The organism is Photobacterium satsumensis (assembly GCF_050336935.1).
In the GTDB taxonomy this organism is placed as follows: Bacteria; Pseudomonadota; Gammaproteobacteria; order Enterobacterales; family Vibrionaceae; genus Photobacterium; species Photobacterium satsumensis.
In genome coordinates, this window is sequence record NZ_JAKJSK010000007.1 from 692058 (window position 1) to 749728 (window position 57671).

47 protein-coding genes (1 of these 47 only partly in view) are annotated in these 57671 nt (G+C 45.5%); 20 read left to right on the forward strand and 27 right to left on the reverse strand.

Going from position 1 to position 57671, the window contains the following annotated elements:
- A protein-coding gene (gene hrpA / locus L4D79_RS14680) for an ATP-dependent RNA helicase HrpA (RefSeq protein WP_428652300.1) crosses the window boundary here: on the forward strand, positions 1 to 3695 show its 3' portion. The gene continues 220 nt to the left of window position 1, outside the view; 3695 of the gene's 3915 nt are visible here — the last part of the coding sequence; its start codon lies off the left edge, out of view; its stop codon occupies positions 3693 to 3695.
- A gap of 436 nt (positions 3696 to 4131) precedes the next feature.
- Here hrpA and L4D79_RS14685 read toward each other — a convergent pair whose 3' ends face one another.
- The 3 genes from L4D79_RS14685 to L4D79_RS14695 form a co-directional block, all read right to left on the reverse strand.
- Positions 4132 to 5337 (reverse strand): multidrug effflux MFS transporter, encoded by a 1206-nt coding sequence (locus L4D79_RS14685; protein WP_428652301.1) that lies wholly within the window; start codon positions 5335 to 5337, stop codon positions 4132 to 4134.
- Positions 5338 to 5782: 445 nt separating this feature from the next.
- Entirely contained in the window at positions 5783 to 7867 is a 2085-nt protein-coding gene (locus tag L4D79_RS14690) for a putative bifunctional diguanylate cyclase/phosphodiesterase (RefSeq protein WP_428652302.1), read from the reverse strand.
- A complete protein-coding gene (locus L4D79_RS14695; protein ID WP_428652303.1) occupies positions 7857 to 8828 on the reverse strand; it encodes a substrate-binding domain-containing protein in 972 nt (323 codons plus the stop codon). The genes L4D79_RS14690 and L4D79_RS14695 overlap by 11 nt, the downstream gene beginning before the upstream one ends.
- Positions 8829 to 9094: 266 nt before the next feature.
- Here L4D79_RS14695 and L4D79_RS14700 point away from each other — a divergent pair, with 266 nt between their 5' ends.
- Positions 9095 to 9934: an AraC family transcriptional regulator gene (locus L4D79_RS14700; protein ID WP_428652304.1), complete on the forward strand. Its 840-nt coding sequence runs from the start codon at positions 9095 to 9097 to the stop codon at positions 9932 to 9934.
- A 48-nt stretch (positions 9935 to 9982) separates the two neighbouring features.
- Complete coding sequence (locus L4D79_RS14705) at positions 9983 to 10621, forward strand: LysE family translocator (protein WP_428652305.1); 639 nt, start codon at positions 9983 to 9985, stop codon at positions 10619 to 10621.
- Between the two features lie 71 nt (positions 10622 to 10692).
- Here the strand turns inward: L4D79_RS14705 and L4D79_RS14710 are convergent, their stop codons facing one another.
- Entirely contained in the window at positions 10693 to 11997 is a 1305-nt protein-coding gene (locus tag L4D79_RS14710) for an inosine/guanosine kinase (RefSeq protein WP_428652306.1), read from the reverse strand.
- A gap of 273 nt (positions 11998 to 12270) precedes the next feature.
- Positions 12271 to 12966: a DUF2786 domain-containing protein gene (locus tag L4D79_RS14715; RefSeq protein WP_428652307.1), complete on the reverse strand. Its 696-nt coding sequence runs from the start codon at positions 12964 to 12966 to the stop codon at positions 12271 to 12273.
- Positions 12967 to 13241: 275 nt separating this feature from the next.
- Between L4D79_RS14715 and L4D79_RS14720 the strand changes: the two genes are divergently transcribed.
- On the forward strand, positions 13242 to 14204 hold the full coding sequence (locus L4D79_RS14720) for a hypothetical protein (RefSeq protein WP_428652308.1): 963 nt from the start codon (positions 13242 to 13244) through the stop codon (positions 14202 to 14204).
- A 70-nt stretch (positions 14205 to 14274) separates the two neighbouring features.
- Here the strand turns inward: L4D79_RS14720 and L4D79_RS14725 are convergent, their stop codons facing one another.
- Together L4D79_RS14725 and L4D79_RS14730 are read right to left on the reverse strand one after the other, a co-directional pair.
- Positions 14275 to 14724, reverse strand: a complete 450-nt coding sequence (locus tag L4D79_RS14725; RefSeq protein ID WP_428652309.1) for a DUF411 domain-containing protein — start codon at positions 14722 to 14724, stop codon at positions 14275 to 14277.
- 108 nt (positions 14725 to 14832) lie between these two features.
- Positions 14833 to 15213 carry a hypothetical protein gene (locus tag L4D79_RS14730; protein ID WP_428652310.1) on the reverse strand — a complete coding sequence of 127 codons (381 nt, stop codon included), beginning with the start codon at positions 15211 to 15213 and terminating at the stop codon, positions 14833 to 14835.
- A 272-nt stretch (positions 15214 to 15485) separates the two neighbouring features.
- On the opposite strand from L4D79_RS14730, the gene L4D79_RS14735 reads away from it, so the two are divergent.
- Complete coding sequence (locus L4D79_RS14735) at positions 15486 to 15842, forward strand: XRE family transcriptional regulator (RefSeq protein ID WP_428652311.1); 357 nt, start codon at positions 15486 to 15488, stop codon at positions 15840 to 15842.
- Between the two features lie 188 nt (positions 15843 to 16030).
- Here the strand turns inward: L4D79_RS14735 and L4D79_RS14740 are convergent, their stop codons facing one another.
- Positions 16031 to 16783, reverse strand: coding sequence for a phosphatase PAP2 family protein (locus tag L4D79_RS14740; protein ID WP_428652312.1), 753 nt, complete (start codon positions 16781 to 16783; stop codon positions 16031 to 16033).
- Positions 16784 to 16888: 105 nt separating this feature from the next.
- Here L4D79_RS14740 and L4D79_RS14745 point away from each other — a divergent pair, with 105 nt between their 5' ends.
- Together L4D79_RS14745 and L4D79_RS14750 are read left to right on the forward strand one after the other, a co-directional pair.
- The gene (locus tag L4D79_RS14745; protein WP_428652313.1) at positions 16889 to 17854 is read left to right on the forward strand and encodes a Gfo/Idh/MocA family protein; all 966 of its coding nucleotides are present in this window, start codon (positions 16889 to 16891) and stop codon (positions 17852 to 17854) included.
- A gap of 263 nt (positions 17855 to 18117) precedes the next feature.
- On the forward strand, positions 18118 to 19698 hold the full coding sequence (locus L4D79_RS14750) for a BCCT family transporter (protein WP_428652314.1): 1581 nt from the start codon (positions 18118 to 18120) through the stop codon (positions 19696 to 19698).
- Between the two features lie 80 nt (positions 19699 to 19778).
- On the opposite strand, the gene dgcA is transcribed toward L4D79_RS14750, so the two are convergent.
- A complete protein-coding gene (gene dgcA, locus L4D79_RS14755; RefSeq protein ID WP_428652315.1) occupies positions 19779 to 20747 on the reverse strand; it encodes an N-acetyl-D-Glu racemase DgcA in 969 nt (322 codons plus the stop codon).
- Between the two features lie 10 nt (positions 20748 to 20757).
- On the reverse strand, positions 20758 to 21762 hold the full coding sequence (dgcN, locus tag L4D79_RS14760) for an N-acetyltransferase DgcN (RefSeq protein WP_428652316.1): 1005 nt from the start codon (positions 21760 to 21762) through the stop codon (positions 20758 to 20760).
- Between the two features lie 168 nt (positions 21763 to 21930).
- On the opposite strand from dgcN, the gene L4D79_RS14765 reads away from it, so the two are divergent.
- A complete protein-coding gene (locus L4D79_RS14765) occupies positions 21931 to 23271 on the forward strand; it encodes a patatin-like phospholipase family protein (protein ID WP_428652317.1) in 1341 nt (446 codons plus the stop codon).
- Between the two features lie 429 nt (positions 23272 to 23700).
- On the opposite strand, the gene L4D79_RS14770 is transcribed toward L4D79_RS14765, so the two are convergent.
- The 4 genes from L4D79_RS14770 to L4D79_RS14785 all read right to left on the reverse strand — a co-directional run bounded on the left by L4D79_RS14770 (position 23701) and on the right by L4D79_RS14785 (position 30507).
- On the reverse strand, positions 23701 to 25227 hold the full coding sequence (locus L4D79_RS14770) for an efflux transporter outer membrane subunit (protein WP_428652318.1): 1527 nt from the start codon (positions 25225 to 25227) through the stop codon (positions 23701 to 23703).
- Complete coding sequence (locus L4D79_RS14775) at positions 25220 to 28351, reverse strand: efflux RND transporter permease subunit (RefSeq protein WP_428652319.1); 3132 nt, start codon at positions 28349 to 28351, stop codon at positions 25220 to 25222. Before L4D79_RS14775 ends, L4D79_RS14770 begins: the two co-directional genes overlap by 8 nt.
- Before the next feature lie 13 nt (positions 28352 to 28364).
- Complete coding sequence (locus tag L4D79_RS14780) at positions 28365 to 29543, reverse strand: efflux RND transporter periplasmic adaptor subunit (RefSeq protein WP_428652320.1); 1179 nt, start codon at positions 29541 to 29543, stop codon at positions 28365 to 28367.
- 76 nt (positions 29544 to 29619) lie between these two features.
- Positions 29620 to 30507, reverse strand: a complete 888-nt coding sequence (locus L4D79_RS14785) for a LysR family transcriptional regulator (protein ID WP_428652321.1) — start codon at positions 30505 to 30507, stop codon at positions 29620 to 29622.
- Positions 30508 to 30936: 429 nt separating this feature from the next.
- Between L4D79_RS14785 and L4D79_RS14790 the strand changes: the two genes are divergently transcribed.
- Positions 30937 to 32451, forward strand: coding sequence for a tetratricopeptide repeat protein (locus tag L4D79_RS14790; RefSeq protein ID WP_428652322.1), 1515 nt, complete (start codon positions 30937 to 30939; stop codon positions 32449 to 32451).
- Between the two features lie 77 nt (positions 32452 to 32528).
- Here the strand turns inward: L4D79_RS14790 and L4D79_RS14795 are convergent, their stop codons facing one another.
- Positions 32529 to 33089, reverse strand: a complete 561-nt coding sequence (locus L4D79_RS14795; RefSeq protein WP_428652323.1) for a hypothetical protein — start codon at positions 33087 to 33089, stop codon at positions 32529 to 32531.
- 178 nt (positions 33090 to 33267) lie between these two features.
- Between L4D79_RS14795 and nagE the strand changes: the two genes are divergently transcribed.
- The 3 genes from nagE to L4D79_RS14810 all read left to right on the forward strand — a co-directional run bounded on the left by nagE (position 33268) and on the right by L4D79_RS14810 (position 36816).
- On the forward strand, positions 33268 to 34626 hold the full coding sequence (gene nagE, locus L4D79_RS14800) for an N-acetylglucosamine-specific PTS transporter subunit IIBC (protein WP_428652324.1): 1359 nt from the start codon (positions 33268 to 33270) through the stop codon (positions 34624 to 34626).
- Positions 34627 to 34832: 206 nt separating this feature from the next.
- The gene (locus tag L4D79_RS14805; RefSeq protein WP_428652325.1) at positions 34833 to 35510 is read left to right on the forward strand and encodes a winged helix-turn-helix domain-containing protein; all 678 of its coding nucleotides are present in this window, start codon (positions 34833 to 34835) and stop codon (positions 35508 to 35510) included.
- Positions 35491 to 36816, forward strand: coding sequence for a sensor histidine kinase (locus L4D79_RS14810; protein ID WP_428652326.1), 1326 nt, complete (start codon positions 35491 to 35493; stop codon positions 36814 to 36816). Before L4D79_RS14805 ends, L4D79_RS14810 begins: the two co-directional genes overlap by 20 nt.
- A 94-nt stretch (positions 36817 to 36910) precedes the next feature.
- Here L4D79_RS14810 and L4D79_RS14815 read toward each other — a convergent pair whose 3' ends face one another.
- The 6 genes from L4D79_RS14815 to L4D79_RS14840 all read right to left on the reverse strand — a co-directional run bounded on the left by L4D79_RS14815 (position 36911) and on the right by L4D79_RS14840 (position 42899).
- A complete protein-coding gene (locus tag L4D79_RS14815) occupies positions 36911 to 37627 on the reverse strand; it encodes a DUF3581 domain-containing protein (RefSeq protein ID WP_428652327.1) in 717 nt (238 codons plus the stop codon).
- 702 nt (positions 37628 to 38329) lie between these two features.
- Positions 38330 to 40099 carry a bifunctional molybdopterin-guanine dinucleotide biosynthesis adaptor protein MobB/molybdopterin molybdotransferase MoeA gene (locus tag L4D79_RS14820; RefSeq protein ID WP_428652328.1) on the reverse strand — a complete coding sequence of 590 codons (1770 nt, stop codon included), beginning with the start codon at positions 40097 to 40099 and terminating at the stop codon, positions 38330 to 38332.
- On the reverse strand, positions 40096 to 40680 hold the full coding sequence (gene mobA / locus L4D79_RS14825) for a molybdenum cofactor guanylyltransferase MobA (RefSeq protein ID WP_428652329.1): 585 nt from the start codon (positions 40678 to 40680) through the stop codon (positions 40096 to 40098). The genes L4D79_RS14820 and mobA overlap by 4 nt, the downstream gene beginning before the upstream one ends.
- A complete protein-coding gene (locus L4D79_RS14830; RefSeq protein ID WP_428652330.1) occupies positions 40664 to 41371 on the reverse strand; it encodes an energy-coupling factor ABC transporter ATP-binding protein in 708 nt (235 codons plus the stop codon). Before L4D79_RS14830 ends, mobA begins: the two co-directional genes overlap by 17 nt.
- Positions 41372 to 41384: 13 nt before the next feature.
- The gene (locus L4D79_RS14835) at positions 41385 to 42086 is read right to left on the reverse strand and encodes an ABC transporter permease (protein ID WP_428652331.1); all 702 of its coding nucleotides are present in this window, start codon (positions 42084 to 42086) and stop codon (positions 41385 to 41387) included.
- On the reverse strand, positions 42087 to 42899 hold the full coding sequence (locus tag L4D79_RS14840; RefSeq protein ID WP_428652332.1) for an ABC transporter substrate-binding protein: 813 nt from the start codon (positions 42897 to 42899) through the stop codon (positions 42087 to 42089).
- A 293-nt stretch (positions 42900 to 43192) separates the two neighbouring features.
- Between L4D79_RS14840 and L4D79_RS14845 the strand changes: the two genes are divergently transcribed.
- The 3 genes from L4D79_RS14845 to L4D79_RS14855 all read left to right on the forward strand — a co-directional run bounded on the left by L4D79_RS14845 (position 43193) and on the right by L4D79_RS14855 (position 47535).
- Positions 43193 to 44689, forward strand: coding sequence for a sigma-54-dependent transcriptional regulator (locus L4D79_RS14845; RefSeq protein WP_428652333.1), 1497 nt, complete (start codon positions 43193 to 43195; stop codon positions 44687 to 44689).
- Positions 44690 to 44697: 8 nt separating this feature from the next.
- The gene (locus L4D79_RS14850) at positions 44698 to 46737 is read left to right on the forward strand and encodes a sensor histidine kinase (RefSeq protein WP_428652334.1); all 2040 of its coding nucleotides are present in this window, start codon (positions 44698 to 44700) and stop codon (positions 46735 to 46737) included.
- Positions 46738 to 47145: 408 nt separating this feature from the next.
- Positions 47146 to 47535, forward strand: coding sequence for a hypothetical protein (locus L4D79_RS14855; protein WP_428652335.1), 390 nt, complete (start codon positions 47146 to 47148; stop codon positions 47533 to 47535).
- A gap of 66 nt (positions 47536 to 47601) precedes the next feature.
- Here L4D79_RS14855 and L4D79_RS14860 read toward each other — a convergent pair whose 3' ends face one another.
- The gene (locus L4D79_RS14860) at positions 47602 to 48756 is read right to left on the reverse strand and encodes a transglycosylase SLT domain-containing protein (RefSeq protein ID WP_428652336.1); all 1155 of its coding nucleotides are present in this window, start codon (positions 48754 to 48756) and stop codon (positions 47602 to 47604) included.
- Positions 48757 to 49009: 253 nt separating this feature from the next.
- On the opposite strand from L4D79_RS14860, the gene L4D79_RS14865 reads away from it, so the two are divergent.
- The 5 genes from L4D79_RS14865 (at position 49010) to L4D79_RS14885 (ending at position 52504) form a co-directional block, all read left to right on the forward strand.
- Positions 49010 to 49525, forward strand: a complete 516-nt coding sequence (locus tag L4D79_RS14865) for a C40 family peptidase (RefSeq protein WP_428652337.1) — start codon at positions 49010 to 49012, stop codon at positions 49523 to 49525.
- A 171-nt stretch (positions 49526 to 49696) separates the two neighbouring features.
- Positions 49697 to 49978, forward strand: a complete 282-nt coding sequence (locus tag L4D79_RS14870; protein ID WP_428652338.1) for a polyhydroxyalkanoic acid system family protein — start codon at positions 49697 to 49699, stop codon at positions 49976 to 49978.
- Positions 49979 to 50212: 234 nt separating this feature from the next.
- Positions 50213 to 50854 carry a phasin-related domain-containing protein gene (locus tag L4D79_RS14875; protein ID WP_428652339.1) on the forward strand — a complete coding sequence of 214 codons (642 nt, stop codon included), beginning with the start codon at positions 50213 to 50215 and terminating at the stop codon, positions 50852 to 50854.
- 45 nt (positions 50855 to 50899) lie between these two features.
- Positions 50900 to 51259, forward strand: a complete 360-nt coding sequence (locus L4D79_RS14880) for a phasin family protein (protein ID WP_428652340.1) — start codon at positions 50900 to 50902, stop codon at positions 51257 to 51259.
- Positions 51260 to 51613: 354 nt separating this feature from the next.
- Complete coding sequence (locus L4D79_RS14885; protein WP_428652341.1) at positions 51614 to 52504, forward strand: alpha/beta hydrolase; 891 nt, start codon at positions 51614 to 51616, stop codon at positions 52502 to 52504.
- Positions 52505 to 52613: 109 nt separating this feature from the next.
- Here L4D79_RS14885 and pbpG read toward each other — a convergent pair whose 3' ends face one another.
- The 5 genes from pbpG to L4D79_RS14910 form a co-directional block, all read right to left on the reverse strand.
- A complete protein-coding gene (gene pbpG / locus L4D79_RS14890) occupies positions 52614 to 53504 on the reverse strand; it encodes a D-alanyl-D-alanine endopeptidase (protein ID WP_428652342.1) in 891 nt (296 codons plus the stop codon).
- A 101-nt stretch (positions 53505 to 53605) separates the two neighbouring features.
- On the reverse strand, positions 53606 to 53977 hold the full coding sequence (locus L4D79_RS14895; RefSeq protein WP_428652343.1) for a hypothetical protein: 372 nt from the start codon (positions 53975 to 53977) through the stop codon (positions 53606 to 53608).
- 212 nt (positions 53978 to 54189) lie between these two features.
- A complete protein-coding gene (locus tag L4D79_RS14900) occupies positions 54190 to 54822 on the reverse strand; it encodes a TetR/AcrR family transcriptional regulator (protein WP_428652344.1) in 633 nt (210 codons plus the stop codon).
- Positions 54823 to 54907: 85 nt separating this feature from the next.
- Complete coding sequence (locus L4D79_RS14905; protein ID WP_428652345.1) at positions 54908 to 55426, reverse strand: DUF2505 domain-containing protein; 519 nt, start codon at positions 55424 to 55426, stop codon at positions 54908 to 54910.
- 11 nt (positions 55427 to 55437) lie between these two features.
- Positions 55438 to 57423: an SDR family oxidoreductase gene (locus L4D79_RS14910; protein ID WP_428652346.1), complete on the reverse strand. Its 1986-nt coding sequence runs from the start codon at positions 57421 to 57423 to the stop codon at positions 55438 to 55440.
- Positions 57424 to 57671 lie beyond the last annotated feature (248 nt).

Consider the following 57671-nt stretch of genomic DNA (forward strand, 5'->3'; position numbering starts at 1 on the left):
GTCCGAAAATCTCTTATCCAGAACTGTTACCAGTCAGCCAGAAAAAAGACGAAATTGCCGAAGCTATCAAGAACAACCAGGTTGTGATTGTTGCCGGTGAAACCGGCTCAGGTAAAACCACCCAGCTTCCAAAGATCTGTTTGGAGCTAGGTCTTGGTACCAAGGGCATGATCGGTCATACACAGCCACGCCGTTTGGCGGCGCGCTCGGTAGCCAGCCGTATTGCCGAAGAGCTTCAATGTGAACTTGGCTCTTATGTTGGTTATAAGGTTCGATTTAACGATAAAGTTTCGGATCGCAGCCAAGTCAAGTTGATGACTGACGGTATCTTACTGGCTGAGATCCAGAACGATCGCTTCTTGAGCCAATATGACACCATCATTATCGATGAGGCCCACGAACGTAGCCTTAATATCGACTTTATCATGGGTTACTTGCGTGAATTGCTGCCAAAACGCCCTGATTTAAAAGTCATTATCACATCGGCAACCATTGACCCTGAGCGTTTCTCTAAGCACTTCTTTAATGCGCCTATCATTGAAGTGTCAGGTCGTACTTATCCGGTAGATGTACGCTACCGCCCAGTGTCGGAAGACAGCGAAGATAACGATCGTGATCAGCTTCAAGCGATTTTCGATGCGGTTGATGAGCTTTGTGATGAAGGGCTAGGTGACATCCTGATCTTCATGAACGGTGAACGTGAAATCCGTGATACTGCCGATGCGTTAGAGAAGCGAAATCTGCGTGATACCGAAATATTGCCGCTCTATGCCCGATTGTCGGCGGGAGAGCAAAACCGTGTGTTCCAGTCTCATGCTGGCCGCCGTATCGTACTGTCGACTAACGTTGCTGAAACCTCGTTGACGGTTCCGGGTATCCGATATGTTATCGACCCAGGTACTGCGCGTATCAGCCGTTATAGCTACCGAACTAAAGTACAGCGTCTTCCTATCGAGCCGGTTTCACAAGCGAGTGCTAACCAGCGTAAAGGTCGATGTGGTCGTGTAGCAGAAGGTATCTGTATTCGTCTGTACTCGGAAGAAGACTTCTTGTCTCGCCCTGAGTTTACTGATCCAGAAATCCTTCGTACCAACCTAGCATCAGTTATTTTGCAGATGACCGCGATTGGTCTAGGCGATATTCAAGCTTTCCCGTTTGTAGAAGCGCCGGATAACCGCAATATCCAAGACGGTATTCGCTTGCTTGAAGAACTGGGTGCGATTAATCCTAAAGCGAAAGATCCGCGTAAGCGTCTGTCTGTGATTGGTCGCCAGTTAGCCCGTTTGCCGATTGACCCTCGTTTAGCCCGTATGGTGTTGGAAGCGCCTAAGAACGGTTCATTGCGTGAAGTGATGATCATTGCCTGTGCGTTGTCTATCCAAGACCCGCGCGAGCGCCCATCAGATAAGAAGCAGGCATCGGACGAAAAACACCGTCGATTCAATGATAAAGAATCAGACTTCGTGACGTTTGTTAACCTGTGGGATTATATCCAAGAGCAGCAAAAAGCGCTGTCTGGCAATCAGTTCCGCCGTCAGTGTAAGAAAGATTACCTCAACTACATGCGTGTGCGTGAGTGGCAGGATATCTACTTCCAAGTTAGCCAAGTCGTCAAAGAGCTTGAGTTCCGAATTAATGAGCAAGAAGCAAGCTATCAAGGTATTCACACCGCAATTCTTGCCGGTATGCTTTCTCATATTGGTCTAAAAGATCAGGAGAAAAATGAGTACCAAGGTGCCCGTAATGCTCGATTCAATATTTTCCCAGGCTCTGGCATTTTCAAAAAACAGCCTAAGTGGGTAATGGTTGCCGAGTTGGTGGAAACATCACGCTTGTGGGGCCGAATTGCTGCCAAGATCCAGCCTGAATGGGTAGAGCCTTTGGCCGAGCACTTGCTCAAGCGTAGCTACAGTGAACCTCACTGGGAGAAGAAGCAAGCGTCAGTCGCAGCCTTCGAGAAAGTCACAATTTATGGCATTCCAGTTGTTGCCAAACGAAAAGTGAATTACGGCAATATTGATCCGGTTATCTCACGAGAACTCTTTATTCGTTCGGCGCTGGTGGAAGGGGACTGGGACACCAAGCATAAGTTCTACCAACAGAACCGTAAGCTGTTGCGTGAGGTCGAAGAGCTTGAGCATAAGTCTCGTCGCCGCGATATCCTGATCGACGATGATGAGCTGTTCAATTTCTATGATCAGCGTATTGAGCATACAGTGGTCTCTGGCCGCCATTTCGATTCTTGGTGGAAGAAAGCCTCGCGTGAAAATGCCGAGCTGCTTAACTTTGAACGTGAAATGCTGTTCAAAGGCGATGCTAGCCATGTTACCGATCTGGATTATCCGAACTTCTGGCATCAGGGTAACTTGAAACTTAAGTTGAGCTACCAGTTTGAGCCGGGTGAAGACAGTGACGGTGTAACAGTGCACGTACCGTTGCCGATCCTAAACCAGGTAGAACCCGATGGTTTTGATTGGCAGATCCCAGGTCTACGACAAGAGCTGGTGGTGTCGCTGATCAAATCGCTACCAAAACCGGTACGTCGTAACTTTGTACCTGCGCCTAACTATGCCGATGCGTTCTTGTCTCGTGCTGAGGCAATGGCCATGCCGCTGCTTGATTCGATGGAAAAAGAACTCAAGCGTATTTCTGGTGTGACGGTATTGCGTGAAGACTGGAACCTCGAGCAGGTGCCGGATCACCTGAAGATCACTTATCGTGTTGTGGATCATCGCAATCGTAAGCTGCGTGAGAGCAAAGATCTTTACAGCCTCAAAGATGGCTTGAAAGAGAAGGTTCAAGAAACACTGTCGAAAGTCGCTGATGATGATATTGAGCAAGAAGGCCTGAAGACGTGGAGCTTTGGTCAGTTACCTGAGCGTTACCAGCAAAAACGCGGTGGTTTCGAAGTAAAAGCTTACCCAGCAATCGTTGATAACAAAGACTCCGTTGGTATCAAACTGTTTGAAACCGAAGAAGAGCAGCGTACAGCTATGCAGCAAGGCCAGCGTCGATTGGTACTGCTGAATGTGCCGTCACCGATTAAATACCTGCATGCTAACTTGCCGAACAAGTCGAAGCTGGGCCTGTACTTCAACCCGTATGGGCGAGTGATGGACTTGATTGATGACTGTATCGCTTGTGGTATCGATAAATTGATCGATGAAAAGGGCGGCATTGTTTGGCAACCCGAAGCGTTTGAAGTGTTGAAAGAGCATGTACGTGGAGAACTCGGTGATACGGTGGTTGATATCGCCAAGCAGGTCGAAGAGATCTTAACCACAGCATTCAATATCAACAAGAAGCTGAAGGGCCGTGTTGATCTTTCTATGGCGTTTGCACTGTCTGACATTAAGGCACAAATTGAAAGCTTGATTTTTAAAGGCTTTGCGACGGAATGTGGTTGGAAAAAGCTGCCTGATATTCTTCGTTATATGCGAGCCATTGAGCGCCGTATGGAGAAGCTGCCAATCGACCCGAATAAAGACCGTATGCATATTTTGAAGATCGAATCAGTCGTCTCTGATTATAAAGAGCTACTGAATAAGATCCCGAAAGGCCAGCCTATCCCTGAGAAGGTGAAGGAGATCCGCTGGATGATCGAAGAACTTCGAGTAAGTTACTTCGCCCAGCAGTTGGGTACACCTTACCCGGTATCGGACAAGCGTGTTCGTAATGCGATTAATGATTGTTAATGTATTCTAATTAAGAATACTGTTGAAAATAGCAACCCAATTGGGTTGCTATTTTTTTTTGCTACTAAAAATTATATATTATAGTGATTGGAAGTTGGGTATCATATCATGATATATTTTAGCTTTGATAAGTAAGGAATTTAATTATTAAGTGGTTATGGCTTTTTCTCTGCTTACATATAATAGTAGGTTCGGTTTTTTTTCTTTCCCAATTCGGCTATAAAAATAGAAAAGAAGAATGGTGGGAAAAATTTCTCGTATATCCGGCCATATATGTTTTATATCTTATTTTGATAATTTGGTCTTTATGTACTTTTCTTATCCCGAATAAAAAATAATCAAAAGTATCATTTTCAAGCAAGGTTCAGTCGATGAAAAACCGACACACTTAGGTGTCGGTTTTTTGTAAATATCCGATTTTTGATTTAAAAAATACTTATAATTGTTTTAGGAGTTTATCGGTCACAAACGGACGATTTCTTGCTAACAGCCACAGGAATCCGCCAATGATACCGACAGTCAGTTGAATGATGCCGAGGTTTTCAATTAATGAGTCGGGGCGAGTGGACACTAAGAACATGCCCAGCGAACCACAGATCATGGCGCAAAACTGAATCAATGCCACGGCAGAGCCAGTATCCTGGTCTTGTTGATCGAGCATCAAGTTGGTACCGGGTACTCGCATCGTGATCACCATTAAGGTTGCCGGTGCGGCAATACAGGCGAATACAATCGGTGACAGATGACCAATAGTAATGGTTAACACGCCAGCTGTAGCGAGGAAGAAGAAGCACAAGGTGATAATTTTCTGTACCGGTATCAAGCGGGAGAGCTTCATATACATCGTAGGACCCAACGAGGCACACAGAGCATTAAACGCAAAGGCGTAGCTAAATTGCTGTTCAGTAAGCCCAAAACCGTTAATGTAAATGTATGAACCTGCCGCCAGAAATGCCATCAGTGTCATTGGGGCAATGGAAAAAATGGTTAGTAAGGCAATAAACCTTGGGTTTTTTAATACTACGCCAAGCCTGCTCCAAGAGCGCAAGATTGACCCGTCGTATTTAGCCTCAAGCGTTTCTTTATAGCAGCATGCAAGTACAGAGGCGAATGCACCAAATACGGATAACGTCACGAACATCATTCGCCACGAGGCGACCTTCAACAGGAATGCGCCAAGAACCGGTGCAACCATTGGTGCAATGATGACCAACGACATGATAGTCGCCATGATTTTTTCGCGCTCACGTCCATCAAACAGATCTTTGACGATAGCGGTCGCGACGACTGTGATAGCACTTCCGGCAAAAGCTTGGAGTACCCGCGCACCGATCATTTGCTCTATACTCCCCGCCATTGCACATAAAATGCTGGCGATGATGTACCCGCTGATACCAAGAAATAAGATAGGCTTACGGCCAAATTTTTCACTTAATGGCCCCCAAAAGAGTAGTCCGACAGCATATGTAATGAAGTAGCTACTAAGCGTTAAGTTGACCATCGACTGATCTGTATTAAACACATTCACCATTTGTGGCAAAGCAGGCAAGTACAAATCTATCGTCAGTGGTGGAAAGGCACTGATGATAACAAGGAAAAATAACGTACCGGATTTCCCCAGTATTGGTTGGGATTTCTTCAAATGGATACTCTCAATGTTTCACTGGCAGAAGCATGCCAGTAACTTGTTAAGTTGGGTTAGAATTCGACAAAGCAGAATTTGGTTGATTATATCAACTAAGTTGTGAGGTGTGTTGATGTTAATCAATTCGAATTGAAGTTGATCAAATCAGCTGAAAGGTATCTTGAGACGAAGGCATCAATGGCTATGGTACTTTGAGTTATATTCTTCTGGTGTACATCTGTATTCAATACCGTCTTGCTCACAGTAATAGGGAGTCTCCATTGAATCCATGTCTGAAACGACCATCCAGAATATCGTTATCTGATAAATACCGGCTAATGCTAAGAGTATCGTAAGTGCGATTAATATCTTTGCTATTATGTTTCTCATGTAGGCCTATTTTTCCATGCAACGTTGAGTCGCTTGGGAGAACTTTCTGTTGATTGCAAGATGGTAACAGCTATCAAGCACTCACATCAAACGATGTTTCTTCGTGTTGCTTTTGTCTGTCTAATACCCACTTAATTGCGACATCGCGTGGCATTGGCTTAGAGTAATAGTAACCTTGACCTAACTCTATACCGTACTTAATAGCTAATTTATGATGAATAGGCTTTTCGATACCTTCTAGTACAATATTGAAGTTAAGCTTTTCGGATAAGTAGCTAATAGCTCGTATCACCGTATCGGTTTCCTTTTGATTAGGTGCATTAAGCGTAAAGGACTTATCAATTTTCACTGTATCAAATTGTTGGCTCAAGAGTAGGTCCAGCGAGGCATTGCCCGTTCCAAAATCATCAAGTTGAAGAGAGAAACCCAATTTATTCAGTGTTTGCATAGATTTTAGGGTGTCTTCCTTATTTTTGAAAATGGCTGTTTCAGTCAGCTCAAGTGGGAAATTTTCCGGGCTTAGTCCTTTAAGGATTACTTTTTCATATAAAGAGTCGACGAAGTCTGTACTTTCAAGTTGAACCGCAGATATATTAATAGAAACAGAAATATTAAAGCCGTTTTCAAGTAACTGCTGATGAAATGCGATTGCTTTGTCGATAACTAAGTCACCGACAACAATAATATCTATTGACTCTTCTAATAGTGGTACAAAAATATCAGGGCGTATAAAACAGCCATCTTCTTTTCTCCAACGCAGTAGGGCTTCAAATCCGTCAATTTCCCCCGTTTTCATATTGATTTGAGGTTGAAACCAAACATCAAATTGATTGTTCTCAATCGCATATTTAATATCCTGGTAAATTTCAAATTTTGATTTGCTCGATCTCCCAATCTGTGGTGTATAGATTGCAATACCGGATGTTTCAACTTGATTTTTTTTTGCGTAATACATTGCTGTATCAGCTCTCGCCAGTAATTCGATACCGTTCTGGCTATCACAGGGGTAGGTGGCTATGCCTAAAGAGCAACTTATACGTATATTGGAGTTACCAATCTTGATAGGCTGACTCAAGGCATGCTTGAGTACTTGTGAAAATGTAACTGCATTGTTTTTCTTGTCGCTAAAATAAATAATGGCAAACTCATCACCACCTATACGGGCAACTTTATCCTTGGTGCTAAGGTGTTCGACAATAAGGCTACCAACGCATTGTAATAATTTATCCCCCTTTGAGTGACCAAGGTTGTCATTAATGGATTTAAAATTATCTATATCCAGAAAAATCAAGAAGAATTTGTTATTTCCTTTAATTATATTATTTAGTATTTCATTCATTTGACGACGATTGGGGAGGCCCGTCAGAAAGTCAGTACGAGCGAGTAAGTTGGCGTTGTATTCAGCGCGCTTTCTCATTTCAACTTCATTTTCAAGCGCAACTTTGCTTACGGTTGTTGAATTCAATTCTTGGTACATGGACTCAATGTTCGATATTAACTGAGACCATTCTTTGATGTTTGACTTACTAAAATCAATGACTTCGTCACCTTTACCAATGCGTTCTAATAGGTATTTGACAATTCTAAGCGGAGCAATGAGCGCTGAATGAATAATGAACAGTAAGAATAAAGCTAGGAAGGTGATAACAAAAAATATTACCTTTTGATCTTTGGCGAGTTGCGTTAGATCATTGGTTGCTAACCGTCTAACTTCTTTACTGAGATTATTAAGGTGTGTAATGAGATTTTGGTTGTAGGTATTGAGGTTAATGGTGATCCAATGGGTATCTTCATCGGTTGTTGCACCTTGAAGTAATGTAAACTGCCTCCTAATACGAGAGAGATCTGAGTCGATTCTTTTAGATATAGAATGGTTGCCTAAATGCGTTGAGTGCAACAAATGCTCATATTGTTGTTCGACAGCATTGAGCGTTGTAACCCACTTTTCTAGGGTATCAGGAGAGTGTCTGAAGTTGTAATCAGCCACGAAAACATTAAGCCGATTGGTCTCTTGAGTTAGTTTGAATGCCAATTCATCTAACTGTATGACTTCTTCTCTGATATTACTCTGCTTCTGAGAAATATAGAAAAGAGCAATGATGAAGCCAGTTAAAACCAGAACGAAGCTAACAATGACTTGCTTAATACTAATCTTCATAAGCTGTCACTGTTTGCCGTAATGGAGCCACTTTTTGTAGTATGTCTGGCCGAAGGGATAAGGATGAAGTATATGACCTACCTTCTTTTACACCATGAGAGACTAACCACTCCATTTGACGCTCAAGTAGTGGGAGTAGAGGTTGATAAAGTGAAACCTCCCAGACACTGCTATTGTGTAAGATGCTTAACTGTTTAGGTGTTGTTTTTAAACTCTGACTGAGGATCAAATCTACGCGATCAGGTGTACTGTCGAACAACGATTCGGCTTGAATCATGGCTTTTAAAAATTGGCTTAAGGACTCATCTGACATCCGGTTGTGTGCCAGCATTAATTCATGCTGCAGATAAACACCAGGGAAGAAGGTTAGTTGCGCCGTATTATCGCTTTTGGAAAGTAAATCTGAAAGTAACGGTTCCCGTGTTGTAATAAAATCACATTCGCCATCGATAAGTTTGTTATTAAGCTCGGAGACATTAAAAAATTTGTAGGTAACATTTTTTATATTATTTCTTTCTACAAGAAGTTGGCCAAAAAAGTGTAGGGCTGAAAGGTATTGGGTACACACTACTTTATCTGTCATTACATTGATATCAACAAGTGGGGTCATACTTGCTATTGCGTTGAGGTTGTCAGAATCGAATACGGAGGCGACCACACGATACTCATGCAGCATATGTTGATTGGCAAGGTAAGCAATATCGGCTGTGAAAATAACATCAGCATCGACATGTTTATCTAAAACAGAGAGAATAGCCAATTTACCACTTGGTTTTTCAGTAATAGAGACTGACAAATTTTGTTGTTGAAAGTAATTTTCACTAGCTGCTATTCGTAATAAGCCCGTTCCTGGTTGGGTTCCAGAAATTACTGATATAGAAGGGGTTTTTGGGGATTCCAGCTGTTCTTCGGAACAACCAAATACCATGGCTAGGAGGAATACGCTTGCTACAACCTTCATCTTGAACATCCCATTTGTTTGCGCCATATGCGTAACATTATTCTGTTTCGTCTGTTAGACATAACGCTTGAAGCTTGTTTATATTGATAGCGTTATCAATTAGTTAAAATGCTATTTATTTACTATAAGGTTAGGACAAATACTTCAGAAAACGTAAAAAAATGTTCTTTTTGGTTCACTTAGGTAAAACCACTTATTGCTCGATTGTTGCCTTCAACGATTCGATGAAATACGATGTTTAGATGATGTATTAAGGGGTCAGTGAAGTGGCTAACATTGTTCGTAATATCAACCAAGGATTTTGGCGTAGCGAGCGTATTCCAAACCTTACTATTCGAACTACCTATAACAGTACCCAAGGTTATAAAACACATAGTCATGCAGAGTTGTCTATTGGGATCATTCAATCTGGCGTGACCTGTTTATCCATAGATAATAAAGAGACCCTCCTGAAAGTAGGGGATGTTATTCTTATTGAGCCTAATAAGGTTCATGCTTGCAACCCAGTTGACGGTAAACCTCGAAGTTACCATATGTTTTATGTCGATAATGCTTGGTGCTGTGAGATTTTGTCGGCAATCTACGGATATCACATTACTCATTTTGTTTGCGATCAGGCGCTGGTTTCGGGCCAACACCAAGAAAAGATTCTGCTTGGTTTAATTGATGAATTGCTAAATGAAGTGACACGACTTACAGCCTTGAAGCTGGAGTCGGTGTTATTTAGCCTACTGAGTTGCCATTGCTCACCATTGATCCCACCATCAAATGAAGATGAGCTCGCTTATCAGGTTAAAAATTGCTTGTCAGCAAATATTGTTGAGCCCCCATCACTGACCGATCTTTCTAAAGAAATAGGGCGACCCAAAGAGTCTCTGATCCGTAACTTCAGACGACGGTTTGGTATAACGCCAAAAGCATTTATCACTAATACTCGCGTCGAGAGAGCAAAATTATTACTAAAAAGTGGTATGGATATTGTCGATGTCGCTAATGAGTTAGGGTTCTCTGATCAAAGCCAGTTGCATCGTGCTTTTGTTAACTATACAGCGTCTACGCCAAGGCAATATCAACAGGGAGCGTCAATTTTCGACAATAAGTCATAGAGCTAAATGCCTATAGTTTGATGTCCATTTAACTATAGGTAAACACGGATGATGTTAATAACCCTTTTCCCTGCGGCATTCCCGGCTTTGGCTATTGCCCACTTCATCGCACTATTAAGCCCTGGGCAAGATTTCTTTCTGATCGTATCTCATTCTATCCGACATAAATTGAAAGGCAGTCGATATATTTGTATTGGCATTGCGTTGGGAAACGCTGTCTATATTACGTTTGCAATTTTTGGGTGGACGAGTATTCGAGATAATCCCGGAGTCTTTTCAGCGGTTGAAATTCTCGGCGCAGTGTACCTGCTATGGATTGGTTCAAGGTTACTGAAGAGTAATAAAAAAGCCCCCCTAAATAGAACTGTGCACGAGGTGGTTCCTTCTGCGACCAAGCAATTACTGCTAGGTTTAAATTCAGCACTGCTAAACCCTAAGAACGCGTTGTTTTATATGAGTCTTATGACTGTCATCCTCGGAAGTGAAGTGACATTGGTCCAACAGATATCTTGTGGAGTATGGATGTTTACTGTTGTTTTATTCTGGAATTTGTTGGTTGCCGCGACGATTGGGTGGCCACAAATACAGCGCTCCTTGAAATGCGGAATACATTGGGTGGAAAGAAGTGCCGGGGGAGTGCTTGTCTTTTTTGGTTTAGCTTTATTAATTGATTATGTGCCTTTTTGATGGTTACCAATCGATTGTATTGTGTATAAAAAAACGGAGCTGATAAGCTCCGTTTTTTTAGCTGGCGGCGATTAACGCTCCCAGTAGGCTTCTTCTAGACAATCTTCACGCTCTGGCAGGCCACGAGATAGGCGCGGGGCATGCTGGGTCAATACTTCATAGCTTACGCGGTTCGAGTATTGGCAGATCTGAGAGAAAGAAGAGTAACTTAAGAACTCACCGATATGCTTGCCTGAATTTGGTACGTTTGCCTTGTGGAAACGGTTAGCAGACATGTCATGCAGCAGTGCAGACAATGCAGCATCACCGGCACCGTTAGTGTTTTTAATTTCCACTGGGCCACCAAGATATGGTGCAATGTGTGAGTAAACACGGATTGGGTTTTCACACGAGTCTTTCTTCATCGGGCGGCTGAATTCGTACTTGTTGAAATCAGCAATGCGGCCAGGAAGAAGCGGCAGCGTTGATTCGCGCTTAAGCTCTTCATCGGTATAACCTGCCATGTAAAGGCCAACAGGGCCCGCCGTACACAGAACAAGATCTACCCATTCAAGGGCTTTGTCAGCAGCAATCAGTGGATCCTTCTCGCCCGTTAGCGCTTCGGCTTCCTCTTCGTTCATCGCTACACAGGTAACGTGTTCTTTTAGGAAGTCGATCCACCAATCTTGCATGCCTTCAATAACATATTTAGTACCAAGGGTCAGCACAACCGGTACATTGTTTTTCTTCGCGTGCTCGATAGCTTTAAGAGCCGAGTCTTTCATTGGGTCGCCAGGCTTGCCGCGAACCAAGTAAGAAGATAGAACAAGCGCAGAAGCATTCTCAAACGCACTTTCTGGCACGAACTCAGGCTTAAGCTGGTTCATTTCCCCTTCGTTGATCGCAAAAGTTCGCTCACCATCTTCGGTGATAAGGGTGTAGCAGCGACCAATAGGGCCTTCAACAGGTTGCAAGAAGTCTAGGTCCATACGGCTAGAAGTATTGCAAAGGTAGCGGTAAGCGTAGGATCCAATCTTTAGATCTTGGCTCATTACACCAAGAAGAATCGATTTGTCATCAGCGAGAACAGAGTAGTTATGGAGGGTGTTACCAATGGTATCACCTGGGTATTCATGGCTGATAAGGTTGCGTTCTTTAAGCTCTTGGTAAAGTAATTCAGCTTTATCTTCTGCGAGAACAAGCGAATGGCCTTTACTTAGGTTGTGACGAGCCAAGAATTCATCGTCGATACGCGCTTCGATATCTACGATAGTTTGGCCAACACCAACAAGGTGAGTACGAGATAGCGGATTTTCTTGCTGGATTTGAGCTACTAATGGATCGCGGGCATTGACTGGAAAGTAATGCTTGGATTTACGCTGACCAGGGAATTTCATGTTTGAAGGCTATCGATTAAAGGGGATTTTGTTTCATTGTATCATAAAAACGAGATTTACATCCCACTTCATGACGTTAAGATAACATTTAGGGATTGGTTGCTGGTTTTTTGCTCAGGATAAAATTGTCATCTATCTCTTGTTGGTATAACTGATTATTTTACAAACAAAAAACAGCCACGGTATGGGCTGTTTTGTCAGTGAGAAATTACTTGAGTATAGATGCCCAGACGCTAAGTTAACTTGTCTCTGCATACTTTGTTTGCCGTTTGTTTATGAAAGCAACTTAGGTTTGAACGCTTTCTCTCCGGCAACAGGGCGGTTAACCGAAATCGAGCGTCCTTTCTTCATTCCTTTTTCGTAATCATCAGTAAGGGCATTCATGGCTTCCTGAAGCTGCTTCTTGAAGGTTTCTCGATCTATGTTTTCGAACTCTTTATCGATGAAGTTAGACATGCGTTTATCATGGTCATCATCGGTGTTGAGTTCAGGCAGTTTTTCCAAAGCGCCTTCAAGCCAACCGGCCAAGAAAGAGTTTACGCGTCGAGTAACTTCAGCATTGCTGGTGCCTGTGCCTTGGAAACTGTTTCTAAACTGGCCAGTTTGCTGGTTCATTTCACGGTACACGATGTCAAAAGCAAACGCGGCAAAGATAGCCCTTTCTGCAACCCCAATAAACTCAGCCTGTTTGAGCCCTTTGTGGTTGGTTAGCACACACTCGACACCGAAGCGGCGGTTGATTCCGCGGATGATCTTCAATATCTGCTGGCTGATGTCGGCTGGAAGCAGGGTTTTAGTTTTTGTTTTGCCCATCTTGATAAATTCGATGTCATCTTGTTCAAGGCCGTACTTTAGCATCAAACGATGCGCCATCTTAATGGCTTGTGCGGCTTCATTGACGTTTGCAGAGTTACCCAGCTCGAGGCATTTCGCAATTTTTTTGAGCGCCTTTCGCTTTTGTTCAGACATTCGATTGCACCATGATAGAAAAGGGCACACATTTTAACGTTTTCCCAAAGCTAGCACAATTCTCTTAAGCGGATAGTTTATGCAGTTTTTATCTTGAAGATATTCGGGTGTCACAACAGTTAAATACTTGGTCGATTTTTGCACTGTGGAAAAGATGGGCGAGGGGTCTCCTCGGTTCATAGGGAGATTTCTTAGCCGTTTGATTATGCACCGCCTTGAGTCTTGGTGATATGGCACGCATAATATTCACAGTTTTTCATTTGGGTATTTTTGCTATGACAGCGACCTACCAATCCGTTGATGTACCTTTTGATTATCGCCATACCTGTTGGTTTTGTGGTGAACCGTATTTTGAATCGTACGCCTTTTTACCGTCTCCTAACTATGATCACCAAAAGTTGCCAATCCTTCTACCGAGCTGTCATGAGTGCTATGGCATATGTAAAGGCATAAAAGCGAGTGATTTGGAGCTATTGCGCGATAAGGTGAAGGAGCAGCTTCACCGTAAATACCAAAAGCACTTGCAGATAGGGGTAAATTGGACAAAGGAAGAGTTAGAGCAATCAGAATTTGAAGGTAAGGCGCTTGAAGGGTTTCGAGAAAGTGCTTGGAACATGTTTGAAATTGCCAAAGTACGGGTGAACTTTCAGGGCTGGCCATTAACCATTGATGGGTTGCCTGTAGCGAGTTTGAGTACGAGTTTCCATGTCCAATTTGATGGCATTAACTATACCAGCCTCAGTCATGCTGTAGAGCAGCTGGCGAAGTCTTACAATATTCCGCAGCAGTATTTAGAGGAAGTGGTGGAAGTCGTAGGCCGTGACCGCTTGCCCTATGCCATTCGCTTTGCCAAAACGACGTATGGGTATTCAGCAGCAGAGCGTGCAGCGAGTATTGATAGCTTGAAAGCGTTATTGGCAGAAGAGTCGGCACTGTCTCTGCCCGAGCGAAAGGGCTCAATGGGCATAGATGTTAACGTTGGTGATATTGCTGAGTTGATTTTGCATCGTACTTTGATCCCGCCTTATGCGACTCAATGGGTACTCAAGCAAGGTATTAATAGTTTGAATCAACTTGCTGAACAAGAAGATGCCTTTTTTGAACACTTCGGTGCCGATTCAGAGCTAACGGCCTTTACGTATTTTACGGCGATGCAAATTTATCTTGAACATAGAGAGCTAGAGCCAGATTGGGCTGAGCATCAAGATCCTAACCGGGAGTGGTTTGATAAATTATAAGCTTAGATAACCCATTACTCTACCTAATATAAAGGCGCCAACCGGCGCCTTTATAGTAAAGACTAGCTATTTACTGATTCTGGCGAGACCACACCATGGTTTTACCATTTTCGTCAAAGGCCAAGACCTCATACGGGTCTTTTTGGTCATTATACTCCATACCTGGAGAACCCATTGGCATGCCTGGAACAGCTAGGCCGACCATGCGCTTTGGTTTGGATTCGATAAAGCGGAGGACATCTTCTGCAGGGACATGGCCTTCAAACGTATAACCTTCAATTTCTGCGGTATGGCAAGAAGCATAATCTGGGCGGATACCGAGATCAATTTTGGTTGGGGTCATGTTTTCCTTATAAACGACATCAAGTTCAAAGCCATTATCTTCCATATGCTTTACCCACTCTTTGCAGCAGCCACAGTAAGGTGATTGGTAGTTGGTGCCTTTGATCACCTGCGCAAAGGAGAGTGTGCTTGTTGCGATTAATACCGTTGCAAATAGGGCTTTTGAAGTAGTTTTCATAAATATTCCAGTCATTAGTAATGAATAGTGTTGTGCTGAATTCAAACCACGTATTGACGTCCTTTCAATTGGATCGCCATAAGGTGGTGGACTTATTCTTAGTAAGAATTACGCAATGACAGGAGGGCGGAAGATGACACGCTGAATCAGTCGGTGACTGCCTTCAACTTCTTTGAAGTGATATGAACCTTCAAGAGGGACAACGACAAGCTCCTCAGCGAGTATGGCAACGGGGATTTGCCCTGAATGACACTGGTTGTCTTTACAACAGTTATCCGTAGGCGTTGCTTTTATAAGGCTACAACTGTCACCGGTATCGGAGACTATTACATGCGTTGATACAGGGCTGCAGCAATGGGACATGGCTATTGGTGTGTTGCAGCCATCAAAGTTTACTGAGGAATACGGGGACGCAGATGCACTTGATGCTACTGAAACAAACAGCATCATGATGATAACAACATTGGCAATCATCTTTTGTAAGCGCATAACGAACCTAAATTGAACGGACAAGCACATTATATCCAGCATTTAGTCAATTGAACAATCTCAAGTACAAGACAGGCTATCGTTTGGACAAAAAATGACAAGTCTATGATCGGGCGTTTGTTTTTCTTTGTATTGCTCTCAGCCCTTGTGTGACGTGGCTTTGAAAGCGGTGAAGCCTTACTTTTCTCTGACAAAGCAGGTGGTGCGATCAGCTTAAATAAGTGCAACGAAAAAATACTAATGCGCTAGACACTGTGCGCAAGGAAACTATGATGCAATATACTGAACAAGACCGTCAGGTTCTTCATGATACTTGGATGAGCTACAAGGCTAAGATGCGAGTTACCCAAATTGAAATGGCAAAGCGTCTTGGCGTCAGCCAGCTGGTGTTTTCAGATATTCTTCGCGGTAGTGTTCCTCTTGAGCACCGTTTTGTTAATCAGTTTTGTAACTATATTGGTGTCGACCCATTGCTGACATTACCGTCACTTCGCAGCCAGATGGGCGGAGAGTTGCCTAATTCGGTGACGCTGACCAATACATTTATCGTTGATGGTGAAATTAAGAATGTGCGCTACGACGGTAATCAACTGGTTGTTGAATACGTTCATAGTGTTGAAGTGCATTAATACATTTTATATACCCAGTAGCTTGCCGCCATTGGGTACAAAGCCTTTTTGATGCCAGTTATCTATTAACACCCCAGTGGTGAGCTTTTATATCAAGCTCACCACTGGGGTGTTTTTATTGGAGGTAAGGATTGCTGCAGGGAGGGGCAGGTTAAGGGTATAAGAAGCCTTAACCTGCAGAAGTGAGGCTATTTGCTTTGTTGCAATGGTTGGTTGCTAATCTTCTTTACTGGCGATATCCCCCATTCAGGGATACAAAGATACAAGCATGCTGCACCAAAGATTGATGCTAGCAGGTCAGTCGGCCAGTGCATGCCTAGCCAGATGCGGCTGATCCCCACACCAACCGCCCAGACAATGATAATGCCGGCTGGAATGAGTTGGCGGCGTCTAAGGAAAAAGCCACCCCAGAAAGCAACACAAACAGCCGTAAAAATTGTGTGGCCGGAAGGTAGCGAGTAGTTTGTCTCACCTTGCCAGTGGGCAATCCGCCAGTGACTGACACTTTCGCTGGCCTGTTTAACCGCTTCATCTTTCTCTTGGTCAGTAAGGGCGTAAAAAGCTTGTGGACTGTCTACGATGCCTAAGCTTTGAAGTTGATGGGTATAAGGGCGAGGTACCTCAGTGATGTGTTTCATCACTGTTTTGGCGACAAAGCTCAATGCAAGTAGCAGGGCAAACTGAACCCCCAGTATAACGAGCGTTTTACGGGGTAGCTTCAGGGCAATTGGGATCAGCATGAACAACCCAACCGTCACCAAGAAGCCCGGGTTGCCCGCAGAGTGGGTCAGCAATGAAAAAAGCATACCGCTAAAGTCGGAGACTGGCCCATTCAAGTTGGCTTGAGAATAAAAGACCAGTACCCCAGATAATAGGGTGGTCATCAGCAATAATGCGATAAGGCCAGGGAGCTTTTGTCGAATGAATGGACGGAGGAACATAATCAATACACTTCATAAAATGGAGACGGGATTCTAGCAGAGTATACGCATTAAAAAGTAAAATAAGTGTCATAAATCGTTAGTTTAAGTTTAGTAAGGATTGAAATGAAGATTGCCCTGATAGGATTAGGCGATATTGCAATAAAGGCGCATTTACCAGTATTAAGCCAACTGCCGAATGTTGAATGGGTGTTCTGCACCCGCAACCCAGAACGCTTACAACAACTCGCTAAGCAATACCATGTGACTGAAACTTATACTGACTATCGGGATTTAGCCAAGGCGGGTATCGATGCGGTGATGATCCATAGCGCCACGTCTTCACATCCTACGCTGGCGGCGTTCTTCTTGAATCTTGGTTTACCGGTCTTTGTCGATAAGCCACTCGCCGATAGCTACGAGCAGTGCGAGCGTCTTTATGAGCTTGCTGAAAGTAAGCAAGCTCCGTTGTTTATGGGGTTCAATCGCCGGTACATCCCTCTTTATAAGCAGCACCTTTCGGGAGTCACCGTTGACTCTAATCTAGGGGGACAGGTTCCTGCTGAGCAACAGCCCTCAGGGCCTTTGCTGTCATTACGTTGGGAAAAACACCGCCATGACTTACCTGGTGGAGTTCGGACCTTTATCTTTGATGATTTCATCCATCCATTAGACAGCATCAATGTGAATGCGAACATTGAGCCGGAAGACCTCTATATTACTTGCCAATCCACCCCTGCTGGAGCGCAGTTACAGCTTGGCCGCCTTGATGTGCAATGGCAACAGAATGGCGCGTTGTTTCACGCATCAATGAATCGCCAGCACGGAGCGACGTTGGAAACGGTTTCTGCCAATTATAGAAATGCCAGCTATCGGTTTGATTCTTTTACAGAGGGAAGCCGCTGGCAGAATAATATAGAAGAGCGTTTAAAACTTGCAGATTGGACGCCTATGCTTGCTGCGAAAGGGTTTCATGCGATGGCCGAGCACTGGTTAGCGGTTGTAAGTTCAGGTAAACAGGCATTGTTTTTCACTCAGCGAAATCTTCATACTCATCTACTCGCGGAGCACTTGGTCTCTCAAGTGAAATGAGATGAGTATCACTGGCAATTCAATGCATCTACTTTGACGTATTTTTGAACTGCATCACAAAAAATATTTCGTGTTCAAAACAATTAGTGCATAGAAAGTAGCGATTGCGATAACTCCCTATAATAGTTGACTATTTTTCTAAGGTGTTTGTTTTTGTAGCTAGGTGCTTGAGTTGCCATTATAAATTATTAAGAAATATTTCACTGGTGTGGTGGGGGATGAGCTGCTAAAGTGCCGCCCCTCACACACACCGTGAGATAATTATGCTAAGCAATACCCTAAAAGGTAGCGACAAAACAGTTTCAGTTCTAAGTATTGGTTTCCTAGGATTGTTTCTCCTCTTTTCCCTCTATGATTTGACTTTAGTCAGCCAGATCATTGATTCCGCGTTTTCCTATTCTACTGCTGTTTTTGGCCAGTTTTGGCAATGGCTGATGGTGATTAATTTCGTTATTGCCCTAGTGATAGCGGTTAGCCCATATGGCAAACAGCGCCTAGGTGCCGTGAATAGCAAGCCAACAATTGGTACATTCCGTTGGTTGGCGATGATCATGTGTACGCTGCTCGCAGGTGGTGGTGTGTTCTGGTCAGCTGCAGAGCCTATCTATCACTTTATGACGACACCACCGAGCTTTGATGGTGTTCAAGCAGAGTCTGCTGCTGCGGTCGTTCCTGCTCTTAGCCAAAGCTTTATGCATTGGGGCTTTTTGGCCTGGGCATGTCTTGGCACACTAGCGACGATTGTGTTGATGTATGCGCACCACCAAGGTGGGGTAAAACTACGTCCGCGCGCTTTGCTTTATCCTATTGTTGGTGACAAGCTAGAAAACCACTGGTTTGGTTCTGTTATTGATGCATGCTCAATTATTGCTGTTGCAGCAGGTACAATCGGTCCAATTGGTTTCTTGGCTTCTCAACTAGGTTACAGCCTAGAAGTCGTTGCTGGCATTGATAACAATTCTACTAGCCAGATGGTCATTTTGGCTGTGGTTGTTGCGATCTACTCGATTTCTGCTTTCACTGGTATGGACAAAGGCCTTCAGTGGCTAAGTCGTTTCAATATCGTGGGTGCTTTTGCCCTACTAATGGTGATGTTGGTGTTTGGCCCAACCCAGTTTATCTTTGAAAACTTTGGCCTAGCATTCGCTTCTTATATTCAGCATCTGCCTGAAATGAGTGTGAATGCGGATAGCCCTGCTTGGAGTCAGTGGTGGACATGGTTCTTCTGGGGCTGGTTTATCGGTTTTGCACCTATGATGGCGATCTTTATCGCACGCATTTCTGAAGGTCGTAGCATCCGTGAGCTGATTTTGACCATTGCTGTGGCTGCGCCTATTGTGACTAACTTCTGGTTTACCGTATTGGGTGGTACAGGGATCTTCTTTGAACTTCAGGTTCCAGGAACCATTTCAGGCCCGCTTGCTGACTCTGGCCTACCAGCGGTATTACTTGCATCATTGGCACAATTGCCGTTCAACGAACTAATGATCCCTGCGTTCTTAGTGTTGACGACGACATTCGTTGTTACAACGGGTGACTCAATGGCTTACTCAATTGCACTTGTTGTGTCTGGTGATAGCCAGCCGTCAAAATCACAGCGTCTGTTCTGGGCGTTGGCGATGGGTGTTATTGCCGGCGTGCTGTTGCTTGCGGGTGACGGTGGCTTGAATGCGTTGCAGTCATTTATTGTGATCACTGCGGTTCCTGTGTCTATGCTGTTGGCTGTGACATTGGTCACTGGTCCTTTGGCTGTTCTGCGAATGCAGGGCAAGCAGGCTGAAGCGGAAGCTCAAGCTCAAGCTGAGCAAGGCTGGGAACAAGCGGAAGTTGCTAGTCAGTCGTAAAGACAACACTTAAGAAACATTTAAGCGCAAGCCAACGTATGTGGCTTGCGCTTTTTTTATGATTAAAAGCAAGCAGCCAGCTAAATCACTATCATTCCATCTTGATATACCAGCCCATTCTCCCTGTCGTGTTTTAACAATATCGGTCCATCAAGATCGACCAAAACCGCCTGACTCGCGACGGGAAGTGCCGCTTCCATTGCCAGTGACGTGCCGACCATACAGCCGACCATGATATCGAGTCCTGCCTCTTTGGCTTGCTGAGCTAGTTTTAGTGCTTCGGTTAACCCGCCAGTTTTATCCAGCTTGATGTTGACCATCTCGTAGCATCCCTCCAAACCCGTGAGGTCGTCACTGGTATGGCAACTTTCATCAGCACAAAGGGGGATTGGGTGGGGAATGCCTCTTAGTAGGCTATCTTTTCCAGCGGGGACAGGTTGTTCAATCATCCTGATGTTGTAGCTGGCCAATGCACTAAACAGCTCGCTGAGTGGCTGTGTCTCCCATGCTTCGTTGGCATCTAAGATGATCTCGCACTGTGGTGCCGCTGCGCGTACAGCTGCAACACGTTCAACAATCTCCTGAGCATCCAGTTTAACTTTGAGTAATTTTGCTCCCTGGTTGCACAGGTCACGAGCCTGTTGGGCCATGGCATCGGGTGTATCAATGGATACTGTCATGGCCGTGACTATGTGCTGCCTTATCTCAAAGAGTGGCGCGGGAAAGGCCTCTTTGGCGTTGAGCCGCCACAGGGCACAGTCGATGGCATTTCTGGCGGCACCAGCAGGTAGTTGTGGTACCAAGTCTTGCTGAATGGATTTGGCAGACAAAGTCGGGTGTTGTTCAAGCAAGGTGTTAAAGTTCTCAATTTGCGCGATAACACTCTCAATACTCTCGCCATATCTGGCATACGGTGTACATTCAGCCGTTGTGTGACGATCACCGAGTGTCACGGAAGCAACGACAACATCTTGGTGGGAACGGCTACCGCGGGCGATAACAAACGGCCTTGCGAGCTCAAAACGTTCATGATGGGCTGAAAGTTTCATTCCTGCCCCCTTACAATTGGTGTAGTCGATCGGCTATGGCTGACACACCAAAGCGGACCGGGTCGGTAACGGGTAATTGAAATTGGCTCGCCAACTGTTCGCAGTAAGCTTTGGCGTCTTCTTTATCCAGTGCTGATGTGTTGAGGCAGATCCCAACAAATTGTGCGTCAGGGTTGGTCAAGCGAGCGGCCGTCAGGTTTGCCTCCATCGTCGTTTTGAGAGCTGGTACGGGCATATGGGGAAGATGGCGAATATGTTTGCGGCCAACCTCATGGCAAAGCACCAGCGCATCGGCTTGAGCACCATGAAGAAGCCCCATGCTGACACCGGCAAAAGAAGGATTGAACAGCGATCCCTGACCTTCGATAATATCCCAATCGTGATCGTCAAATGCAGGGCTTACCGCTTCAGTCGCACCAGAAATGAAGTCGGCAACGACGGCGTCGATGGCGATACCTTTACCGGAGATGAAAATCCCGGTTTGGCCCGTGGCGCAGAACTGTGTGTTCAGCCCTTGCTGGTTCATCTCCTTTTCAAGGGCGAGGGAGGCGTACATTTTACCGACCGAACAATCGGTGCCGACTGTCAGAAGCCGTTTGCCTGAACGGGGTATTCCGTTACCTACTTCGATGTCACCATCAAAGTGGCGCACGTCGAAGAGCTTACAACTATTGGCTCTGGCTTTTTGTGCCAGTGTAGAGCTATCACCCAACCGTTGGTGCATACCCGAAGCGATGCTGAAACCGATATCCAATGCCCTCTCGAGGGTGATTAACCAGCTCTTCGGAATGAAGCCGCCCGCATTGGCTGTTCCCAGTACCAGCGTTCTTGCCCCTTTGGCATAGGCATCCTCAAGGGAAAGGTCAGCCAGATCAAGGCTGACGGTCTCTGGCGTTAATCGCAGCTGGCCAATACATATTTCAGGCCGCCATTGCAGGATCCCACGAGCCGTTTTGGCTGAAAGCGGATCAGTGACATCGCCGAGAAATAGAAGGTAAGGTTGGGGGATTTGCATGGTTCATCCTTGGTGTTTGCTAACGTAATATCACCATAGCTGAGCTTGGGATAAAGCTCGAATACATAAATGTTTCAAGGGTATAACGTTAGGTTATAGTCGCTAAGTTGCTACACCTTTATTGCTAAGTATTAGCTAAATTAAAAGAAAAAGAGAACGGTGCAAACCATGCGTCTAGCTGTAATATCTCTTGGTATGCTATTGGGGCTCTCGCTGTCAGGGTGTACGACGTATGGAAACGTCGTCAATGAACCAAAGTTGTCTTTGACCACTGAGAACACCTATTCACTTACTACAGCGGCAAATCGGGTAAACAAAGGAGAAATTACTGTTGCTATTGCCATGTCTGGTGGGGGGACTCGAGCAGCGGCTTTGTCATACGGTGTCATGAAAGCGTTGCGTGATACATCGTTAACACGAGAGCAACTAACAAAGCCGGTATTAGATGAAGTAGATTTTATCAGCTCGGTGTCTGGAGGTAGTTTTACGGCTGCTTATTACGGGCTATATGGCAACAAATTATTTGATGACTTTGAAGAAGAGTTTCTTTATTACCACGTAAGTGATGATCTGTTTTCGCGTGTTTTTAGTCCACGAACTTGGTTGACCACTGGGGGAAGAACGCAGAGAGCAATTGATTATTATGATGCCAATCTATTTTATGGGGCGACTTTTGCTGATATGAATCGAGTTGGGCGGCCAATTGTGGTGATTAATGCATCTGATTTAGGGGGCGGAATACGATTTTCATTCCTTCAAGAGTATTTTGATCTGCTTTGTTCTGACTTATCAACCTATCCCGTCGCTAATGCTGTGACTGCTTCATCTGCGGTTCCTCTGGTATTTAATCCAGTGGTTTTGAGAAATCATGAAGGGTGCCAACAAAGCCAGTTGATTGAATTGTCCTCAGATGATGAGAGGAAGGCGCATACCCGTCATACGGTTGAAGGGCTGAAAAGCTATCAAGACAAATACGATAGGACTTTTATTCATCTTGTCGATGGCGGTATTACTGACAACCTAGGACTGCTGTCATTTTATGATGTCATTGAGAGCTCTGGTGGCGGTGAAGCATTCTTTAAGCGGATTGGTGCAAAACCCTTGCCGCATTTCGTGATGATTGTTGTCGATGCTTCAACATCACCAGATTTTGAGATGGAGGGATCAACCAAAGAGCCTACAATCAGGGAGACCCTGTCGGCAATGACAGATATTCAGCTTCACCGCTTTAACGATGCATCAAAAAGTTTGTTTGTAAGGACAATGGAGCGATGGGCATCGATCCTATCTACTGAAGATGTACAGATGTCGACTTACTTCGTTGATATCAACCTACAAGATGTGACAGATATAAAGAAAAAGCATTATCTCAACCAGATACCTACAGATTTTAGTTTAGATCCTGAACAGGTAGATGCCTTGATAGAAGAAGGCTATCAGCAACTGATCAACAACGACGAGTTTCAAGCCTTTCTAGCAGACTATCGTATTGGGCAAGAAGAGAAATAGGCAGAAAGCTATTCAAATAAACACCCCCAGAGGGGGGAGAATTTATATTACTTGAAAATGAGGTATTGCGTTCTGTTTTGCTCAGAGCTGAAAACTGAGCGTTAAGGAAGAGCTGGCTTATTTACGCTTTTGCTTCGTTTGTGCTTTAACGCGCTTGGAAACGATATAGTGCATTGCCATTAGTGAATCGTAGTTCATGTGTAGCCTCTCTAACAATTAATTTGTAATTTACTTTCACATCGGCTGTTTTGTTGCTACCGATGTAATAATATTAGTGTGATTTGCGTCACGATTCAAGCGGTTATCGACATGCGTAAGTGGGTGCGCTGTAATTTAATTACAAAAGTTGCAGTACTTTCGATCAGCGGTATAAATGGTTGATGGGGCTCACCAATTAGTAGGAAACTAGAACTATTCACTATTACTCTTTCACTGGTTTCCGTATAAAGCCTCTGTAGAAGGCAATGCATCAGGCATTGGCACATCACTTTCTACCCATCCTCCACCGAGAACTTTGTATAAAGTCACTAAATTAAGCTCTTCAGTGAGTTTCGTGTTTATGAGTTCTTGCTGAGCGGTGTAGTACTCTCGCTGTGAGTCGAGAACCGTGAAGTAGTCATCAACCCCTTCGTCAAAACGTAAGTTAGATAACCGGAAACTCTCGCCGGTGGCATCAACCAGCATTTGCTGGGCTGATACTTGATCACTCAATGTCGCTTGGTTAGCTAAGGCATCTGCCACTTCGCGGAATGCGGTCTGTATAGCAAGCTCGTACTGATTTAAAGCAATTTGCTGATCGGCAATAGATACATCTAACTGGCTGTCCAACTCTCCCCAATTGAAGATGGGGAGAACAAGGTTCGGCGTAAATACCCAACTTCGGCTGTCACCGGAAAATAGATCATCGGCAGAGGCACTCAGCAGGCCACCTGTTGCCGTCAGGGAGATAGTAGGAAAGTAGGCCGCGCGTGCTGCACCTATGTTCGCGTTAGCAGAGCGTAGCTGGTGTTCGGCAGATAAGATATCTGGTCGGCGTAGTAGTACATCTGACGGTACACCGACATGGACAGGGGCAAACCCAATATTGTCTATTAACTGGGGGAGAAGATGTATGGGAACGGCTTTACCGACCAAGGTATTGAGTGCGTTGACGTCCACATCCACTTGGCTGGTAAAAACCGCCACATCTTTGAGGGCGGTAGCAACGGTTGTTTTTGCTTGGGCAACGTCCAGGCCGGTTGCCACACCACTGTTGAAGCTTTTTTCTGTCAGGACGAGGGAATCTCTTTGTACCCTGAGGGTGTCTTCTGCTAGCCGTAGTAAGCGTTGATCGGCAATTAAGGTGAGGTATGATTCAATCACGCTGCTGATTAAACTGAGTTGAGTGTTTTTTCGTGCTTCGATAGTGGATAGGTATTGTTCCAGCGCTTGCTGCTCTAGGCTTTCAATTCTGCCCCAGAAATCAATTTCGTAATTGCTCACGCCAAGATCAACGCTGTACTGGCGGCTAATGGTTGAATTGCCGTTATTGACGTTTTCCGACAGACGTTGATTGGCACCGGTTACGCCAAGATCAATATTGGGCAAGCGGTTTGCTCTCTGGATGCCGTACTGCGCTTCTGCCCGTTGAATATTCAAAACAGCAATCCGTACATCACGATTATTGCGAAGGGCCAGTTCAATAACCTGAGTCAGCTTGTCACCCTGGATAAATGCCCGCCAGTCTTCGTAAGGGGAAACCCTGTTGATTGTCGTTGCTGGAGGAGGAGCTTGGGTATTTGAGGTACCGGGAACGTTGCTACCCGTGTAGATAGAGAAATTATTGGCACTTTCATCCACGGGCCAATCGGTTTCGGTCGGTGCCACAGGCTGCTGGTAGTTTGGGATGAAATTGGTACAACCAGCAAGGCTGGTGGCCAGACAAATGCAGAAAGCCAGCGATGTTGGTTTAGTCATGCTTGGACTCCTCTGCAGGTGTAGGTGATTTGTCAGGTCCGTAGAATATCCGTGTCACGACAACAAAAAACAGCGGTACAAAGAAGATACCGAGGAAGGTTGCGGTGAGAACACCACCAACAACGCCAGTACCTACCGCATTTTGGGCACCAGAACCCGCGCCGCTTGATATTGCCAGCGGAACAACCCCCATGCCAAATGCGAGCGAGGTCATGAGTATTGGGCGCAGACGGATCTTGGCGGCATGAATGGCGGCTTTGAACATGTCTTCACCTGAATCATGATACGATTTGGCAAACTCTACAATCATGATGGCGTTCTTGGAGCCAAGGCCAATCGTTGTCAATAAGCCAACCTGAAAGTAAACGTCATTATCGAGCCCGAAAATCAAGGTCGCGGTAACCGCACCCAAAATAGCTAACGGTATGATGAGAATGACGGAAAAGGGGACGGCCCAACTCTCATAAAGTGCGGCAAGGCAGAGGAAAACAATGAGTATCGAAAGCGCATAGAGCAGAGGTGCTTGACCACTTGATATTCGCTCTTGATAAGACATGCCTGTCCATTCCAGCCCGACACCTTTTGGCAATTCACTGACTATTTGCTCCATCTCCAGCATTGCTTCACCGGTACTGACGCCGGCAGCAGGCTCTCCTAGGATCTCCATTGCCGATGTGCCGTTGTAGCGCTCTAGGCGAGGGGAGCCATAGGTCCATTCCCCTTTACTGAACACACGCATAGCAACCATTTCGCCTGACTGGTTCCTCACTTTCCACTCCATGATATCTTCTGGATTCATTCGAAAAGGCATGTCGGCTTGTACATACACCTGCTTGATTCGGCCTCGATCAACGAAGTCGTTAACGTAGTTACTCCCCAGAGCGGTGCCGAGGGTACTGTTGATATCGTTAATGGACACCCCAAGTGCCCGGGCTTTGAGTTGGTCGATTTGGATGTGGTACTGCGGTGTATCATTTAGCCCATTTGGCCTGACTTGAAATAAGTTGGGATTCTGTGCCGCCATACCTAATAGCTGATTTCGTGCCTCAGTCATTTTTTCATGGCCGAGCCCTGAACGGTCTTGCAAGAACATATCGAAACCGGTGGCATTACCTAGCTCCATTATTGCCGGTGGGGCAAAGGCGAAAATGAGAGCCTGCGGTATTTCGGTGAAGGCCATCATCGCTCGGCCGACAATGGCACTGACCTTGTCACTCTCTGCTGTGCGCTCATCCCAGTCTTTCAGTGCGATGAACATCATACCGGTGTTGGCACCGGAGCCTGCGAAACTAAAGCCTGAAACAGAGAAAACGGACTTCACATTTTTCTTTTCCACTTCGAGGAAATGATCTTCAACCTGATCGAGAATATGCAATGTTTGCTCTTGGGTTGAGCCACTGGGTAGCTGCACCATACTCATCATAATGCCTTGGTCTTCATCGGGAAGAAAACCGCTAGGAAGGCGCAAGAACAACAAGGCCATCACAACGCCTACCCCCAAGTAAATGCTTAAAAAACGAACACTGCGGTGGGTGATAAAGGTGACTGCCGAGGTATATTTTTCAGTCGCTTTATTGAAGTTGCGGTTAAACCAGCCTGCAAACCCCGTTGTCTTATGGCCGTCAGAAGTATTGAGCAAACTGATACATAAAGTTGGGGTCAGGATAATGGCAACCATTACCGAGAGGGCTACAGCGGTCACTATGGTAATGGAAAACTGGCGATAGATGGCCCCGGTAGAGCCGGCAAAGAAAGCCATAGGGATAAATACCGCACAGAGCACCATACCGATACCTACGAGGGCACTGGTTATTTCATTCATCGACTTTTCAGTCGCTTCCCTGGGCTCTAGCCCTTCTTCTTCCATGATCCGCTCAACGTTTTCAACCACAACAATGGCATCATCGACCAGCAGGCCAATCGCCAGTACCAGAGCGAACATGGTGAGCGTGTTGATGGAATAACCCAGAGTAAGAAGGACAGCAAAGGTGCCGAGCACCACGACAGGCACTGCAATCGTCGGGATCAGTGTCGCCCTAAAACTTTGCAAGAACAAAAGCATCACCAAGAATACGAGGAAGATTGCCTCAAGCAGGGTCTTTACGACTTCTTCAATCGAAATTTCAATAAAGGGTGTAGTGTCATAGGGGTAAACGATGTTGATGCCTTCTGGAAAGAAGGGAACAAGTTCGTCGAGCTTTGCCCTGACGGCATTCGCTGTCTCCAAGGCATTTTTACCAGTGGCCAGAGCAATAGAAATCCCGGTTGCTGGCTGTTTATTATAGTTGGAGACCGTTTGGTATGACGCCGAGCCTAGTTGAACCTTAGCAACATCTTCCATCAGAACCTGAGAGCCGTCAGGATTGACCTTGAGCAGAATTTTTTCAAACTGCTCCACCGTTTGTAATCTTGACTGGGCAGTAATGGTGGCATTGAGCTGTTGGCCCTGAACAGCCGGTGCAGCGCCGAGCTGGCCGGCAGAGACCTGTGCGTTTTGCTCCTGAATGGCAGCCACAATATCAGATGGCATTAAATCGTAATTTTCAAGCTGATAGGGGTTTAGCCATATCCGCATCGCATATTCAGCCCCGAAGAGCTGGGTTTGTCCCACGCCATCTACCCGGCTTAGCGGGTCTAACACATTACTGGAAATGTAATCTGAAATGTCTTCATTGGTTAAAGAAGGATCATCAGATACGAATCCAATCACCATTAATATGGAGTTACTTGCTTTCTCGACCTTTACCCCTTGATTCTGTACTTCAAGCGGTAATAAGGGAGTCGCAACAGAGAGTTTGTTCTGGACCTGTACCTGTGCAATATCAGGGTCGGTACCTGCACCAAAGGTGAGGGTGGTGGTGATATTACCGAATGAATCGGATGTCGATGACATATACAGCAGGTTGTCGAGTCCGTTCATCTGTTGCTCAATCACCTGAGTAACAGAATCTTCAGCCGTTTTTGCCGAGGCGCCAGGGTATGTGGCAGAAATTTGTATCGCCGGTGGTGCAATGGTTGGATATTGGGCAATAGGAAGCAGGATAATCGAGATGATCCCCGCAAGCATTACCATAATTGCAAGCACCCACGCGAAAACAGGTCGCTGTATAAAAAAATGTGCCATGACCCCGTCCTATTTACTTGGAAGGATTATTTGTTTTAGAGGTGCTGATTTCGTGCGATTTACTAACAGGAGCCCCGGAGCGAACAAACTGCAAGCCATCTACGATGACTTTCTCGCCAACGTTTAAACCTTGGGTGATCAACCACTGGTTGTTTATCAAGCGCTCGGTTTCGACGGTCCGGACTTCAACTTTACTGTCTTGGCCAATGACACTCACTTGAGCGTCACCTTTTGGTGTGCGGGTTAAGGCTTTGGCTGGGATCAAAATGGCGTTGTCGACGATCCCTCTAGGTAGCGATGCCCTGACGAACATGCCGGGTAAGAGGATTTGTTGCGGGTTGGGAAACGATACCCTTAGAACAAACGAGCCTGTTGTTTCATCAATGTTGATATCAGAAAACAGGATGGTCCCTAATTTGTCGTATATCGTGCCATCCTCGAGAGAAAGCTGAATATCACCAAGTTCTGTTTCTGTCCGCTTAAAAGCCCCCTGGGCTAATTCACGCCTAAACCGTAAGAGCTCAGTGCTGGAAGCCGTCAGGTCGACATGCATAGGGTTGTAAGTTTGTACTGTGACCAGGGGCGCGGATTGGTTCGCGGTGACCAGAGCGCCGGCAGTAACCGAAGAGCGGCCAGCCCGACCATCGATAGGAGCGTTAACTTTGGTATAGTTAAGGTTGATTTTAGCGTTCTCAACACCGGCTTTGGCACTGGCGACATTCGATTGCTCTTCTTGGTATGTGGCAACCGCATCGTCATAATCTTGTCTTGAGACCGCTTTTTCCCTCACCAGGCGGCGATAACGATCTGCACGGTTTTTTGCAGTAGCAAGGTTAGCTGATGCTTTACTTAAGTCCGATCGTGCTTGATCGAGTGAAAGCTGGAATGGAGCCGGGTCTATCTGGTAGAGAGGCTGCCCCTTTTGCACCATCGTCCCTTCCTCAAACAGTTGCTTGAGAATAATGCCACCGACCTGCGGACGAACTTCGGCCTCGTAGGAAGCAATTGTCCGTCCAGGCATTTCATCACGGAGTTCGACCGACTGAGTCGTGACAGTGACATAGCCGATGTCGTATTGAGGCCCCTGTGGTGGTGCCGCCTGTTTATCTTCACAGCCTTGTACAAACACTAAGCTCAACAGGGCGAAAGCTAAAGAGAACGGTTGTAACAGTTGCTGCTTAACACTGGTCATTACGCCAACCTACCTTAGAGCCCCTAATCATTCAGAGTAATGAATAGCTTATTCAGGTTTAGGCTGGCGCATTGTCTTATCTTTGAACCGGATTCTCTAATAAATGTTGGCGAAGAAGCTCAACAAAGCCATTAGCTGTTGAGGACAAAGGAGAATGGTCGGCAAAAAGTAAGCTAATTGATACAGGAATTTGCTCCGATAATGAGACAACCGATACTTTTTCTTGGTAGTTCCTTGCCGTCCAAGGGTCAACAATGGTGACCCCCATCCCCTGAATGACCAGTTCAGCCGCTGTAGAGTAGGAGCGTACGGACAGCTGATAGTGATGATCTGGAAGATATTTCTCAACGGTATGTTTGACTGCAAGCCCTAGAGGGTCTCGGCCATCAAGCCCGATAATTGGGGCAAGATCAATCAGTTCGGTTATGGAAATAGAGCGGGAGGCCCAAGGAAGTGGGTTGGGCAACAGGGCAACCATGTCAGCTTTCTTCAATGTTTGGCTTGTGATCCTTGGGGGCGCAACATGACCGAAGCTAATGGCAAAGTCGAGTTGGTTATCAATGAGGGCGTCGCACAACTCATTTTGATTACCGGTAGAGACTTCAGCAGAGACAGACGAATTATGGCATAGTCCAGCTAAGACAGGAGGCAATAGAGTGGTAGATAGCACGGGTGGCGCACCAATGCGAAGATGAGTTTGGCCTTTCTTTAGTTTACTGGTCAAAGACTGCAGGTTACCCACTTGGCGATAGACTTTTTCCGCCTCAGGCAGCAAAGCCAGGGCTTGCTCGGAGGCGATTAAACGCCCCTTATGGCGGTGGAAAAGCTCAAAGCCAAGCTGCTGCTCGGTATGGGCCAGGACCCGGGTAACATTAGGCTGGGAAACATGCAGTAACTTAGCTGCTCCTGAGACACTGCCGGTTTTCATTACGGCGTAAAAAACTTCAATTTGGCGTAAATTCAAAACCTGTCCTGCCTATCCTTATGGCTTCTTTCTTATAACCTGGTTATGAACATATCATTCATACCCAAATTACTTCAAGTTGCTCAGCGAGGGCTACTGGGTTTTGATGTGACTTACAAACTTATCTATTTGCGAAATAAAAGGTATCTCGTTGCGAAATAAAAGATAGCTTGGTGACAATAAATTGTCGTTTACTGGTATTGGTGACATTTTATTGTCTGGTTGTGTTGCCATCCTATAAATAATAGAATCAGTATAAACACACCAATAAAAATATAATTGTCATTTTTTGCTATATCTTAATGTTTAGCTATAGTGAAATATATATTTTCATATCGTATAACTGCCTAATATCTAATGATTCCATTGTCGAAATTATCAGCGCTTATTTGCTGTGAAAACAGAGAGCGAGCATTTCAAGTTAAACAAATGTTTGTAAAAGCAGGCGTTGTTAATGTTGATGTTATTGACTTTAATGAACTTAGAGTTGGTCGAAACAGGTATGACATTTTTTTTATTGACTATGAGTATCAATACCAAAAAAAAGTATCGGAATACATAACCGATAAGAGAGATACTTCATTTTTCAAACGCTATCCATTGTTTTTATTGAGGTTGTCTGAGGTTTCTAACACGTTGGATTACGACAGCGCTCGCTCACTGGATGTAGACCAGGTCGTGACCGGTCTATTTAGCTATGATCAGTTTAATGCTTTGCTTAATCGGCTCCTAAAACATAAGTTATTTTACGAAAATGTCTATAGTAGTTCAGGCCATAACGTAGAAAAGTTTGCCACAAGTGTTAGTCAATACAAAGAAAAAATTAAGAGTCCGCAGTTACTCAACTTGTCGTTACTATCACTGTACAAGCAACAGATGGATAGCGCTTTTCTTGGTTTATTTCAGCAGCATGATAGGGCATTGATCGAACCTGCAAATATTATTCATTTCAGTGACTGTTGCCCGGAGCCAGTGAAAAGTATTGCGGCACTGCAATGGCTACTCAAGAACAATCAATTACCTTTCCGTGTACATACACGGCTAGCAGAAGAATACCAGAAATTAAATAATATTGAGGCAATATTCCAACATCGCTATATCGCATTTGATACTAACCCTGCAAACCAAGAAGCATTTGTCCAGTTAGTTCGTTGCTTGATTGAACAGGAAAAGCTTGAATCGTTACCTGATATTATGACCAAGCGCCTGAAATACATGGCTAACAAACTCGAAGATTATTGTCAGCTTGCCATTGATCTCTCTGAGGCATTTATTGAATCAGGGATATTGGTAAGCAAAGATCAATATCGGCTGTATTTTGAGCCTATAGTAAGGAGCCTATGCAAGCGCTTAAACGTAGAAAAGCGGAGTGAGCTTACAGCACTTGTTAACTTGCTGAAAACCTTGCATATCAATAAAGCAGGGAAGGGGTTGAAGGCCAGAGCGATGGCTTTAGATATCTACCATAACGATGTTATGCGTAAGAGAAAATGCTGCTTGCATCTGAATTTGGTTGCCCTACGCACTTTGGCGACATTTGGTGAAATGAAGCTATGTATTCAATTGGTGAACAAACTCAACGCTTTAGAACTGAACGAAAAGAACAGTGAGTTGTTTAAATGGGCAGCAAGGCCATATAACAAACTGCAAAAAGTCTACCTATGGCTCAAGAAACTACCGAATGTTGCTCAATCAGAGCAGAGGAAACATGCAGCAGCGTTAGATTCGGTTGAACGTTACTACCCTTACTCATTTGATATCAACTGCTTGATCCTAACGGCACTATTAAATGTCGATACGGCAGATAAGTGTCAGGCTTTGCATGTCATCAGGCGCTTGAAGCGAAGTAACTATATTATCCGCCATTTAGCGCTTGAAACTGAAATTATGAGAAGCAAGACATACATGGATACCTTGCAAAATCATTATATGAAGGCTGTGTGAACGACTATATCAATAGAGTAGAAAACCCGGCTATGGCTAGCCGGGTCAATGGGTGCGGTTTCTACTGTTAATAGGAATTACTTGTCTGCAACGGGAACCATGAGGTGCACATAAGGAGTGTCTTTCCACATAACGTAAGGTCCACCGTTGGATGGATCATCAGTTATTCCTTCAAGCATGGCTTTTGGAACAATGATCATTAGATGGGGTCCAGTCTCAACGTAATCATCAGCGGATTTTGGATCAGGATGATAGGGATCTGAGTTACTGACACCGGCACCGCGGTCGCCTTGCAACATATAGGAAAGGCCAATTTTAGTTGCGGTGAAGTCTTTCTTGTTGACCATCGCCGTGAGCATTTCCATCCAGACCGCATCGTTACACATAGGCATACCGTCATCAGGGAATGTATCGGGCATGCATGTCCAGCCATTTGAGCCTTCAACAACTACCTTGCCATCAACAACAACTGTTGCATTGTCACTGATTGAAGCCGGTGCGGCAGACTTTGCTCGGCCTATTTTCTCAGTCATCAAATCTTCAGGCATTTTCTGATCATCGGCCATGGCCGGCATGATGAACAACGGACCAGCAAGAATAGCCGACAGAAGAAGTGTTGGTTTACAACGAGTAACCATGATTATTTCTCCACTTATTTTGAAATTGGCATCATGGATTGCATATCACTGATAAATGACTCAGTAAGTATAGAAGAGCGGAGAAACATTAAGCATTCTTAATCTTTCCAAAAGGTATTGTTAACGCTTAATCATTTATCGTAATGCCATTACATAGTGTCAATCACGGAGAATTACGATGAATTTATTGGGATATTTCCAAAAACTGGGTAAAGCCTTGATGCTGCCCATAGCCGTACTACCGGTCGCGGGGTTGCTTCTTCGCTTCGGCCAACCAGATTTATTAGATATTGCGTTTATTGCTCAGTCCGGGCAGGCCATATTTGACAACCTACCATTGCTGTTTGCAATGGGTGTGGCGGCCGGGCTGTCTAAAGATGGTTCAGCGGCTGCCGCCGTTGCCGCAGTGGTAGGTTTTTTTGTAATGAATGCATCACTAGAGGTGATGAACGCTGATATTGATACCGGTGCCGCTGGTGGCATTATTGCCGGTATAATGGCCGGTCATCTTTATAATCGCTTCCACACAATTGCGCTGCCAGAGTTTCTGGGTTTTTTCTCCGGAAAGCGGTTTGTACCAATCATAACCGGACTTTCCGCGTTGTTTCTGGCCTTTATGTTCAGTCTTGTTTGGCCGCCGATCCAATCTGTTATAAACCAGCTCGGTGAGTGGATGCTATCAAGCGGACCGGCAGGGACGTTTACCTATGGGTTCGCGAATCGGTTACTGATCCCGTTTGGCTTGCACCACATTTTAAATACGATGGTTTGGTTTGTCTTTGGCGAGTTCAATGGGGCAACGGGAGAAATTTCACGCTTTTGGGCCAATGACCCAGCAGCTGGTGTGATGTTGAGTGGGTTCTTCCCGATCATGATGTTCGGTTTACCGGCAGCGGCCGCTGCGTTTTATGTGACAGCGAAGGCTGAGAATAAAGTGAAAGTGGCTGGTATGCTTGCCAGTGTTGCATTCACGGCGTTTTTAACTGGGATAACCGAACCGCTTGAATTCCTGTTTATGTTCCTGGCCCCGGCGTTATTTGTAGTGCATGCGGTGTTGATGGGGATCAGCTTAGTGGTTGCCCAAGCGTTGGATATCCACTTGGTGTTCAGCTTCTCAGCCGGTTTGATTGATTACATTCTTAACTTTAATGCACCTGCAGCGAAGAATGCGTGGATGCTACTTCCATTAGGGCTTGCGTTTGGTGTGCTGTATTTTGTCATTTTCGTCACGGCCATTAGGACGTGGGATCTGAAAACACCGGGCCGAGAAGAGGAGCAGACGGAAGACGTAGCGGCTGCTGTGGGAGGTAACCTAGCTGCAGAGTATCTCAATGCCTTGGGCGGCAAGGATAACCTCACAGATATTGATGCTTGTATTACCCGCTTACGCCTTTCGGTTGTTAATGTCAGCAAAATCAACAAGGCGCAGTTGACTCAGCTTGGCGCAAAAGGGGTCATCAATGTGGGTGATAATAATGTACAGGTCGTGGTAGGCACTTCAGCCGAATCATTGGCTGGTGCCATGAAGTCGATATAGCGAACAATACGGTTTCCCCCTAAACCGTATGCGGCCAGCCAGCAGGTTGGCCGCACATTATTTGTCGAGATAAAAGAGAACATTTAGGTGTTTTTCCACAGTGTATTTTTGAGATGGCGCATGTTGGCAGAATAACAGGATCTTAAGCCGGGATTGATTTCGATATAATCCAGTATGTTGAGATGTATAGGTGATGGGATTAACAGATGAAGGTGTTGGTAATTGAAGATGATAATACGACGCGAGATTTTGTCGCGACAGGGCTTCGCCAGCATTACTTTGTTGTAGATGAGGCCAGCGATGGCATTGATGGACTAACAATGGCGGCAAGTTGTGATTATCAACTAATTATCTTAGACCGGATGCTACCGGGGTTAGATGGGCTTAAGGTGCTTGCGGCTATTCGTGCAACAGGCAATCAAGTACCCGTGTTGATTTTAAGTGCCCTGAGTAGTGTCGGTGATAGGGTGGCCGGCCTGACCGCGGGCAGTGACGATTATCTGATCAAGCCTTTTGCTTTGGCTGAATTACTTGCTAGGGCTCAGATACTGGTTCAGCGCCGTAAGGAAACCCCAGCGGTTGTGACAGAGTATCGCTATGCCGATTTGGTGATGGACTTACGTACTCACAGGGTATGGCAGTCAAACGTACAGCTGTCATTGCAGCCAAAAGAGTTTTTGATTCTCCAGTATTTAATGGAGCACGCTGAACAGGTTGTTTCGAGGATGCAGGTGTTTGAGGCCGTATGGAGCTATCACTTTGACCCGAAAACCAATGTGATTGATGTCCATATAGCAAATTTACGCCGGAAATTAGATGAAAATGGGGATGGGACGCTGATCCATACCGTAAGGGGAGCTGGTTATGTCCTCCGCCAGTCATGAGGTTCTCTACCGCTCTTCTATCTTTAAAGCCCTGTTGGTTGTTTGTACGCTAATTGCGGCGATGTATGGGCTAATTGTCCGGCTAGTGTATTTGGGATCCGATGCATTTTATCGAACTCAGCTTGAGCGTGAATTGGTGACGGAAACTGAGCTGTTTAGCCGGCAGGCTGAGCTAAGGGGTAGCGATGCTGTTTACCCGCTGATTCAAAACCGGCAGCAACAGGGCTCCCCATTCTCATACACGATTGAGGCTAAACAGTACTTGAAGCCCGTTGCCGGAAGTTATCCCGCAGTACTGGCAGGGTTGACGGACAAGCAAGGCATGATCGTTGAAAACCGAAAGGCTAGTGTCGCACTGGGGGAAAACCAGCAATTGCTGATAGGTATTAGTAGCCAACTACAAGATAAATACCGCGCAGAGATGATGCCGGTTATGATCTCTGGTGTATTGCTGCCTGCGGCATTGATGTTGGCTATTGTTGCCGTTATCGCGCTAACAATCATTAGGCGTCTTCAAGATGTTAACCAGGCGATGAACCGGGTTTTGTGCGGCGAAAAGCAGGTTAAGTTACCAGTAAGCCACCAAAATGATGAATTCGATTTGATTGCAATCCATCTGAACTTCCTGATTGAACAAGTTGAAAAGCAAGAGGCCTCGTTGCGTTCGTTGACGGTGGGCTTAGCCCATGATCTACGAACGCCGATAGCTCGGATACGTTTACGTTTAGATGATTTGTTATCACAACATCCCGATAGTCGCCTGTCAGAGCGACAGCAAACGTCGATTGAGGCATGCCATGATGATGTTGAGTTGTTGCTGGGGTTGTTTAACGGCATGCTTGAAATTGCCAGTTTGAATAGCGGTAAGGAGCTGCTCAACAAACAAGAGGTAAACCTTAGTTTGATTTGCGCTGATGTTGTTGATTTTATTCAGCCTATTGCTCAGCAGAAGTCATTGTCGGTGGTGATACGTGAGGATGGCCATTGTACGGTTCAGGGTGAACCCAGCCTGCTTTTCAGGGCTATTTATAACTTGGTGGAAAATGCGGTGAAGTATTCTCCTGTGGGTGGGCAGATTGATGTTGTTATCGACCCATTTGGACTGGTGGTTTGCGATCAGGGCTGTGGTATCCCCTCGGAAGAAAAAAAGCGGGTTTGTGAGCCTTTGTACCGTTGCGATAATAGTCGCTCAACGCAAGGAGAGGGGCTGGGGTTGGCACTGGTGAATGCTGTTGTTAAACGACATTCGGGTACTTTAGTGCTGGGTGATAACCATCCAGGGCTAAGGGCCAGAATGATGTTTTGATTGCGCGGGGTGTAAGCCGTCGTTTGTGTAGTAGGCGAAAAAAACCGGTGCATTAGCACCGGTTTTTGATTTATCCGTGTCGCTTTAGAGCGAGTTAAGCGGCCACAGTTGAGAATTCAGTTTTACGTGCATTGAAGCGTTCAACTAAGTCATCGATAGCTTCTTGGCTGTAAGGCTTCAAGCCACTCATCAGCATACGCTTGCGACCAGTACCCACCACTTCACCATTTTCTTTAAAGTGGAAGTTCAGTGTCACGTTACCGCGTTTACCTTCAACTTCGATTTGTGATTCAGCGAGTTCAACCGTCGGAGCGATAAGGTCCAAGCGGTCAAAATTTAGCTCCATGCTCTCGTAGATCACAAGCGGCCGCACTGTGTTGATCATGATATCTTTAGATTTCATCAAAGGTACCATGATGTGCGGGAAGTTCATGCCCGAAAATTGAACGTAGTTTTTAGTAACTTGTTCAATAAGCGCTTTATCGGTGTTGATCTCACCTTCACGGGTAACATGAAGGTATTCTTTACCTGCGTCGTCAACAATCGCGAAATCGTTGAAGCAACTGTGGTGTGCTTTCAACCCGATACCATCGTTGATCATGCCGGCAAATTCGAACCGCATTTTTTTGCTGATGCCTGCACGAGCCAGCACAACAGAAAACAGAAGATCCCCAGGAACGCAGAAACGTTTGTTATCTTCATCATGAATGGGATTGAAATCGCCAGCGATTTTCTTTGCAAAGTGACTCGCTTGCTCACGGGTGAAGCTGAATACACCATTCTCTTCTAAGTAATATGAATCTAGAAACATGCCTAACGTACTGATAGTGGATTAATTAAACTGTCATCTATTCTACCCGATATCTTCACGTTAAATGGTCTAGCCAGTGAAATAAAAATCACGAAGGCGGGTAAAACAAAATGGCGATAAAGGTTGAAAATGACTCAAAAACTCACAAAGGGTTGGCCGATTATTGTACCAAATCTTAGTGAACGATTACATTTGTCACACTTATGATAGCTAGTATAGCGTGCAAATATTTTTTTAGTGCAACTTAATACATAATTTTGTACTATTGATTAAAACGGCTGAAATGACAATAACATATAAACCATTACCATAATGGTATAAAGTCGTTTAATACTTAGTCGATAAGCAAAGGTTCAGTTTCGATACTGTACCGACTTTGAAATAGGTATAACAGACAGGTTGTCAAAAGTTGACGAACAATGGCTAGGTTACTTTATCTGAGCAATTCCAAGATGCGATGTACAGGCTAAGCCGCTATGTATGTAGCACAATAAAACCATCTTCTAGACGTGTAGAAGCTCAGGAAAAATAAAGTAGCACGGAAGCTGCAAAAAATAAGCACTCAGTAAACGGTGGCTTAAACGCCGTTTGCTGAGTGCTCATAATAAAAACTCATACAGTTGATTTTGCAGCAAATCTCTCAGGTAGGTAGTCTCTGTTACTGTACTTCAGCAGTACAGAGACCATCCTTATCCCATACCACTAAATGCGGTTTTCCAGCGGAATTACTCGCACTTTCTCACCAATTTCTACCCCCGGCTGTTCTGGCAATATCTCGATCAGGCAGTTGGCTTCGCTCATCGAGCGTAAAATCCCTGAACCTTGTTTACCCGCGCTTCTTACCGTCAGGCGGCCGTTGGCATCAATGCCGAAAATACCTCGGCTGTATTCCGTGCGGCCAGGGCGAGAGCGTAGCTTTTCTTCGGCCACTGCATTGAAGAATGGTGCCTGCCAATCAGGCATGCCCTGAAGCTTACGAATGGCTGGCTCGACGAACTGCATGAATACGACCATAACAGCGACAGGGTTGCCGGGTAGACCAAAGAAAGGGGTGCTATCAATATGACCGAAAGCGAGTGGGCGGCCCGGTCTCATATTGATACGCCAGAAATTAATCTGCCCCAATTTGTCGAGAATCGTTTTGATGTAGTCGGCATCACCGACCGAAACACCCCCTGAAGAAAGAATAAGATCCGCTTGTTGGCTCGCTGATGTCAGCGTCGCCTCGAGCGCTTGCTCACTGTCTTCGATGATGCCCAGATCAATCACTTCACAGCCGATTTTGCTTAGCATGGCATGCAGAGTATAGCGGTTTGAATCATAGATACAGTTTGGTTTCTGCGCTTCTCCCGGATGCTGAACTTCGTCACCGGTAGAGAACATAGCCACTTTAATTTGAGGGCGGATCGTCACAGAGTCCAACCCCAACGAAGCGATCATACCCAGCTCAGGCGCAGTGATTTGTACACCCGCCTGAACAGCAGCTTGGCCGATAGCTAAGTCTTCACCCGCTTGACGGACATTTTGACCAGGCTTTATAGCCCCCATGCTTAAGTCGAAGGTGACGCTGTCACCATCTTGGCTTGCTTGCTCACGCATGATGACGGTGTCAGCATTTTTAGGTACAGGTGCCCCCGTCATAATGCGAACAGCCTCACCGGTATTCAGTGGTTGCTCGTAGCTGTGACCCGCCATGACCTGCGCAACAACGTGGTAGCTGTCTCGACCTAAATCATCACTGCGAATGGCGTAGCCATCCATTGCTGAATTGGTGTGCTGAGGCACGTTCACCGGCGATAAAATGTCGTTTGCGACAATTTGTCCCAAAGCGGCTTTAAGTTCAACGGTTGCCTCTGCGGTAGGTGCGACAATCTGGGTCAAGATACGATCACGACCTTCTGCAACTGATAACATGCCCGACGGATCGAGATCGCCGCAGCTTAATGATTGGCAAGAATGTTGTTTGGTAAAATCGGCAACAAACTGTGTGAGCTTGCTGAGATCATTGATATCCAACTGAGGTAGATCAGTCTCGGCCGGTACGTCGGAAGCGATAGCGATGATGTTTTTGTCTTCAGGAAATAGCCAAGGTTTGCCTATTTCTTTGCGGTGTAGCTCTATCTTTGGAAAGCTCAGTTTCTTGAAACCTTCAATGAGAATGAGATCGAGCGCGTTGAGATCGAGCTGGGCAATTAATTGCGACAGGCTAGCTTCTTCGTCCGGTGTCTCGGTTACCATTGCTCGGCGGTATCGGGAAGATATCAGCATTTGCGCGGCACCCGCCTTACGCAGGCGGTATGAATCCTTGCCTTCTTTATCGATGTCGAAGTTATGGTGTGCGTGTTTAATCACTGCAACTCGAAGGCCATGTTCAACTAATTTTGGCAGCATCGCCTCTAGCAGTGTCGTTTTACCTGTTCCGCTCCATGCGGCAAAGCCAAGTATCGGCAGGGTAGATTGAATTGGGTTCATAATGCTTGTCCGAATTGTTCTAGTTCTTCAGGCGTATTGAGGTTCACAAAGGCATTGGGTTGATCACTGAAATCAACGGTGATCATGTTGCATTGGCGATAGAGCAAAATGATTTTGCGGTCGCCATTTTCTAAAAACTGCTCAAGTTTAGGCAAAATGCGGCGGTTAACCAGTGTGACGACCGGTTGGATATGCTCGCCGTCATGAGCGACTGCGATATCGGTATTGCTATCGCAGGCATGGCTCATTCTGCTGACGAGATCAGCGGGTAGGGCCGGGCAGTCACAGGGAACAAAGCCAACCCACTCGGTATCGATGTGATGCAGCGCGGCATGCATCCCCCCCAGAGGACCGGGATAATTCTTTATGTGATCACCAAAGACTGTACCGTACTGACGGTAGGTGTCTTGGTTTCGGTTAGCGTTGATAGTGATAGAAGAAGTTTGTGTACCAAGGATGTCGATGACATGTTCGATCATTGCTCGCCCTGCAAGCGTGACGAGTCCTTTGTCATTTCCACCCATTCGGCTGGCTTGGCCGCCAGCCAAAATGACCCAGCTTGTGTTATCCGGCGTAGGCATATTTATTATTGTCCTCGTCAACGAGCTGAAGATCAGCACGTTCAATGAGTTGAGAGTCTGAAATTGTCCATTGGCGACGGCATAGATCTGTTAGCGCATTCTTTTGGTGGCTGGTAATCACCAAGCTGGTACCGCGAGACAATAGGTCTTTGCACAGGATAACCAAGCGGTCGGTCGATTCTTGGTCAAGGCTGGCACTGGATTCATCCATCAGCAGCACAGCGGGTTTAATCACCCATGCCCGGGCCATCGCGACTCGCTGCCTTTCTCCACCAGAGAGTACAGAAATGTGTTCATCGGCCAATGTTTCCAAGCCTACCATACGAAGGGCATTGATCGCCTCTGTTCGTCGGTTTCGACGCTCTCGAACGGTGAATTTAAGGCCATAACAGACATTATCAAGCACGGTTCCATCGAACATATAAGGGGTTTGATGCATATAGATCACCCCGTTATTGGACTGGGCGCAAAATAAACGTCGTAGGACAGACGGTTTATTGATGTTGAGAGAGCCGGTAGTCGGGCGCTGTAATCCACTGAGGACCTTCAGCAAGGTTGTTTTACCTACGCCATTATCGCCACTGAGGTAAACAGCATCTCTTGGTCCGAGAACAAGATTCGGGATATGAAATAAGAGCCGGTCTTTGAACCTAACCGATAGGTCTGTGGCCTCGATAGAGAGTTGTGTCATCAAATTCTCCGGCTTAGTTCGTACGCAGGTGGGCTTTGCCACGCGCAACAGATAGGAAGAAGTTTAGCCCTAATGCCAAAATCAGCAGCACCATTCCCAAGGCAACACCTTGTGCAAAGGCCCCTTTGGAGCTTTCTAATGCAATGGCGGTTGGAATATTCCGTGTCGAATTGAGGATATTACCACCAACCATCATGGAACAGCCAACTTCTGTGATCACTCGGCTAAATGCGGCAATGACTGCTGCAAGCAGAGGAAAACGGCTTTCCCACATCAGGCTCATAAAGGCCCTTGGCAAACTGGCACCTAATGTCAGTGCTGTTTCCCATGCCCGCTTATCACTATTTTGAAAAGCGGCATGCATCATAGACACTAATATCGGCAAACAAATCAGCATTTGCCCCAATATCATTGCTTGCTGGGTGAATAGCATTTTCCAATCACCGAGTGGTCCTGCGCGTGAAAGTAGCATATAGAGCAACAGTCCGATCACCACGGTAGGGATAGATTGACAAGTGTTAAACAAAGACAAAATCAGCCAACGCCCAGGGAATTTTCCGTAGGCGAGGGCAAAGCTGATCAGCATTGCTGGCAATAGCACGATGCCAATTGCCAGCAGTGAAACCGAAAATGAAACACCAACGATCCCCCATAGAGCGGTATCACCGCTCATGAGTAGTTGGATCGCTTGGTGTGTGGTTTGCCAAATATCCATTTACTGAGCAATAGCATCCGCGACGAAGAGTTGTTCGCCGTGTCGTTTGTAATCGTTGATCATGGTTTGTGCTTTTGAGTTAACCAACCAGTCACTGAATGATTTTGCGCCTTGGTAGTTGATGTCTGGGTAACGGCTTGGGTTAACAAGAATGACCTGGTACGGGTTGAACAAGCGAGAGTCACCTTGCAGTACGATTTTTAGATCAAGCTTGTTCTGGTATGCCAGCCAGGTACCACGGTCAGTCATGGTGTAAGCTTGTAGCTCAGATGCCATATTCAATGTTGGTCCCATGCCTTGGCCCACCGCTTTGTAACCGCCGAAGTTTGGCTCCATCTTGGTTTGTGCCCAAAGGTTAAGCTCTTTTTTGTGTGTTCCAGAGTCATCACCGCGGGAAACGAAGGTTTCATTTTCGTTGGCAATGGCTTTAAGCGCTTTGGTCACATCTTTTACATCTGTGATGTCGGCTGGGTCAGATTTAGGGCCAACAATCACAAAATCGTTGTGCATTAACTTACGCGGCAGCACACCGAAGCCTTTCTTAACAAAAGCCGCTTCTGCTTTAGGGGCGTGGGTCATCACTAAGTCGACATCCCCATTTTCACCCATACGTAGAGATTTACCGGTACCGGCGGCAAGCACTTCTACGGTATAGCCAGTGTCTTTTTTAAACTCAGGTAGCAAGTAGTCCAATAGGCCAGAGTGATATGTACTGGTAGTTGTCGCCAATCGCACCGTCATATCCTCTGCAGCTTGAATCGCAGCTGAAGAAGCAAGGGCCAACACAATAAGAGTCGTTTTTAATAATTTCATAGGTCTTCCTGACTGAATGTCATTTGTCATTTGTCATTTATTTTAAGCAAGTGAGGGGAAGCTCTCCTAAGGAGATATTCCCCATCGCTATGAACGAGTCAATAAGCAAATCGAGTGCCAACTTGAACTTGTTGCGTATAATACCTCTGGTTGCAGCTATAAGATAATGATTTAAAACAAAATAATTGTCAGTCTTCACATTGTTAAAAAAACATTTTGAAACATCTTTGACAGAGCGATTGAAACTGGGACAAAATGTCTCACCACTATAACCATAATGTATTTAAGTTTTTATGTCTGAAAATGCGTCAGTGTCATGGTCTGCGGTTTCTGTTCTGGTTGTTGATGATGAACCAGGAATGCGTGCCATTCTAAAAAAAGCGCTGAGCAAACAGTTTGCTCAGGTTGATGTTGCAGGAAGTATCGAGGAAGCAGAAGAGCTTCGTAAACGTTGTCATTTTGACCTGCTCATTGTTGATATTAATTTACCTGGCCGCTCTGGTATTGAATGGCACGAAGCTTTTGACCCTCAGACTCGTCGTAGCGATGTGATCTTCATGACCGGCTATGCTGACTTAGAAACGGCCATTAGGGCACTGCGGGCAGGCGCTTCAGACTTTATACTCAAGCCATTCAATCTGGATCAGATGATGCAGTCGGTGCAGCGTTGTATTGAACGACGTCTGGTCGAAAGGCAGAATTTTGCCCTGCAGCGCGATGTCGAGCGAAGTTATCCGGTAGATATTATTGGTGATGCGCACAGCACGCTGTCGATGAAAAAATTGATTGGCCAAATCGCGCCTTCCCAAGCTGCCGTGCTGGTCGAAGGCGAATCGGGCACGGGTAAGGAACTGGTTGCCCGTGCACTACACCAACTGAGTAATCGTAGTGGGCCGTTTGTTCCTCTTAACTGTGGCGCGATTGCACCGGATTTGCTCGAGAGTGAATTGTTTGGTCATGTCTCAGGGGCTTTTACCGGCGCGAAGAAAGGACGTGAAGGACTATTTCGGGTCGCAAACAACGGGACATTGTTCCTTGATGAGATTGGCGAAATGCCCTTGTCGATGCAGTCCTCGTTGCTGCGTGCCTTGGAGCAAAAAGCCATTCGTCCGGTAGGTGCCGAACGTGAAGTGAAGGTCGATGTCAGGATTGTGGCTGCCACTAACCGAAACCTTAAAGAAGAAGTGGCAGAAGGGCGTTTCCGTCGTGATTTGTATTATCGCCTCAATGTATTGACGATTGAGCTACCGGCTTTGCGTGAACGGCTAGATGATATACCGGCCTTGGCCCATCACTTTACCCAACAGTTAGCCAAAGATCTTGGCTCTAAGCCAGTGAGCTGGATGCATGAAGATATTAAAGCCATGCAAGCCTACGATTGGCCAGGTAATATCCGTGAGCTGCGGAATATGATGGAGCGCTGTTTGTTGTTGGGTAAACCCCCAGCAGATTACTGGCGCGAGTTGGCAGGTGAGGCACCGGTTGGTAGCCATGCTTCGAGTGACCCTGTCACAGATGATGAGCAACTGCCAGACGATGCAATATTAGCGCAAGGCAGTGAAAGCCATCAGCCTTGCCGCTGCCATGACAGTGAGAGTGGTGAGACAACCTTCTGTTACCCGAGCGATTGGACCCTAAAGGAAGTAGAAAAAGCGCACATCATGCAGGTCGTTGATTCCCATGCAGGCAATAAATCGGCCGCGGCGAGACAACTCGGCGTTGCGCGCAAAACGCTGGAGCGCAAATTCAAGGAATGGACGGATGAAGTCCTGAGCGTAACCGAACAATAAGGCCAACGATGAAACACTGCATTGCGATTTGGGTTCGACGTTTTCGGACGATGGTCCGTTACCGGTTACTTCTGTTAACTTCTGTGCCCATTGTTATCACTTTGTTGGCGCTGATAGCTCTGACCATGTACTGGACGGTAATGTACACTTGGCAGAATGCGTTGATGAATGTCCGGGCTGATCTGGCTGTGGCTCACCATAGTATGGAGCTCTTGCAAAAAGAGCAGCGGATGCGGCTTGGCTCGTTAACAGAGTCCTACCAATTTCAGACCTTGCTCAGGGAGGACCAAAGCCAGCTGATTGACTGGGTCAAGCAGCAAGCAAACCAATACGATTTGGACTTTGTGGTGATCCACCCAGCTTCAGCCTTAGGGGAGTTTCCGAAAGCCAATCGTCAGTTATTGCAAAAAGGCCAGGAACAGACCTTTTTCGAGCGGTTAGCTGCTTACGAATTGGATGGTCTTCATTCTGATCTTCCCGCTCGCGCCCAAATCCCACTGCTGAGTGAAAACACGTTGGTATCTGATGGCTTGATCAGCCGAAGTTTGATTCCTATTTTCAACCAACAAGGTGATCTACAGTGGATTGTCGATGGCGGGATTTTACTCAATAACAGTACCCAGCTGGTTGACCGTATTCGTGACTTGGTTTACGCCTCTGACACCTTGCCTGAGGGTAGCATCGGAACCGTTACGCTGTTTATGAGTGATATTCGGGTCAGTACCAATGTGCCTTTGGACAGCACTCAGCGGAACGGGCGAGCGGTAGGAACCCGTGTTTCTGATGATGTTAAAGAGTCAGTCCTCAAGCAAGGGGAAATGTGGGTGGATCGGGCCTTTGTCTATGACGACTGGTATGTTTCTGCTTATGAACCTTTGAAAGATTACAACGGCAATATTATCGGTATGCTTTATACCGGTTATCTAGAATGGCCGATGATCAAAATTTACCTCACCAATATTGTTGAGCTTGGGGTAGGGATTCTCATTGTGTTACTGATCTCTGGGTTATTTGTGTATCGCGGTGCCCGGGATTTGTTTAGACCTATTGAGAAAATGCATCAGGTTGTATCAGCGATTCAACTGGGGCTTGATCGCCGTATAGGGAGTTTGGACCTCACCCGTGGCCATGAACTACAAATTCTCGGCAAACAGTTCGATACCATGCTGGACCAATTGCACCAACGTAATGAAGCGATAAAACAGGCATCGATTCAGCTCGAAGACAAGGTACAGAGGCGTACCCAAAGCTTAAGTGAGAAAACTGAAGAGCTAGAGCAGCATATTAAATTGTTGAACCAAGCCAGAAGTAAATTGGTCAGTAATGAGAAGCTGGCAGCGTTAGGTGAGCTCACGGCGGGCATTGCTCATGAAATCAATAATCCAACTGCGGTCATCTTGGGCAATGTAGAGTTGATGCAATATGAATTAGGTGATGAGACCGAGCGAGTTCGCGAAGAGCTAGAAGCAATCCATGAGCAGATAGACCGCATTCGGAATATCACCCGAAGCTTATTGCAATACAGCCGCCAGGGAGGCGTGCAAGATGAGGTGACTTGGCAGCATTTGAACCCGATTGTCGAAGAAAGCTTAACCTTGGTGAGAAGCGGCACCAAAAAATACGATGTCGAGATCCAAACGGAACTCAATGCGCGTTGTAGTGTAGAAGTGAACCGCCATCAAATGCTTCAGGTACTGGTCAATCTACAGATGAATGGTATTCATGCGATGGACGATAAAGGTACGCTGCATGTTAGTACTGAAGATTGGCTGGATGAAAAGGGTACGGCGATGGGTGCTGTGGTAAAAATTACCGACCATGGCTGTGGGATCAGCCAAGATCATATCGAGCGAATATTTAATCCATTCTATACCACCAGAAGAAGCGGAACCGGGCTCGGGCTTTCAGTCAGCCAGGGGATTGTCAGCGGGATTGGCGGTGACATCGTGGTGGAGTCTGAAATAGGGAAAGGATCGGTGTTTACCGTTTATCTGCCAGAAAAGGCCAATAGCGAAAACAAGATGATTGTAGACTTAGAGACGATTTGATTGAGACGGAAAGTAAAAAGGGCATGTTATTAACATGCCCTTTTTACTTTAATGAACGCTTTAATAGTAAAAGTTTCATTGCTAATTACCGTTAGGTGGTTACATGAGTACAAGGCCAACAACCATAAAGACAAGGCTTGTGAATACGGTGCGTGTGATGATGCCAGTGTGCGTTGGATTAATCATTTCCTGATGCTGCATATATTACCCTTTTATGACAAATTGAAGATCTTTGCGTTTTTCTTTTCACTTTTTCATCATAGATCAAATTTCTTACGAATAAAGCACTATTTGATAAAATTGTGCACATTATCAATTTGTATGATCTATTCTGATTGCGCATAAAACTTCGGGTATTTTTTTGGGAATGTCTATACTTGCAGAAAAGGCCAAGTTACGGATGACACGATGAAAATTGCAGTTTTATCACTCGGAGCCTTGCTTCAATTTTTAGCGCTTTATATCGCTTTTTACTCCAGTTTATCGGGGGGGATCTATCTGGCGACGCTGATATCAGTTGCCGCTATGGCGTGCATATTCGTTGTTAGGCACTTGGTTGCCCCTGTGTGTTTGATGGCTGGTGTGCTAATCGGGCTATCGTTATCCCATAATGAGGCAGATCTCAAGACGCTCTCATTGTTTGAAAGCCAAGCGCTAGCATTGCTACAGCCAGATAGCCGTGGCGCACTTCAGTACAACGAAACCTCAACGGAAATTACCCAGTTAAATGTCACGCCGATAAAAAGCGACATCCCAGGCAATAACGACTCTACACTGGTAGCAATTGCGGCTAAATAAGACCAATGCAGATAGGGTGTTTGACATCACTTAAGCCACGGTGAGAGGTTTTCACCGTGGCATCTATTATTCGTTTATCGTTAGCTTTGGTATCAGCAGCTTTTGTCCTGCAAAGATAGTTGCCCCATTAAGATTGTTCACTTGTTTGAGTAAGTCGACAGTAATGTTGTTGATGTAAGCGAGTTGATTCAATGAATCACCCACTTTTATGTCATATACATCATAGGTTTGCTTGGTATAAGTTCGTGCATTTTTATGCTCAAAGAACTGGGTCTTGTTTTTTATGGGCATTAATATTTTATTGTCTTTGTCGCGTAGGGTATATCCTGCTGTAAAGCCTGGGTTGTAATGGTAAAGCTCTTTGCTGGACAACCCTGAGTACGCAGCCACTGTGCCTAGTTTTACCCTTCTACTGATTGTGATCTCATCTAGGACGGCCTCTGCTTTTATTGGGTGCAGGGGAATGTCATAGCGGTAGTCATGGTGCTTTACTAAGTCTGCCATGGCCAATAGTTTAGGAACATAATGGCGTGTTTCCTTGGGTAATTTAAGGGACCAGAAGTCAGTAGATTTACCCTGTTTTTTATTCTGTTTGATCGCTGTTCTGACTCGGCCACCTCCGGTATTGTATGCGGCGATGGCGTGAAGCCAGTCTTCATCGAATTTATCGTAAAGGTACTCCAATAAATCCAGAGCAGCGTCTGTTGAAGAGACAATATCCCGCCTGCCGTCATATCCTTTGATGATATCTAGTCCGAATGTTTTACCGGTTGGCTCGGTAAATTGCCATAGACCTGCAGCGCCTTTGTGAGAGTAGGCGAACTGATCAAAGCTGCTTTCGACAAAAGGCAGGAGTACCAGCTCTATGGGTAAATCACGAGCGTTAACTTGCTGGTATATATAGTGAAGAAAAGGCTCTGCCCGGGCGGTGACTTTTTCGATATGGTAGGGGTTATTCACATACCAGCGTTTGTAATAACGGATCGTGCGGTTATTAGGCACTGACATGGTCAGTTCATTGGCTAAGAGATCCCACATATCAGGCTCTTGAGAGGCTTCAACAGTCGATCCTGTTGCAATAAAGCTGCCCGCAAATAACCGTTTATCGATTTCACATTGGTCATTGGCGTCATCAGGCAATGTTTGGGCTGAAGCTGTTGGAGCACTTAAATTCCCCTGATCTACCGTTGGAATGGATTGGCAGCCAATTGCGAAACTCATGAACAAATACAAAAATATACTTCTTATGATCATAATAAAGTGTCGCCAGTCAAAAAATTATTGTGATTTCTGTCATTATTTTGACGTTTATTTTATGTTAGCAGCGTTCGAAAGGATTGGTAGCAAGCTTCAAAGGTAAAACTCGTGAGAGGCCAATAAAATTAATTCTTATTTGAAATGAGACAAATTTCACATTATTGCACAGTAACAGCTAGGCTTTACGGAACTGATAGCGACTTGGATAGATGTATTTATGCGCAGCACAAATTTCCCGGCCGGTACGGTAGTGAGGATTCGCTGTAGTACTTATTGGCACTACGGAATCGCTGATGGGTATGGCTATGTAATTCATAATTCGAAAAAATGGCGGCGGATAGAGCGAGAAACTGAGCCTGATTTTTCTGAAGGCCGGCGAATTGAGGTCAGTGACATTAACGGGGCGAATCCACTACAAGCCGTGTTGTATGCGAGATCGAAGCTTGGGCGGAGGTATAACTTATTTAGTCAAAACTGTGAGCAATTTGTTCGTGAAGCCCATGGGTTACCCATTGAGTGTACTCAGTTTCAGCGGCTGGTTGTTGCAGCGGCTGGTGGGTATATGACGGTTAGCGCCCCCTCGACATTAATAAAGATGGCTGGGATAGGTTTATTTCTTGGAGCTGTGCTCACATCATCGGAAAAACAGCCTTACCAAAATGCAGTCAAAGGTGCGAAACTGGCAGTTGGAGCTAGCTTGATCTTACCGACATTGTTACGGCGCATTTTATAGTGTGCGCTAATCGTTCGTAAATCATCCGTAACAGTGACAGGTGAGGACTATTCTCATGAGGCATCTGCAACAAATTTCAATTTGTTAGAGCTCGCCCACAGAATTTTTTATGGTTAGGCCGTATGTTAAAAAAAGGTGACTGAGTAAATACACTAATGCGCGAGAACTTCTGTGACGATTTTAATTGAACGCCATCATGACAGAGCACATGATGACATTACTATGCTAAGCGAGAAAATTGCAGGTCAGCTTGAACAGGAGTATGGCCTTACTTGGTCCTGGCAAGACGATAAAATGCATATCAAACACTCTTCAGCAAAAGGTTACTTACATGCCGAAGAAGGTAAAATAACGATTCAGCTTCAACTTGTCGGCTTTGCCGCGGCCTTTTTCGGCCCCACAATCGAAAGCCATATTACTGAACAGCTCGACAGACACTTGTTGGCGAGTTAATTCACTACGCATCACTTTTATTTTTCAAAGAGCTCATTTCGAGCTCTTTTTTTATCTCTATGATTCTTCTTACTTTCCTTCAGTCTCTCTGTGATCCACATCAAAAACATCGTGTCCTCATCGATAAAGTGTTGTTTTAGGGAGAACATTCTAATCGAAATTCGTAAATTACATACAAGCAGTCAGGCAATACCCACTGGCTGGCATTATCGCAAAAGTATGGAGGGGAAACTGATGGGCATTTTTAAACAGACTGCGGAAGAATCAAACAAAGAGCAGATTCGTGACGCAATGGTATACAACATTTGGTTAGCAGGCCTTGGTGCTTATGCTAAGAGCGCTGAAGAAGTTAATCAGATTTCTGACAAGGGCAAGAGCCTTTTTGACGAGCTGATTGAGCGTGGCCGCGCGGTTGAGTCAAAAACCAAAGAGCGAGTTCACACAGCACGCAGCCAGACTTCTGTCGCGATTGAAGAACGCATGCATAACATGGTTCAGAAATTCATCGGCTTAGATAACGAGCGCCTTGACCGTGTTGATGACAAGATTGATCAGCTTACCGCCAACATTGAAGCTCTAGTTGAGCGTCATCAGGCACAAGCTGAGAAAAAACCGGCACCACGTAAGCGCACAGCTGCGAAGGCAACTGAGAAAGCAGCTCCTGCAGCCAAGAAACCGAGTGTTGCACGCCGTAAAACCGTGAAAGCCGCTCAGCCTGTTCCTGCCGTCGCTAAACCAGAGGCAGAGAAGAAAGAGGCTGATGCGCCGGTAAAGCCACAGACCGTAGCAGCACCTAAAGCTGTTGCGGAACCTAAGGCAAAAGCTGAAGACCAGGTGGCCAAGCCAGCTGAAAGTACAAAACCTGAAGTGGTATAAGCATACGAGCGTGCTTAAAGCAAGATAACGCAAGAGGATATTATTATGAGCAGTAATACAGTAGTGAAAGCGGCAAAAAATGTCGTAGAAAGTGGTGAAGGCATTGCACGTAACGTTTGGTTAGCAGGCCTTGGTATTTATAGCCGTAGCTTGGAAGAAGCTCAGCAGCTGAATGAGAAATCAAATACGATGTTTGATGAGCTTGTTGAGCGCGGTAAAGAAGTAGAAATCCAAGCGAAAGAATGTATTGGTAAAAACACGGAAAAAGCAACAGAAGAAGTAGAAGCAGGTATGAATGATCTGTTCTACCGTCTGAGTGGCGTTGACCGTGAGAAGCTTGAGCGTATGGACGAGAAAATCGACAAACTGACTCAAGCCGTTGAGAAGTTGGCAGAAGCAGAGTAACTGCCAATACGGGGCTACGTTTATGCCAGCCAGACAATAAGTAGCCCCGGGCTGAGCAACCGTTCCCAGTCTGCAGGTTGTGAAGCCTTTAGGTTGCGCGTGGGCCATGCACGCGCACCTTTTTTGTCATTTTTGCTGCCTTTATTGGCAGAGTTTTTATGCGCCCTAGAAAACAGTTGTTTTAACCTTAAACAACAGAAAACTAGGCACTTCTTTTAGAATAATATCATTTTTTTACTATCAGATATTGACCAAACCCCTTGTTTAATTCTAAGTTTGTAAATGAATTGTAAAAAAGGTGGCGATATGGAGAGTTGGCGTAATAGGGCTTTCAACAAGGTTTTATTCCGAATTATGCGGCAACGTCTTGCAAACTGTGAATCAACCGAAGAAATGCGAGACCTCATATTATCTATTGATAACTATGGGCCATTTATTGCTGCACCAAAGGGGATGGAGATCACGCCGACACGTTTTTCTGACGTCTCTTGTGATTGGGTTGACATGCCCAAAAGCAGCGGAAATAAGATCATCCTCTATTTTCATGGTGGTGGTTTTTGTTTTCACAGCCCAAAAATTCACAGTGCTTTCTTAGCCCGCCTTGCGAATCACACTAAATCACGCGGCCTGATGGTCAACTATCGCTTAGCGCCAGAAAACCCGTATCCAGCCGCGCCTGATGACTGCTTTGCGGTTTACCGAGGGTTATTGGTAAAGGGATACCATCCTCACCAGATCTTCTTTGCTGGGGATTCTGCGGGCGGTAACCTGGTGCTGACGACGATGCTGCGGATCCGTGAAGCTAAGCTACCACAGCCTGCTGGTGGTATTCTGATGTCGCCGGTATCGGATATGGCGGTGACCGGTGAATCAGCTTTCAAGAAATGCAAAGATGATCCTTTCTTTGATCTGAGTACCTTACTTTTGATGCGCAATAACTACATCGGGATGCAGAATCCGTGTGACCCCGATATTTCACCTTATTACGCTGATCATTATGATCTTCCTCCGACCTTTGTTACTTGTGGCACTGAAGAGTTACTGATGGATGATGCCATTCACCTTGCCGAACGCTTGGGTGAAGCGGGCAATGATGTGACGGTCAATGTCGTGAAGGGGGTACCGCATGTGTATCCGCTGTTTTACCAACTAAGTGAAGCAAGGGAAGCCGTGAAGCTAATGGCTGGGTTTATCCAAGAGAAATTCAAAGAGGCAGGTGAGTCGATTGATAAGAAAGCGAGCTAATATATCAGAGCCCATATTTCAGGGCTCGATTTAGTAAGAGTTACTGTGTATCGCGCGGGTTAACTTGAAGATAGGTTAACTTGAAGATAGGTTAACTTGAACGATACGTTTAATTAGCGAGTGTCGAGAGTTTTTGCTTTTGATAGTGCATGGCCGATTCTGATACTTTTCCGCTATTACCGTTTTGCAACCATTTCTTGATCCTTCCCGCATCACCAATCGGTGTTAGCTTGCCATACGCATCCAGCGTAACGATAAGTAGCTTTCTCCCTTCCACGTGAGTGATCATTGCCAAGCAGTGACCCGCTATATCTAAATACCCGGTTTTGCTTAACGCGACATCCCACTTCTGGCCTCTGACTAACGCATTTGTGTTGGTATAACCCAATTTGTATCGAGGCTTTTTGAAATAAGCAGTATGTACCGGCGTGGTGCTGTATTTTTTTATCTTGGGGTATTGATACGCGGCTTTTATCATTTTGGTGATGTCAGCAGCAGTAGAAACGTTCTCAGGGTTCAAGCCAGAACTGTCGACAAAAACCGTATCTGTCATACCCAACGCTTTGGCTTTGGTGTTCATCGCTTTGATGAAGGCATCATACCCTCCAGGGTATTGCCGTGCTAAGGCCGCCGTAGCGAGATTCTCAGAAGACATCAAGGCAATGTGAAGGGCGTTACCCCGGCTGAGGGTAGAGTCCATCCTGATACGTGAATAGCCGCTGTATATCCTTTCCTTATCTATCTTCTTAAAAGAGATAGCTTCATCCAGCGGAAGTTTGGCATCCAGAACAACCATTGCCATCATCACCTTGGTGAGTGAGGCAATGGGCATCACGACTTCAGTATTTTTTTGAAATAACGTCTTGTTGGTGTCAAGGTCAGTAACAAAAGTACTGACTGACGCGGTCTGAATGTTTTCAGGATTCAGTTTGCTGGCATGGGAGGTTGAGATGAATAAGGCCAGACTGATGGAAACTAGTAGTTTGAGATGGTGAAACAAAACCACTCCTTGTTTGTCGTAACGGTTTTTTACAATTACCGACAAGGGTAGCTTGAGGAAAGTCGATGGTAAAGTGAGTTTATTGTTAATTATCCAGCCAGCTAAAATTCTCTATCTTCATACTCTTTATCTTCCCACCACTGGTACATACAAATGACGAAGCCTAAGGCACCTAAACTTATCATGAGTTGGAGAGCTATTTCATTGAGCAGGTTTGGTTCAAAGGAGGATGCCATGATGGCGATTGTGGCAAAGGCATAAGCCAAGTATCCCCAGGAGCTACCGCGATAGAACTGCAATACCTCTAGGATGATAAATAAGGTTGAGGAAACGAGGTAGAAACGGAAAAATTTGCCAATGAGATCGGTATAAAACTCACCGGCAAACCTCACCATTAGCCAGTGGAAGCAGGTGTAGAATACCAGGATACAGAGGGTTGATTCTGATAGGCTTTTTAATAACTTAACGTTCATCCACACACTTCCACAACTAACGATTAATAGTAGAGTTATATACTTTACCGTAGGATGATATTTCAAAATGTAAGAGTGTATTTGTAGTTAAGTAAAAGTTCTTAAAGTGTTAAATTGAAATGATTGTTCAAATCATCTGTCGGGAAAAACAAAAACACCCCAGAGATACTTTGGGGTGTTTAAAATAAATGTTTAGTGTTGACCTGAAACGGTTAGGTAACCAGCTCTTCAACCAAATCTTTGTGGGTGAAGAATGGAGACTTTGCGTTTTCAGTCAGGTAAGGCTCTACCAAAGAGATCAACCGCAGTACACCTGAGCGAGCGAGGTCACTTTCGGTGTAATGATCATCAAGCAGCGTTTGGTAGTTGAGCCAGTTCAGGCTAACGAGCAATAAGTTATCTGCCAGTAGCGGTAGGCTTTGCTCATCGCATTTTAGCTTACCCAACTCGACGAGGTGCTTGAGCATGTCATTACATAGATGACGTAGCTTAAGGATCAGGGTTCTGATTTTACGCTTAATTTGCGGATTTTGGCCGTTTAAACTGTCCAAGTTTCTGAACAAAAAGCGGTAATGGGTAAATAGCGCCATTACCGTATGCATAAAGGGCCAGTAATCGTCAAAGTCCTTGACCTGACTTGCATACTCATTGCTAACAGTTGTTAGGGAGTTTTGTAACTCATTGACAAGTGTCGCAATAATTTCGTCTTTGCCGCGGAAATGGTAATAGAGGTTTCCTGGGCTGATCCCCATCTCAGTGGCGATGATTAATGTACTGACTTGACCAACACCATCACGATTAAACAGCTCAAGACTAACTGACAAAATCCGATCTTTGGTTTTCATCATTTTTTCCTTGTTATTCGAGCTTCACATCCGGCAACCCCATCAATAACATAATCTGGGGTTGCCGAAGGTGACGGGATGAACGTTATTGCTCTTCTGCAACAAGTTGAGGTAGTACTTCGCGCAGGAAATCATACTCAGCTTGCATTTGTTCTTTCATGTCACCGCAAATGAAAGAAACTAGCGTACTGCCAACCAGCGGAATAGCCGATTTCACATCCATAGTGACATGGTTTGATGTCGCGATGCCTGGGCGAGTTGCCGGCTCACTGAATACCATCTGGCCGGTAATCGTCGCTGGAACACCTAAGATCTCAATCTGAAGTTTACAGATCAACTGCTCATTTTCTTGCCAATGCCATGACTCTGATTGCTTAATAGTATTAAAGTTACCTAACAAGCTTTTGAGTACGGCTGGTACATTGGCTGGCATCTCACGCTGGGTCTCAATGCGGAAGCCATCCTCAGTTTCTGCCAGAGCAGTCACTCGAACGTTCTTGCCACCTAGTTTTTGATATTTTTCAGCGATCAGTTCTTCTTCACTGAAATACCGTAGTAAGGTATCGAGATCTTCTTTGTAGTCATGTATTACTGAAACTTGCATTGCTCTCATCCTTACATGTGTATTTCGCGCATGATGCTATTAATGGCTACTACATCAGCTGAAGGTTGTTTAGGCTCAGCATCTTCACCGTCATGCTTTCCGTGCTCTGGGTTGTAGCCCGTCGCCATTAGCAACTCACCCAGTTTCGGGTAAACACCGTGAATGAAGGCGCCTAATAGGCCAAGCTTGGTCGCAATGCGTTTTGGTTTCTCGATAATCGCTTTGATGATCAAGTCTGCTGCTTCTTCAGGAGTCAGTAGTGGGATACCCCCTTCAGCCTCACGGTAATGATCGGAAATCATGCGTGTTTCAACTAGCGGCATGTTGATTGTTGTGAAATCGATACCTTGGCCACCTAACTCTGTACTTGCTGTACGGGTAAAGGTGTCCAATGCAGCTTTCGACGCCGCATAAGCCGAGAACAATGGCTGATTGGTCAACACCGCAATGGAAGAGATGTTGATGATATGGCCTTCACCGGCTTCGATCATCTCTGGCAGGTTGCCCAGAATCATACGAAGCGACCCGAAGTAGTTGATCTGCATCGTACGTTCGTAATCATGCAGACGGTCAGTCGCTTTTTCTACTGAGCGGCGAATTGAACGGCCAGCATTGTTGATCAAAATATCAACTTTACCGTGATCGTGCTTGATTTGCTTAATCACTGCCTGAGATGGCTCATCCTGGCTTAGGTCGCATTGATAAATGGATGCATGGCCACCAAGACGTTCGATTTCGTTACGAGTCTGCTGCAGACGTTCAAGGTCGCGGGCAATCAGCACGAGACGAGCCTTGGTTCTTGCAAGTTTAATGGCTGTGGTATAACCGATACCTGAAGAGGCGCCAGTAATAACAACCACTTTGTCATTTACACAGCCTTGTAGCGTTTTCTCAACATGCAATTCAGGGTCGAGGTTACGCTCCCAGTAGTCCCAAATCTTGTCTGCATAATCTGCAAGGCGAGGGCAGCAAATGTTACTGTCAGACAGTGCATTTAAGGTATTGCTGCAATCAAACTGGGTTGGGTAGTTAAAGTAGCCTAGCGCGTCTTGCGGCATATCCATCTCTTTACTGATGGCATCGATAAAACGCTTAAGTGCAGGTACTTGGCCAAGCTGAGACCAGAAGTGAGAAGGGATCATGCGGAAAACTCGCATATCCAATCGCATCGCCATACGTGGTGCATGGCCAGCTTCTGCAAACAGGTTGATCACTTCACCAGAGCGGTATGGATCAGGGTCAACAATATGGAAACACTGATTATCCAACTCAGGCTTGTGAGAGATATGGTCGATAGCATCGGCAACATAATCAACCGGTACTAGATTCAGGCGACCACCTTCAAGACCAAGTAACGGAGCCCACTCAGGCAGAGCGCGGCGTAGCTTCTGGATGATCTTAAAGAAATAGTAAGGGCCATCAACACGATCGGCTTCACCCGTTTTTGAATCCCCGATAACAATACCCGGACGGTAGGCACGCCAAGGGATTGTTGCTGTTTCTTGTACTAGTTTTTCTGCATTATGCTTGGTTGAGAAGTAAGCATGCTCAAGCCCAGTTGCTTCATTGAGCATATCTTCACGGAACCAGCCACGGTATTGGCCCGCAACAGCAATTGAACTGAAGTAATGGAAACAACCTGCATTAATGCGCTCGGCAAAACGTAACGTATGTTCAGTGCCGTCAATATTGGCGCGCATCATATCTTCTTCGCTAGCCGTCAAATCATAGATGGCTGCAAGGTGGAAGAATTGATCAATTTTTCCTGTCAGGTTTTTCGTATCTTCAGCGGAGATACCTAAATTTGGTTCGGTAATCGAGCCTTTAATACAGTGGAACTTGTTCTTAGGCAGATGTTGTTTTTCTAACAGTGCTTCCAGTCTATCTTCAGAAATCTTGTCATAGGTGAGTATGTAGATATCACCAGGTCGTTTAGCCAGACGTTGTAATAACTGAGAACCGATAAATCCAGTTGCGCCGGTGATGAAATAATTCATGACCACTCCTTACGCGGTATTCATTTTACATTCAATTGCAGAGTAATTTACTGGTCAGATGACCGAGTTCAGTGTGCATCTAGTGGCACAAATCCTCAAAGCAAAACCTGCTAAATTGTGGCCTAGATCAAGATTCCTAGGGGGAATTTCACGTTTTAGAGTAATTGCTCACGTTTTTTCTTTTTGGGTTTCATTTGTCACATCCGACCAGTGATAAATATCGTATATATGACGCAAGATAAATATTA

Excerpts from the sequence above, each read along its gene's own strand:
- L4D79_RS14690 (WP_428652302.1), bottom strand. The coding sequence starts at position 7,867 with ATGAAGATTAGTATTAAGCAAGTCATTGTTAGCTTCGTTCTGGTTTTA.
- L4D79_RS14695 (WP_428652303.1), bottom strand. The coding sequence starts at position 8,828 with ATGAAGGTTGTAGCAAGCGTATTCCTCCTAGCCATGGTATTTGGTTGT.
- L4D79_RS14705 (WP_428652305.1), top strand. The coding sequence starts at position 9,983 with ATGATGTTAATAACCCTTTTCCCTGCGGCATTCCCGGCTTTGGCTATT.
- L4D79_RS14710 (WP_428652306.1), bottom strand. The coding sequence starts at position 11,997 with ATGAAATTCCCTGGTCAGCGTAAATCCAAGCATTACTTTCCAGTCAAT.
- L4D79_RS14715 (WP_428652307.1), bottom strand. The coding sequence starts at position 12,966 with ATGTCTGAACAAAAGCGAAAGGCGCTCAAAAAAATTGCGAAATGCCTC.
- L4D79_RS14720 (WP_428652308.1), top strand. The coding sequence starts at position 13,242 with ATGACAGCGACCTACCAATCCGTTGATGTACCTTTTGATTATCGCCAT.
- L4D79_RS14725 (WP_428652309.1), bottom strand. The coding sequence starts at position 14,724 with ATGAAAACTACTTCAAAAGCCCTATTTGCAACGGTATTAATCGCAACA.
- L4D79_RS14730 (WP_428652310.1), bottom strand. The coding sequence starts at position 15,213 with ATGCGCTTACAAAAGATGATTGCCAATGTTGTTATCATCATGATGCTG.
- L4D79_RS14735 (WP_428652311.1), top strand. The coding sequence starts at position 15,486 with ATGCAATATACTGAACAAGACCGTCAGGTTCTTCATGATACTTGGATG.
- L4D79_RS14740 (WP_428652312.1), bottom strand. The coding sequence starts at position 16,783 with ATGTTCCTCCGTCCATTCATTCGACAAAAGCTCCCTGGCCTTATCGCA.
- L4D79_RS14745 (WP_428652313.1), top strand. The coding sequence starts at position 16,889 with ATGAAGATTGCCCTGATAGGATTAGGCGATATTGCAATAAAGGCGCAT.
- L4D79_RS14750 (WP_428652314.1), top strand. The coding sequence starts at position 18,118 with ATGCTAAGCAATACCCTAAAAGGTAGCGACAAAACAGTTTCAGTTCTA.
- dgcA (WP_428652315.1), bottom strand. The coding sequence starts at position 20,747 with ATGAAACTTTCAGCCCATCATGAACGTTTTGAGCTCGCAAGGCCGTTT.
- dgcN (WP_428652316.1), bottom strand. The coding sequence starts at position 21,762 with ATGCAAATCCCCCAACCTTACCTTCTATTTCTCGGCGATGTCACTGAT.
- L4D79_RS14765 (WP_428652317.1), top strand. The coding sequence starts at position 21,931 with ATGCGTCTAGCTGTAATATCTCTTGGTATGCTATTGGGGCTCTCGCTG.
- L4D79_RS14770 (WP_428652318.1), bottom strand. The coding sequence starts at position 25,227 with ATGACTAAACCAACATCGCTGGCTTTCTGCATTTGTCTGGCCACCAGC.
- L4D79_RS14775 (WP_428652319.1), bottom strand. The coding sequence starts at position 28,351 with ATGGCACATTTTTTTATACAGCGACCTGTTTTCGCGTGGGTGCTTGCA.
- L4D79_RS14780 (WP_428652320.1), bottom strand. The coding sequence starts at position 29,543 with ATGACCAGTGTTAAGCAGCAACTGTTACAACCGTTCTCTTTAGCTTTC.
- L4D79_RS14790 (WP_428652322.1), top strand. The coding sequence starts at position 30,937 with ATGTTTGTAAAAGCAGGCGTTGTTAATGTTGATGTTATTGACTTTAAT.
- L4D79_RS14795 (WP_428652323.1), bottom strand. The coding sequence starts at position 33,089 with ATGGTTACTCGTTGTAAACCAACACTTCTTCTGTCGGCTATTCTTGCT.
- nagE (WP_428652324.1), top strand. The coding sequence starts at position 33,268 with ATGAATTTATTGGGATATTTCCAAAAACTGGGTAAAGCCTTGATGCTG.
- L4D79_RS14805 (WP_428652325.1), top strand. The coding sequence starts at position 34,833 with ATGAAGGTGTTGGTAATTGAAGATGATAATACGACGCGAGATTTTGTC.
- L4D79_RS14810 (WP_428652326.1), top strand. The coding sequence starts at position 35,491 with ATGTCCTCCGCCAGTCATGAGGTTCTCTACCGCTCTTCTATCTTTAAA.
- L4D79_RS14815 (WP_428652327.1), bottom strand. The coding sequence starts at position 37,627 with ATGTTTCTAGATTCATATTACTTAGAAGAGAATGGTGTATTCAGCTTC.
- L4D79_RS14820 (WP_428652328.1), bottom strand. The coding sequence starts at position 40,099 with ATGAACCCAATTCAATCTACCCTGCCGATACTTGGCTTTGCCGCATGG.
- mobA (WP_428652329.1), bottom strand. The coding sequence starts at position 40,680 with ATGCCTACGCCGGATAACACAAGCTGGGTCATTTTGGCTGGCGGCCAA.
- L4D79_RS14830 (WP_428652330.1), bottom strand. The coding sequence starts at position 41,371 with ATGACACAACTCTCTATCGAGGCCACAGACCTATCGGTTAGGTTCAAA.
- L4D79_RS14835 (WP_428652331.1), bottom strand. The coding sequence starts at position 42,086 with ATGGATATTTGGCAAACCACACACCAAGCGATCCAACTACTCATGAGC.
- L4D79_RS14840 (WP_428652332.1), bottom strand. The coding sequence starts at position 42,899 with ATGAAATTATTAAAAACGACTCTTATTGTGTTGGCCCTTGCTTCTTCA.
- L4D79_RS14845 (WP_428652333.1), top strand. The coding sequence starts at position 43,193 with ATGTCTGAAAATGCGTCAGTGTCATGGTCTGCGGTTTCTGTTCTGGTT.
- L4D79_RS14850 (WP_428652334.1), top strand. The coding sequence starts at position 44,698 with ATGAAACACTGCATTGCGATTTGGGTTCGACGTTTTCGGACGATGGTC.
- L4D79_RS14855 (WP_428652335.1), top strand. The coding sequence starts at position 47,146 with ATGAAAATTGCAGTTTTATCACTCGGAGCCTTGCTTCAATTTTTAGCG.
- L4D79_RS14860 (WP_428652336.1), bottom strand. The coding sequence starts at position 48,756 with ATGAGTTTCGCAATTGGCTGCCAATCCATTCCAACGGTAGATCAGGGG.
- L4D79_RS14865 (WP_428652337.1), top strand. The coding sequence starts at position 49,010 with ATGCGCAGCACAAATTTCCCGGCCGGTACGGTAGTGAGGATTCGCTGT.
- L4D79_RS14875 (WP_428652339.1), top strand. The coding sequence starts at position 50,213 with ATGGGCATTTTTAAACAGACTGCGGAAGAATCAAACAAAGAGCAGATT.
- L4D79_RS14880 (WP_428652340.1), top strand. The coding sequence starts at position 50,900 with ATGAGCAGTAATACAGTAGTGAAAGCGGCAAAAAATGTCGTAGAAAGT.
- L4D79_RS14885 (WP_428652341.1), top strand. The coding sequence starts at position 51,614 with ATGCGGCAACGTCTTGCAAACTGTGAATCAACCGAAGAAATGCGAGAC.
- L4D79_RS14895 (WP_428652343.1), bottom strand. The coding sequence starts at position 53,977 with ATGAACGTTAAGTTATTAAAAAGCCTATCAGAATCAACCCTCTGTATC.
- L4D79_RS14900 (WP_428652344.1), bottom strand. The coding sequence starts at position 54,822 with ATGAAAACCAAAGATCGGATTTTGTCAGTTAGTCTTGAGCTGTTTAAT.
- L4D79_RS14905 (WP_428652345.1), bottom strand. The coding sequence starts at position 55,426 with ATGCAAGTTTCAGTAATACATGACTACAAAGAAGATCTCGATACCTTA.
- L4D79_RS14910 (WP_428652346.1), bottom strand. The coding sequence starts at position 57,423 with ATGAATTATTTCATCACCGGCGCAACTGGATTTATCGGTTCTCAGTTA.